This window comes from Micromonospora cabrerizensis (assembly GCF_022230955.1).
Taxonomy (GTDB): Bacteria; Actinomycetota; Actinomycetes; order Mycobacteriales; family Micromonosporaceae; genus Micromonospora; species Micromonospora cabrerizensis.
Genome location: NZ_JAKKFI010000055.1, coordinates 1 through 51,350 on the forward strand (window position 1 = coordinate 1; position 51,350 = coordinate 51,350).

Below are 51,350 nucleotides of genomic sequence, written 5' to 3' on the forward strand. Positions count from 1 at the left end.
ACGCCGACAAGCCCTCCCCGGCTGGATCCACTCCTACAATCACCACCGCGGACACACCGCACTCAACGGCCTACCACCCGCCAGCCGCGTCCCCAACCTCACGGGTCAGTACATCTAGGCGGCGACCGATCCGGGGGCCTGGCGTCGCTTGGTGAGCCACCGCATCACGTGCAGGGGGTGCGACGCCGGGTCCGGGATCGGGTGGAAGACGTGTTCGACAGCGCCGTCGGCGATGATCAGCGTCAACCGCTCGTAGAGCGTCATGTCGCTGGCCGTGCGGGTCGGCAGACGCAGCGCGTCGGCCAGCGTCAGCCTCGGGTCGGGAATCAGCGGGTAGGGCAGCCGCAGCCGGTGCGCGAGTTCCCGCTGGTACCCGGTCGACTGCGCCGAAAGCCCGTACACCCGGGCGGCGCCGGCCGCGCGGAGTTCCGCGTGGTGGTCGCGGAACCAGGCGGCCTGCTCGGTGCTGCCCCGGGCGCCATGGACCTCGAGCAGCCCGTTGGGCAGGTCGACGCCCGGCCGCCCGGTCAGGGGGTACACGAAGATGACGGTGCGTCCGTCGCCGAGCGCCCCGAGATCGACCGGGCGACCGTCGGTGCCGTAGAAGAACAGGGGTGGCAGGCGGGTGCCGACCAGCGTGGCGGGGTCGGTGCCGACCGCCGCGCTGCCGGGCACGACCTGGGTCGCGGCCGCGTCGAGGCGGGCGTCCAGGGCGTCCCGCTGGGCGGTCAGTTTGCCGATCCGCTCCTGGAGGCCGGTGATGGTGCTGCGGTACGTGGCCACCGCCGCCGCGCACACGTCGGCGTCGTCGGCGCCACCGGCGATCGACTCGACGAACGGGCGCGTCTCCTCCACGGTGAGGCCGAGCGCCATCAACTCGCGGATCTGTGCCACCAGCCGCACCGCGATCGCGTCGTACTCCCGGTAGCCGTTGCCGAGCCTCCGGGGCACGACCAGCCCGGCCGACTCGTAGTACCGCAAGGCCCGCACCGTCGTCCCGGTCCGTCGCGCCAGCTCACCCACCCGCATCCCGCGACCCTAAACCCGCACCCTGGGGTACGGGTCAACGTGTCCATCGTCGCGGTGCCAGGGCCGCCGTTTCCTGCCAGTCTGGCGGCGAAAAGGCATCGTGAGCAGGGAGTGTGTGATGACGGCAATCAGTCGGGTACGGGGTCGGCAGATTCTCGACAGCAGGGGCAACCCGACCGTGGAGGCCGACGTGGTCCTCGCGGACGGGTCGACCGGCCGGGCCGCCGTCCCGTCCGGCGCGTCGACGGGGGCGAACGAGGCTGTCGAGCTGCGCGACGGGGACCGTACGCGCTTCCACGGCAAGGGCGTCACGACGGCGGTCGGCGCGGTGAACGGTGAGATCGCCGACGCGGTGACCGGGCTCGACGCGGAGGACCAGGCCCTGATCGACGAGACGATGATCGCGCTCGACGGATCGTTGGACAAGGGTCGACTGGGCGCCAACGCGATCCTCGCGGTGTCCCTGGCGGCGGCGAAGGCGGCGGCGCTGGCGCACCGGCAGCCGCTCTACCGATACGTCGGTGGCGTCGGGGCCCGCCTGCTGCCGGTGCCGATGATGAACATCGTCAACGGCGGCGCACACGCCGACAACCCGCTCGACTTCCAGGAATTCATGATCGCTCCGGTCGGCGCGCGGACGTTCGCCGAGGCGGTCCGGATGGGCTCGGAGGTCTTCCACACCCTCCGGGCGTCCCTGGCGGCGGCCGGGCACAGCACCAACGTCGGGGACGAGGGCGGCTTCGCGCCGAACTTCACGGATGCCGACGAGGCTCTGCGTTTCGTGCTGCGCGCCATCGAGGACACCGGCTACGAGCCCGGCACCGACATCACGATGTGCCTCGATCCGGCCAGCTCGGAGTTCTTCCGCGACGGCGTCTACGACTACGCAGGGGAGGGGCGCGCACGCACGGTCGAGGAGCACGTCGACTACCTGCTCGACCTCGTCTCCCGGTACCCGATCAGCTCGGTCGAGGACCCGATGGCCGAGGACGACATCGCCGGCTGGAAGCGGCTGACCGCGTTGGCGGGGGAGCGGGTGCAGTTGGTCGGCGACGACGTCTTCTGCACCGACGTCGACCGGCTGCGCGACGGGATCGAGGGCGGTTACGCCAACGCGATCCTCGTCAAGGTCAACCAGATCGGCACGCTCACCGAGACCCTCGCGACGGTGGAGGCCGCCCACAAGGCGGGATACCGGGTGGTGATGTCACACCGCTCCGGGGAGACCGAGGACACCACCATCGCCGACCTGGCCGTGGGCGCCGGCTGCGGGCAGATCAAGACCGGTTCGCTGTCGCGCTCGGACCGCACCGCCAAGTACAACCAGCTCATCCGCATCGAGGAGGAGTTGGGCGAGCGCGCAATCTACGCCGGGAGCCGCTGACAGCACGACCTCGGCGCCCTTGTCACTCCGCGTCGATTGCATGACGACGTCCGGGTCTCTATAACTGGGGGTTCACTTCCGTCGATCTGACGGGCTTTCAACGGGGGTTCCATGAAGAGAAGGTCAGTTCTGGCTGCCTGCGTGCTCAGCGCGGCCCTGGTCGTCACCGCGTCGCCGGCGCCTGCCCAGGCAGCCGACCTCCTACGGGTCAACGGCGCCTACAGTTCGTCGGCGAGTGATCGGGGCCGGCTGTTCGTCTCCATCACCTCGACGCAGCCGGTCGCCGAGATTCGCGCCGAGCTCGTCACCGAGGACACCGGGGCTCCGGTCATCCAAACCTCGGACTTCGTACTCGACTCAGAAACGTCCGACGCCACCACGTGGGCGACCTCTACTCCCCTGATCCTCGACGAGCTCGGTGACTACGAGGTGCACGTCGAGGTCACCGACGTCGAGGGCAACCACGTACGACAGGAGCGGGCCGGGTGGCTCCAGTACCGCGTCGTCCCCTTCTTGGAGGGTGTCACCGTCGACCGCACCGCCATCGACTACGACCACCGTGAGGTGACCGTGCGCGGTGTGCTCAAGGGCCGGTGGCCCGGCACCGGCGAAGTCCGTCCGCTCGCCGACTTCCCCGTCGAGATCAACGCCGCCTACAACTTCCCCGCGGTGCAGACGACGGCCGACGGCTCGTTCACCGGGACCGTCACCCTGTACGCCTACGGCCTGGCTGAGAAGTCGGAGGTGGTGGTGCGGTACTCGCCCGACCGACTCCACTTCGAGTATTCCGACGAGGCTCGCTTCGAGCTGCCGATCAATCCCCGGCAGACGCGCGTCACCGCGGCGGTGGAACGCACCCGCGTCGTCGCGGGTGAGACCGTCCGGGTCAGCGGCCAGCTGTCCTGGCTCACTCCGTCCGGCTGGGCCCCGCTCCCCAACCAGGTTTTCGCGATCCTGTTCATCCTGTGCGACGACAACGGCTGCTACAACCAGTACGGACCCGCGAACACCGATGCCAAGGGGCGTTTCGCACTCGACCTCGCACCCTCCCAGACGGGGTACCTGCACGCCAGCTACTGGCCAAATGACCCCTTCATCGACGATAGTGCGACCCGGACAAAGGTCATCACCGTCGTGCCCGCTGAAACGCGGCGGTAGCGGAACGCACGGCGAGTGCCTCCGCGTGAAGCTGCCGGTGATCGGGGAGGAGGTCGAAACCGCCGCCTCCCGATCACCGGCGGTGCGGTCAGGCGGTGGGGCGCAGCTCGCCGAGGAGCTTCTCCACCCGGGCACGGATCTCGTCGCGAATCGGACGGACGGCCTCGACTCCCCTGCCGGCGGGGTCTTCCAGCTGCCAGTCCTCGTACCGCTTACCGGGAAAGACCGGGCAGGCGTCGCCGCAGCCCATCGTCACGATGATGTCGGAGGACTCCGCGGTCGCGTACTCCAGAATCTTGGGGGTCTGGTCGGTGATGTCGATGCCGACCTCCCGCATGGCGGCGACGGCGGCGGGGTTGACCGTCTCGGCCGGCGCGGAGCCGGCCGAGCGGACCTCGACGGTGTCGCCGGCGAGGTGGCGCAGCCAGCCGGCGGCCATCTGGGAACGGCCGGCGTTGTGGACGCAGACGAACAGGACGCTGGGCTTGTCACTCACGGTGGTGCCTCTCCATCAAGGGGCGGGGAAGAAACGGCGGCGCGCCAACAGGGACACGTAGACGAGCCCGACCAGGACGGGCACCTCGATCAGCGGGCCGACGACCCCGGCGAGAGCCTGACCGGAGGCGACGCCGAAGGTGCCGATCGCGACGGCGATGGCGAGTTCGAAGTTGTTGCCGGCCGCGGTGAAGGCCAGGGTGGTGGTGCGCTCGTAGCCGAGACCGATGGCGCGGCCGAGAGCGTAGGAGCCGGCCCACATGAGGGCGAAGTAGACCAGCAGGGGCAGCGCGATGCGGACGACGTCCAGGGGGCGGCTGGTGATCGCGTCGCCCTGTAGCGCGAACAGGATCACGATCGTGAACAGCAACCCGTAGAGCGCGGCCGGGCCGATCCTGGGCAGGAAGCGTGCCTCGTACCAGGTGCGGCCCCTGGCACGCTCGCCGAGCCGGCGGGTGAGGTAGCCGGCGAGCAGCGGGATGCCGAGGAAGATGAGCACGTTGCGGGCGATGTCCCAGGCCGAGATCGTCAACTCGGCGCCGGACAACCCCAGCCACCGGGGGAGCACCGAGAGGTAGAACCAGCCGAGCAGGCCGAAGGCGACGACCTGGAAGACGGAGTTGAGCGCGACCAGGACGGCGGCGGCCTCCCGGTCACCGCAGGCGAGGTCGTTCCAGATGATGACCATGGCGATGCAGCGGGCCAGGCCGACGATGATCAGGCCGGTGCGGTACGCGGGCTGGTCGGCCAGGAAGATCCAGGCCAGGGCGAACATCACGGCGGGGCCGACGAGCCAGTTGAGCACCAGCGAGGAGATCAGCAGTCGGCGGTCACCGGTGACGGTGTCGAGCCGGTCGTAGCGGACCTTCGCGAGCACCGGGTACATCATGATCAGCAAGCCGACCGCGATGGGTAGCGAGATTCCGCCGACCGTCACCGCTTCCAGGGCGCTGTCCAGACCGGGGACCAGGCGACCGAGGAGCAGGCCCGCGACCATCGCCAGCCCGATCCAGACCGGCAGGAACTGGTCGAGTCGGGAGAGGCGACCGGCCACGGCGCTCTCGGGCGGGTCGCTCTGGACGGTGCTGGTCACGAGCAGTCCCGCCCATCGGCCTCGGCGGGGGTGACGGTGAGCAGTGCGGCGAGCTGGCGCAGGATGGCCGGCCGGGCGCGGTAGTAGACCCAGGTGCCCCGGCGTTCGGCGTCGACGAGCCCGGCCTCCCGCAGCGTCCTGAGGTGGTGCGAGATGGTGGGCCCGGTCAGGTCGAACGCGGGGGTCAGATCGCAGACGCAGATCTCCCCGCTCTCGGCGGAGGCGATCATCGACAGCAGTTGCAGTCGTACCGGGTCGCCGAGGGCCTTGAACGCGGGCGCGAGCACCGCGGCGGCCTCGGCTGGCACGCGTCGCTCGGTCAGCGAGGGGCAGCAGACCGTCGGCGCCGCTTGATTAGACATTGCTCTAGGTTGACATCTATCTAATCAGCGTGCAACTGTCTGTTTCGACAAACGTCGAGACAGCGTCGTCGCCATCTCACTCGGGAAGGAAACCCTTGAATGGCTGACCTCACCGTGCGGCCTATGACCGAGGCCGACGCCGACCGGGTCCTGGCGATCTACCAGGCCGGCCTCGACGCCGGCAACGCCAGTTTCGAGATCACCGCCCCGACCTGGGCGGCCTTCGACGCCGCGCGGTCGACCGGGCACCGCTTCGTGGCCGTCGACCGCGACGGCACCGTCCTGGGCTGGATCGCGGTCTCGCCCACCTCGACCCGCGCGGTCTACGCCGGTGTGGTCGAACACTCCGTCTACGTGGACCCGGCCGCCCAGGGCCGTGGCATCGCCCGACTGCTGCTGGACGCTCTGATCACCTCCACCGAGGCCGCCGGCATCTGGACGATCCAGTCCGGAGTCTTCCCGGAGAACACCGCCAGCCTGGCGCTGCACTCGCGGGCCGGTTTCCGCGTCATCGGCGTACGCGAGCGGGTCGGACGCCACCACGACCGCTGGCGTGACGTCGTCCTGCTCGAACGTCGCAGCCCCACCATCACCTGACGATCCCGCGCCCTCAGGCGGGCCCTGTCATCGAGGAGTCAACGGATGAACGCTCTGGACGGCCTTCCCGTCGTCGTCATCGGCGCCGGCCCGACCGGTCTCGCCGCCGCCGCGCACCTGCACGAGCGCGGCCTGCCCTTCGTCGTCCTGGAAGCGGGCGACACCCCCGGGGCCGCCGTACGGCAGTGGGGGCATGTGCGCGTCTTCTCACCGTGGCGGTACGACATCGATCCGGCCGCCCGCCGGCTCCTCGACCAGGCCGGCTGGGTCGCCCCCGACCCGGAGGCCCTGCCCACCGGCGCGGAACTGGTCGGCGACTACCTCCAGCCCCTCACGGAGTTGCCGCAGCTCAGGCCGCACGTGCGCTACGGGGCGCGGGTCGAGGCGATCAGCCGCCTCGGCCTCGACCGGCTGCGCACCGTCGGACGCGACACCGCACCGTTCCTGCTCCGCCTCGCCGACGGCGACGAGTTGTTCGCCCGCGCCGTCATCGACGCCTCCGGCACCTGGGGTACGCCGAACGTCCTCGGCGCGTCCGGCCTGCCCGCGAGGGGAGAAACCGACTCGACCGCCCATCTGGAGCACGCGTTGCCCGACGTGCTCGGCGCCGACCGGGCCCGGTTCGTCGGCCGGCACACCCTCGTGGTCGGCGCCGGCCACTCGGCCGCGAACACCCTGCTGTCCCTGGCCGAGATGTCCGCCGTCGAGCCCGGAACCGAGGTGACCTGGGCCATCCGGACCGCCTCGCCGACACGTACCTACGGTGGCGGGGCGGCCGACGCCCTCCCGGCGCGAGGCGCGCTCGGTTCGCGCCTGCGCGCACACGTCGACGCCGGCCGGATCCGGCTGCTCACCGGGTTCTCCGTGCACGCGCTCACCGCGGAGGACGGCCGCGTGAGCGTGGTCGTGCGGGACGCCGACGGCACCACCGAGTCGATCACCGTCGACCGCGTGGTCGCCGCCACCGGCTTCCGCCCCGACCACACCATCGCCGCCGAACTGCGGCTGGACCTGGACCCGATCATGGGTGTCACCCGCGCCCTGGCCCCGCTGATCGACCCCAACGAGCACTCCTGCGGCACCGTTCCTCCGCATGGCGTGGACGAACTCGCCCACCCGGAGAGCGGCTACTACGCCGTCGGCATGAAGTCCTACGGCCGGGCTCCGACGTTCCTCATGGCCACCGGCTACGAGCAGGTCCGCTCGGTCGTGGCCGCCCTCGCCGGGGACTGGGCCGCCGCCCGCGAGGTCCAGCTCGACCTGCCCGCGACCGGCGTCTGCACCAGTAACCCCGCCGATTCGGCGAGCGGCGACACCTGCTGCGGGCCGGAGCCGACGGGGCGTGGTCTGAGCACCGGCATCGCCGGTGGGCCGCTGTCCGCGCCGCTCAGCCTCGTCGTCCTCGACGCCGCGCCCGCCGGAGGTTGTTGCGCGAGCTGATCACCGGGTACGACGGTGCCCGCAACCCTCGCGGTCGACGGGCACCGTCACCGTCTGCTGGCGCAGGCCACACAGGTACGCGCCGACGGCCGGGCGACCAGCCGCTCGGCGGGAATGGGACGGGCACACCGTTCGCACACGCCGTAACTGCCGTCGTCGACCCGCCGCAGCGCGTTGTCCAACTCGGCCAGGCGTCGGCGGGCCGCGTCCAGGACGGCGGTGAGCTGCGCGCGTTCGAAGGCGATCGTGGAGCCCTCGGGGTCGTGTTCGTCGTCGGCGTTCGACGACCGGGAGGCCTCGAAGAGGCTCCGAAGGTCAGCGTCCAGGGCAGCGACCTGCGCCTCGGTCTGCTCGCGCAACCGCAGGAGTTCCTCGCGGACCGCGCCGGAGTTGCTGTCCATGGCCACTCCACCGTACCCGGGCAACGAGCCTGGTCGCTCACATGAAGTTGCGGGTGTGCAGGGCGGACAGCGCCGCCGCCTCGTCGGGCCGGAAACCCAGGCGGACCAGTCGGCGCTGGCGGCCCTGATCCATGGCGTGTTGCAGTGCCTGCACCCGGTCGAAGCCGGCGGACACGTCGTCGGGATGCCAGCCGCCGGCCGCGAGCACCACCAGCGCGTCGAAGACGTCCGCGTTGAGGCCCGCCGTGTCGACGAGCGCGTCGTGGCGGCGGTGGATGGCCGCCCGGAGCCGGTCGCGCAGCAGCGGGTCCAGCCGCGCCTGATGCTCCAGGTGCGCCATGCCGAACACCACGTGCCGGCGCTCGTCCTGCATGGCGAGCCAGCAGATCCGGCGGGTCACCGGGTCCGGTGCGTTCTGGTGCAGGAACGAGAGCAGATCGACGAAGCTGCCCTCACCCAGCACCGAGAGCAGGAACGAGGCCAGCGCGAAGTCGGACTCCGCGACGAGCGTGAAGAGCGACTGTCGGCCGCCGGCCGACGACGTGCCCAACTCGGCGCCGCGCAGCAGCGCCCGTCGGCTGAACACCTCCATGTGCCGGGCCTCGTCGGCCATCTGCACGGCGAGGAGCTGCACCACCTCACGGAAGTGCGGGTGGATCCGCCCGACGAACCGGGCCGGCACGACGAGGGCGGCCTGCTCGTTCTCGACCAGGTACGTCATCACCTGCACCACCGCGGCCTCGACGTCCGACGGCAGCGCGAACGGGTCGTCCCACGGCACCGCGGTCTGCGGGTCCCACTGCCGCGCCGCCGCCTGCGCGTAGAGGTGGGGAGCGACATCGGCCCACACCAGGTCGCGGTCGTCCAGGTCGAACCGGGCCTCGGGGCCACCGGCCTCGAGCAGCGCGCCCCGGGCGCCGAGCCCCCAGCGCGCAGGCGGGCGGCTGCTGAGTGCCGTCGGGAGGGCGGGCCCGGCCCGCTCCGCGCCGAACCAGCGGTCGTCGTCCGCCGTGCCCCGCACCACCACCGCCACCACCCCGGTCCGGTCGCCCGGCTCCGGCGCCTCGACCCGATGGCCCCGGGCCCGACACCAGGCGGGCAGGTGTACGCGCAACGCCGGGTCGCGGCCGGAGACCGCCAACCGGCCGCCCGGCGGCAGACCGGCCAGGGCACGCTGCACCAGCAGGTGCGCGCCCCTACCGAAGCCCAGCTCAGCCAGGTCGAGTTCGGTGACAGGTGCCGCGCTCACGGCCGGTAGTCCGTGGCCGTCACCCGCCCGTCGGGGGAGTAGAAGCCGGTGGCGTCCACCGCCCCGGCCAGGGCGTCGTACCCCGTGGTGCGCCCGTCCTTCCAGGCTCTCAGGCCCTCCAGGTCGAGCAGCGGACGCACCTGCGCGTCGGCGTACGACATGCCGAGCAGCAGCGTGCCGAAGAGCTGGACCCCGGCGGACTCCGGCTCGCGGACCGTCATGTTGCAGTGGTCGTACGGTGCGGTCTGCGCGACGATCCGGGTGCCGTCGGGTGTCAGTGTGCCCTCCTGCACGAACGCCAGGTGGTTGGCGTCGATCATGCAGGCGGCGTCGACCTCCCCGGCCATCAGGGCGCGGGCCGCGTCGCGTTCACCGCCGATGTGGTCACCGTGCAGGCCGACGCCGACATCGAACCGGCGCACGTCGACCTCGACCCCGCAGACCGCGAGGTGGCCCAGCGGGATGAGCGTCGCCTGGGGGCTGTCCACCGCCCCGACCGCGACCAACTTTCCGGCCAGGTCCGTGAGCTGTCGCACCGGCGAGTCGGCCCGAACCACCACGACCGAGGTGAGGTCCTGGTCGGTGTCGCGCATGGTGAGCGCCCGGACGGTCGTGCCGTTGGCGAGGGCCAGTCGCTGCGCGCGCAGCCAGGCCAGGGGTGAGTTCCATGCCGCGTCGATCCGCCCGGCGACGAGATCCTCGACCTGCCGCTCGTAGTGCGAGTAGAGGACGAAGTCGAAGTCCAGGCCGCGCCCGCGCAGCCAGGCGCGGAAGCCCTCCCAGATGGTCACCACCTTGGGGTCGTACGCGACAGCACCCATCAGGACCGATGGCGTCGGCATCAGCGGTTGGCCTCGTCGAGCAGCGGCAGGCCGGTGGCGACCCGACCGACGAAGTCGTGCAGCGCGTCGGTGGTCGGCGCCATCACCCGGGCCGCCCGCGAGTCCCGGAAGCGGCGCTCAAGGCCCAGCTCCTTGCGGAACGCGCTGCCGCCACAGAGCTGCATCGCGCCGTCGGTCACGTCCGCGACGGTCTCACCGGCAAGCGCCTTGACCTGGAGCACCCGCAGCATCGCGTCGTCGCGGCCGGTCTCCAGAGCGGTGAGGGTGTCGCCCAGGAAGGCGTGCAGAGCGTCGGTGCGGATCATCAGTCGGGCGAGGTCGCGGCGGGTGACGGGCGCGTCGCGCAGGACGGCGCCGGTGTGCGTGAGCGTCGTCCCGGTGACATGCCGGCCCGCCTCGGCGACCGCGCTCTGGGCCAGACCGAGGCAGAACGCGGCGTTGAGCACCAGGAACCAGGGGAGGACCGCACCGAGGGCGGTGTCGAGCCCGGCGCCGTCGGTCGCCATCATCGCCGTCGACGGGACCCGGAGCCCGTCGGCGGTCATCGGCCGGGAGCCGTTGCCGCGCAGGCCGAGCCCGTCGAAGTCGCCGGTCACGCTCAGGCCGGCACTGCCGGCCGGGACGAGCCAGAGTGTCATCGGACCGGCGTCGCGGGTCAGCGCAAGGCTCGACCAGACGTAACTGTCCACCTCGCCGGCGGAGGTGACCCAGCTCTTGCGGGCGTCGAGGCGGACGCTGCCGTCGTCGGTGGCTGTCGCGGTGCCGGTCGGCGACCAGAAGTGGCTGCGGGAGCCGTACTCGGAGAACGCCAACGTGGTGAGATGCCTGCCGCTCGCGATGCCGGCCCGGACCTCGCGGGGGCCGTGCGCCTCGATGACGGCGCTCGCGGCGTAGTGCATGAGCACCACCATCGCCGTGGAGCCGCACTCGGCGGCCAGCCCCTCGATCACCTCGGCGACCACCCGCATTCCGTGGCCACCGCCACCGACCTCGGTCGAGGAGGCCAGGCCCAGCAGGCCGGCCGCGGCGAGAGCGTCGACGCCCTGGCGGGGGAAGGCGCCCTCCCGGTCGACCATCGTCGCCTGTGGGCGGATCACGTCGTCGATGACGGTGCCGAGGGTGTGCGCGACCTCGGTGGTGGGATGGGCGTTGTCGACAGTGGTCGTCATGCTGGTGCCCTTCGGCCGAAGCGGTGGGACCGCCGCCGACACTATCCGACCTGGAGGACACAGTGCGAGCGTCGGATCACCGTCTGGTACGTGTGCCGTCGCGGTGCGGCCGGCCGTGCCCGTCCTCCCGGTCGATCCGCAACTCCCGCTCCAGCTCGGCGATGACCGCCCGCAGGTCGTCCAGCCGCTGGGTCAGCGCGATGCGGTCCACCTCGTCCGGTACGCCGTCGCCGTCCTCGTCGTAGTCGGGGGCCAGTCGTTCGGTCATCTCCAGCCGGCGTGCCTCCTCCATCGAGTTGACGATGACCGCGATGAGGATGTTGAGCAGCAGGTTGACGGTGATGACCACGTAGCTGACGTAGTAGAGCAGCGTCCACGGCGAAATGGCCATGCCCTGCTCGATGAGGTCCGGCAGGGTCTCCAGTGACAGCAGCACGAACAGCGTCAGCAGCGACTTGCCGATGTCGCCGTACTGCTCCGGGTACCTGCTGCCGAAGATCAGCCAGCCGGCCATGCCGTACACGTAGAGCGTCACCACGGCCAGGGCGAGGAACCCGGTGACGCCCGGCAGGCTGCGCCACAGCGCGGAGACGATGGTCCGCAGGCCCGGCGAGAACCGCACCAGCCGGACCACGCGGGCAACCCGAACGACGCGCAGCAGTGCCGAGTCGCCGTGTAGGCCCGGTATGAAGATGGCCGCGATCACCACGAAGTCGAAGACGTTCCAGCCGTGCCGGAAGAAGTCCTGCGGACGCTTGCCGTAGGCCGCCAGCCGGACACCGATCTCGACGACGAAGACGGCGCGGAAGAGCAGCTCCAGCCAGTGCAGTGCCGTGCTGGCCCCGTTCAGGTCGTCGTACGTCTCCAGGCCGAGGACGATCCCGTTGGCGAGGATGACCACGACGATGACGATCTCGAAGGGGCGCGACCGGGCGAGCCGGGCGCAGCGGGCCGCCCAACCGGACCGGTGGTGCGGGGAGGGGGCCGGCTCACCTCGCTGTGCGGGCGCGGGTGCCCCACTCACCAGTCGGCCGGCTCGAACAGGTGCGCCGGGGCCGCGGTGCGGGCCCACCTCCGGCCGTCGTGGTGGCGGTGCGGGTGGGATGCGCGCATGCCCGTCAGCCTATCCAAGATCAATGATTCGGGGGTACGGCCGTCGTGTCCGCCGCGCGCGACGAAGACTGCGAACCGCGGCTGCTCTCTAGAGTGGGCCGGTGAGTGACGCACACCCCGTGAGCGCCGGTGACGGTGGCCCCGACCGCCCGCCCATCTGGGGCAGGCCGGAACGTGGCAGCCGTGGCCCCGCTCCCGCCCACAGCCGGGACGCCATCGTGGTGGCCGCCGTCGCCCTGGCGGACACCGAAGGGCTCGCCGCGGTGTCGATGCGCGCCGTCGCCAGCGCGCTGGGCACCGGCGCCGGCTCCCTCTACCGGTACCTGTCGTCGCGCGACGATCTGCTGGACCTGATGACCGACCGGGTCATCGGTGAGCTGCGGCCGTACCCGCAGGCGGAGGGCGACTGGTTGGACACCATGGTGCTGTTGGGTCGCCGGCAGTTGGCGCTGTTCGGCGCTCACCCGTGGCTGCTCGACGTGTTCCACCGGGCCTCCGGTGTCGGCCCCGAGAGTCTGGCCTGGTTCGACAACTGCATCCGGGTCCTGGAACCCGTGCCCTGCGCGGTCAGCGCCAAGTTCGAGGCCATCGCGATGATGACCGGCGTCGTGAGCCTCTTCGCCCGCCGCGAGGCCGGGGCCGGGGCCGGGGCCGTCACCTTCGCCGGGTTCGACCTCGCGGCGTACCCACACCTGGTCGCGGCCTTCGGTCAGCCCTCCGCGCCGACGCCCCGGACGGACCTCGTCGAGCGGACCCTGCGCAGCCTGCTGACCGGTCTGCTGCTCGCCGAGGCGGCCTGAGCGGATCGGCAGGTGGGGTCGGCCGATCCGTCGCCGGGCCGGTGCCGGCTGGTCTAGTTTTCGGTGGTGGGCGGAGCCGGCCGGCGAGTGGCGGGGTCGCACGTCAGCTGGGGAGAGGTGCGCGATGTCCGATTCTGATCTTGGCGGACTGCGGGAGCGGGCCGCGAACGGTGACCGCGACGCGGTCGATCAGCTTGTCGAACTCGCTGGCGAGCGTGGCGATCTGGGGGAGCTGCGTCAGCTCGCCGAGAACGGCAACGCCGACGCGGCGGCCCAGCTGGTCGAACTCGCCACCGAACTCGGCGACATGGTCGAGTTGCGGCGTCTCGCCGACCGGGGCGACCGGGACGCGGCTGACCAGCTCGTCGAGTTGGCCACCGAGCGGGCGGATGTCGGCGAGTTGCGGCGTCTCGCCGACGGGGGCAACCGGGACGCGGCCGACGCGTTGTCCGAGCTCACCGAGGAGCAGGACGAGAGCGAGTAGGCGGCGCGACCCCCGTCGGGCGGACGACCTGACCCCGTGGCCGCCCGCCCGCCGCCCGCCTGGGCGATGACCGGGTCAGGCGCGCGCGGCCCGGACGGCGTCGCGCAGCGGGGTGCTCGGCCGCCCGATCAGCCGGCTGAGGTCGTCGCTGTCGGTCGCCAGCTCGCCGATGGCGATCGAGTGGTCGAGCGCGGCGACGAACCCGGCGGTGCCCGCGTCGAGGCCGACGTTCTCCAGGGTCGAGGCCAGCTCGGCGGCGGACAGGTCCCGGTGGACGACGGTGGTGCCGGTGACCTCCGTGACCGTCTCGGCCAACTCGTCGAAGGTGAATGCGGTGCCGCCCAGTTCGTAGACGGCGTTGCCGTCCTCCTCGCGGGTCAGCGCCGCCACGGCGGCTGCCGCGTAGTCGGCCCGGGTCGCGGCGGAGACCTTGCTGCCGCCGGTGGCACCGAGGATCGTGCCCGACCCCAGGTACTGCGGCAGCTGGTCGGTGTAGTTCTCGGTGTACCAGCTGTTGCGCAGCACGGTGTAGGTCAGACCGGAGGCGGCGAGGACCTCCTCGGTGGCCTTGTGCTCGGGGGCGAGCGGGTTCGTGGTGGTGTCGGCCTTCAGGATGCTGGTGTAGATCAGCCGCTCGACCCCGGCGAGCGTGGCGGCCTCGATGACCGCGGTGTGCTGGGCGACGCGCTGACCGGGTGTGTCGCCGGAGATGAGCAGCAGGCGGCGTACGCCGGCCACCGCGCCGGGCAGCGTCGACGGGTCGTCGTAGGTGGCCGTGCGGATCTCGACTCCGCGCGCGGCCAGGTCGGCGGCCTTCTCCGGGCTGCGCACGATGGCGGCGATGTCGGCGGCGGGCACGCCGGTGTCGAGCAACTGCCCGATCACCAGGCGACCCAGTCGGCCGGTGGCACCGGTGACGGCGTAGGTGGGCATGGGAACCTCCGGAGAGTAGTGACGTTTCAGCAGGCACTTACGAATCTACAGCACTAACCAAGGGGCAGCGTGGGATAGGCTGGTGAGGTGAGCGACATGCCGGCCCAGGATCCGGCGGGGCCTACCCAGGAATTCGTCAGCGATGTCTTCGCCCGGGGGTGCACCTCCCGTGCGGCCTTCGAGGACGTCACCTCGAAGTGGGCCTCGCTGGCTCTGCTGGCGCTCGGTGAGGGGCGCTACCGGTTCAACGCCCTGCGTCGCCGCATCGACGGGGTCAGCGAGCGGATGCTCTCCCAGACCCTGCAGACCCTCGAACGGGACGGAATGCTCACCCGTGAGGTGCTGACCGCGATCCCACCGCGCGTCGAATACTCGCTGACGCCGCTCGGCGCCCGGGTCGCCGAGCAGCTTCGTGGCCTCGCCGATCTGCTGGAGGCGTCGGTGCCCGAGGTGCAGACCGCCCGCGACGCCCACGAGCACGGCCGGGGCTAGACCGGGCCTGGGCCGAACGGTTGCGCCTCAGGCGTGCAGCGTCTCGCGCGGCGGCACCCCGTAACTGGCGTGGTAGCGGGCCGTGAACCTGCTGTGGCTGGCGAACCCCCAGCGACTGGCGATCGCCGAGACGGTCTCCAGGCGGGGGTCGGCGCGGACCAGGTCGTGATGGGCGCGGTCGAGCCGAATCCGACGCAGGTAGGCGGTCGGGGTGGTGCCGAGATGACGGCGGAAGGCGAGTTGCACCGCCCGCAGGGAGACGCCGGCGGCACTGGCGATGTCGGCCGCGCTGATGTCCCGGTCGGCGTGCTCCTCCACGAACGCGATCGCCCGCCGCAACGTGGCGGTGCTGGCATCGTTCCGGTCCGCGGCGGTCGTCTCGGTGAACGCGGTGTTCGGGAACACCATGAGCGCCGCTGCGGCGAGCATCCGCGCGGCGTTGCCGATCACCAGCGGTTGCGCCCCGGTGGTCGGGCTGTTCAGCAGGACGTCGCTGACGAAGCTGGTGGTGTTGCGCCACTGCCGGGCGAGGGCCCCACTGACGGGAGCCAGATCGGTGAACCGGATCCGACCGGGTCGCCGTGTGGGCGCGGTGGTGGCCACCTGCGTCAGCACCGACAGGTCCAGCACGCACAGCTCCACCTCACCGGGATGCCACCGTACGTGGCACGGCTCCTCCGGCCTGGTGACGAGGAAGACGTCGCCGGGCGCAAAGCGGTCAGCCGACCCGTCACAGGCACGATCGCCACGGGCGGTCCGGGCGCTGCCGACGACCAACCCGCCGAGTGTGCTGGCGTCAATCTCGAGATGCCCGTTCTGGCGGGTGGTCGCGATGCCAAGGGGGCCGGCGTCCGTGTGGTGATGGCTGAGTCGGTATTCGCTTCTGCTGTGGATGCGCAGTTTCGTGTCGTACACCGTGGACAGGAGTTGCTGGATGGCCAGCGGGTCACGGCTGTCGAACTGGTGATTGTGCACTGGTGTTGACGTCATCCGCTGTCTCCGTCCGGTGCGGGTGCCGCCGGTTGGTGAAACGGTGCCGGCGGCGAGGTCGGGACGTGCCGGAATGCTCGGCGGTGACCCGGCACGTCGTTGGCCGGCGATGCGGTGCGGTGGAACGTCGCGAGCGGGACGGCAGCGACCGGTCGAGGGCGTCGGATCTGGCCTGACCGTTGAGTGACGTGAGGATGCAATACCTGTCGATGGGAATGTCACCATACGACAATCGCGCCTCGTCGTCCCGTCAATCGTTGCGATGTGTCGGTAGGTCGACTTCGCTTTCCGACTAACGCGCCAATTGGTTCTACGCCTACTGACCTAGCCACCCCCGTGGCCGACAGCGAAATCTTGTTCATGATTTCCCCGGGAGTTGGCGGACGACCCCGGCCACCGCCGGGCGACCGGCCTGCGGAGGGAGGAACGTTGGACAGTACCGATCCTGACCGCGTCGTTCGGCTGGCCGTGGCCGAGGCGCTGGCCCGGGTGGCGGACGAGGACAGCCTGGGCCTGGGCGAGGGCGACGCGGTCGAGCGACTCGGCCGGGCTCTGCGCGAGGTGCTACGCCGCGCACTCGACGACCGGGTGCCCCTGACCACGCCGGACTTCGTCGACCTCTGCCGTGACCTGGGTCTGAACCGGGACGCCTTCGACCTGCTGGGGCACTACCTGATGACCGCGTTGCTGGCCCACCACGTCGGGCCGGACGCCCTGATCCGCGTCGGGGTGCTCTTCGGGACCGTCGGGCGCTACCTGCCCGGTGCCCGCCCGATGGGGCACCGCAACGGTGGACCCGCGCAACGGCGACGCGACGTGCGCGCGGACAACAGCGTCGTCGGCCGCTACCGCCGCACGAAGCTGCCCGAGCACCTTCCCAACCCCCCGAGCTGGACCTGCACCGGGTGTGGTCGCGAGTGGCCCTGCGCCACGAAGCAGAGCCAACTGCTCGCCGAGTTCGGTGGCGCACGCGCCGCCCTCGCCGTCTATCTCGGCTCCTGCCTCGTCGCCGCAGCCCAGGACCTGCCCACGGTGCCGCTGCCCCGGGTCCGGCTCCGATTCCTGGGCTGGCTGCCGCGCGCCCGGATCTGACCAGCACGCCCCCGGCCCGCCCGTCGTCGGAGACCCCCACGCCACCGGAACAGCGCGGGCACTAGGCAGAGGGGACATCGATGCGATGGAATGTGATCCACGCATCGCGCCCCCGGGAGGACACCGATGACGTCTGCTCCGTCGTCCGCCAGCATCCGCGCCCGCGTCGCCAGCGTCCTGGTCGGCCTGCTGGTCGCGGCACTACCGGTGACCCCGGTGACCGCCTCTCCGGTGGCCACCACCCCCACTGCGGCGGAGCCGGCGGCCGGGCATCGCCCGGTGCCCGCGCACGTCCGGGGCGACCAGACGGTCCCCGCCTACTCCTACGCCGACGCGATCCGGGAGAGCGTCTGGGTTCAGACCTCCGCCGACAGCGACGGTGACGGTGCGCCCGACCGGGTGGCCGTCGACCTCGTCCGGCCCCGGGAGGCCGCAGCCGCAGGGGTCCGCGTACCGGTCATCATGGACGCGTCGCCCTACTACCTCTGCTGTGGACGGGGCAACGAGAGTGAACTCAAGACGTACGACGCCGCCGGTGTGATCGCCAAGGCCCCGCTGTTCTACGACAACTACTTCGTCCCCCGCGGGTACGCCTTCGCCGCCGTGGACCTCGCGGGCACCGCCCGCTCCACCGGCTGCGAGGACGTCGGTGGCCCGGCCGAGGTGGGCAGTGCCAGGGCGGTGGTGGACTGGCTCAACGGGCGGGCCCGCGCGTACACCGCCGACGGGCAGCCGGTCAGCGCCACCTGGAGCACCGGCCAGGTGGGCATGATCGGCAAGTCGTGGGACGGCTCGGTCGCCAACGGGGTCGCCGCCACCGGTGTGCAGGGGCTGGCCACGATCGTCCCGATCTCGGCGATCTCCAGCTGGTACGACTACATGCGCTACCAGGGGAACCTGCGGACCACCGACTATCCCGGCTACCTGCACTCGTACGTCAGCGGCCGCACCGACGAAGCCTGCGCGGACGCTCTGGCCCGGCTGCGCGCGGACAGCGCCGAGGAGACCGGTGACCACAACGCGTTCTGGGCGAGGCGCGACTACCGGCCCTCGGCCGACCGGGTCCGGGCCAGCGTCTTCGTGGCGCACGGCGTCAACGACCTGAACGTCACGACCAACCAGTTCGCCCGCTGGTGGCAGGAGCTGGCCGACCAGGGCGTGCCCCGCAAGCTCTGGCTCTACCAGGCCGGCCACGAGGACCCGTTCGACGTCCGGCGCGCCGAGTGGGTGACCGCCCTGCACCGCTGGTTCGACTTCTGGTTGCAGGGGCTGCGCAACGGGGTGATGAACGAGCCACGGGTCGACCTGGAGACCGCTCCGGGCACCTGGACGACAGAGCGGGACTGGCCCGCCCCCGGCACCCGCGACGTCCGGGTCGCCCTCGGCGCGGGCGACGGCGTGACGGGCACGCTCGGCGGGCGCGGCGCGCGACCGGGTCGGGAGCAGGCGTACGTCGACGCGTCACTGTCCGAGGCCGAGTTGGTCGCCGAGCCGAACACCGCCACCGCCGGGCGAATGGTCTTCCTCTCCGGTGCCCTGACCGCGCCCCTGCGGATCTCCGGCAGCCCATCGGTGCGGCTGCGGGTGCGGGTGGACCGGCCCACCGCCGAGCTGACCGCCCGACTGGTCGACTACGGCACCGCCGAGCGGATCCGCTACGACAGCTCGGAGGGCGTGCGGACGCTGGCAACGGAGTCCTGCTGGGGAGCCTCCACCGACGTCGACGACGCCTGCTACCGGGACACCGAGGAGATCACCGGGGTCTCCGACCACGCGGTGCTGACCCGGGGCTGGCTCGACGCCGCGCACCACCGCTCGCTACGGTTCACCACACCACTGCGGCCGGACCGCTGGTACACGGTGACCGTGCCGCTGAACGCGTACGACGCGGTGCTGCCCGCAGGTCACGTGCTCGGCCTGGTCCTCGGGCAGAGCGACCCGGAGTTCACCGAGACCGACGACCAGGACGCCACCGTACGCGTCGATCTCGGCCGCAGTGAGCTGGTCCTTCCGGTCGCGGGCCGCGCCGGGTTGCCCGCCGTGGACGTCGCGCCGCCGGTGGTCACCGCGCCCGCCGACCCGTCGGCCGCCCGGACGGGCGGTGACAGGCGGCAGGTGCCCTGACCGGGCGGCCGGGCGGGGCCGCGATCGGGCACCACGCGCGGTCGAGGTGTCACCCCCTGCTGCCCCGGCCAGGCCGGGGGAGGGTGTTCATCGTGGGCACGCGCCGCGTACGACGGGTGTTCACCGCACTCTCCGAAGCTCCTTGATCGAAAGAGCATTCGCTTGATCGAGGAGAGGCTCTCACGTGCGAGACAGGCAACCCGAAGAGACCGAGCACGCGCAGCTGTCACGGCGCAAGCTGGTCAAGTACGCGGGCGTCGGCGCGACGCTGGCCGCGGCCAGCCCCCTGGTCGGTGCGGGCGCGGCGTGGGCCGACGAGGAGCGCCGGCCCGGTGACGACGACACGAGCGACCGGGGCGGCTCCAGGAACCGGGTGTGGCGTGCGGGCGACCACCACATCCACTCCGAGTACAGCGGCGAGTTCGACACGACGAAGTCCCCGATCGTCTTCCACAAGGGCGCGGACGCGGTCTACCCGATCGTCACCAACGCCATCATGGCGAAGAACTTCGGCCTGACCTGGGCCATGTGCACCGACCACGGTGGGCCGACCCACTCGAAGGTGAACATCGAGCAGGCGTACCCGGACCTGCTGCGTTCGCGCAAGCTGGTCCCCGAGGTGCTCCAGTTCTGGGGCATGGAGTTCGACGCGCCCTCGCTGGACCACCACACGCTGATGATCCCGCGCCACGACGACGAGGCGAAGCAGCTCTTCGAGCTGGAGAGCCGCTTCGCGAAGTACGACGCGTTCCCCACGGACCCGGCCCGGGACACCGAGGCGAAGATGGTGGAGTTCCTCAAGGTGGCCCGGGGCATGTCGCACAAGCCGCTGGTGATCGCCCACCACGCGTCCCGTTCGGCGCCCGGTCTCGGTGTCTACGGTCAGGACACCCCGCGCGAGTTCCGCAACGGCAACAACGCCGCGCCGGACGTCTACATCGGCTTCGAGGGCGCGCCCGGTCACCAGGCCGGCCCGCTCAACGGTGGCAAGCGGGGCGGGTACGGCAACCACCCCACCTACGGCGGCTTCGACCAGATGACCGCCCGGGTCGGCGGTCTGTGGGACTCGCTGCTCGGTGAGGGCCGGCGCTGGTGGATCACCGCGACCTCGGACTCGCACGTGCACTGGACCCGCGGCGGCGCGGACTTCTGGCCGGGCGAGTACAGCAAGACGTACGTGCACGCACGGCAGGACTACGGCGACATCATGGACGGTCTGCGCAACGGCCGGATCTGGGTGACCACCGGCGACCTGATCCGCAGCCTCGACGTCACCGCCACGTCCCAGGGCAGGACGGCCGAGGTGGGCGAGACCATCACGGTCAGCCGTCGCAGCCGTACCGACGTCGAGATCGAGATCACCTTCCGTCCGTTGGGTGGCCCGAACGCGAACGGTGACCGTCCCGAGGTCCGCCGGGTCGACCTGATCGTCGGCCGGATCACCGGCCCGAGCGCCAGCCTGGACGCCGACACCAACCCCACCACCACGGTGGCGGCCCGGTTCGGCCCGAGGGACTGGCGTCGCAAGGGTGACAGCTACGTCATCCGGCACACGCTGCGCAACGTCGAGGCGGACACCTACGCGCGGGTGCGGGGCACCAGCACCGACGAGGCCGAGCCGCTCGCCGACGGGCTGGAGAGCCCGTGGGACGACCTGTGGTTCTACTCGAACCCGGTGTTCGTGCACGTGCGCTGACCCGGCGCGGCACCACCACCGCGGGTCCGTCCCGCGCCGCTGGACGGTCGGGCGGTGCGGGACGGGCCCGCGTGGCGTTCCGCCCCCTGCGGGACGTCAGTCGGTGCTGCGGCGGCGGGCTCGGGGAGTGCTGCTCCGCCCGCCGCGGCCGGGCGCGGCGTCGGTCCGGCTCGTCGTCGGCGCCGGGGTGGGTTGCACCTGCGCCACCACCTCGCAGAGGTCGCGCAGCGGGTCCACCGCCTGGGCCGAGCAGGCGACCTGTTGGAGCAGCGTCCGTAGCGTCGCCGCGTCGGTTGGCGCGAGCGACCCCAGCAGGTGCGACTCGACCTGCCGCAGCGCCGAGCGCCGCTGCTCCCAGGCGGCGCGGCCGGCGTCGGTGACGTCGATGAGCCGGTTGCGCCGGTCCGCGGGGTCCGCCCGGCGGGCGACGAAACCGGGCCGTTCCAGGTCGTCGATCAGGTACGTGAGGACGGTGCGGTCGAGGCCGAGCTCCTCGGCGATGGCCCCCTGGTTGCGCGACGGCCCGTTGATCGCCGCCGTGAGCAACTGGTAACCGCGTGGGCCGCCGGGAAAGTCGGTGAGTGTGTGCTCGGCCGCCCGGACGTAGCCACGGAAGACGATCCCGAGCATCCAACCCAGGTCGTCGTCGAGCGGATCGGGCCGGTCCGGCCGGTGAGGGGCACCCGTCATCCCCCGACAGTAGCGCAGTGACGCAGACCTTGTTGGCAGAAGATGTTCTGAGTGACATAAGGTTGAGGCCATGACGCATCGCCCGAGGCGTCGTGTGAATCGGGAGGCTCACAGATGAGCGACTACGGCCACGACCTGGTCTTCGGATCCTTCGTCACCCCCAGCAACGGCGATCCGGACCGCACGGTCGGCGTCGCCGTCCTGTCCGAGCAGGTCGGGCTGGACCTGGTCACCTTCCAGGACCACCCGTACCAGCCGGCGTTCCTCGACACCTGGACGTTGCTGAGCTTCGTCGCGGCCCGGACCAGCCGAGTGCACCTGGCGGCGAACGTGACGAACCTGCCGCTGCGCCCACCGGCGGTGCTCGCCCGCAGCGTGGCCAGCCTGGACCTGCTCAGCGGCGGCCGGGTCGGCCTCGGCCTCGGCGCGGGAGCGTTCTGGGACGCCATCGAGGCGATGGGCGGCCGGCGGTTGACCCCCGGCCAGGGCGTACGCGCGTTGGAGGAGGCCATCGAGGTCATCCGTCAGCTCTGGGACGCCGAGACGCGCGGTGGTGTCCGGGTCGACGGCGAGTTCTACCGGGTGGTGGGTGCCAAGCGCGGGCCGGCCCCGGCGCACGCGGTGCCCATCTGGTTGGGCGCGTACAAGCCCCGGATGCTCCAGCTCACCGGTCGCCGGGCCGACGGTTGGCTGCCCTCGCTGAGCTACCTCGAAGCCGGTGACCTGGCCAAGGGCAACGCGATCATCGACGACGCCGCGCAGCGGGCCGGCCGGTCACCGCAGGACGTGCGCCGCCTGCTCAACATCTCCGGCCAGTTCTCGCCCGTCGGGCGCGGCCCGCTGAACGGGCCCGCCGAGCAGTGGGTGCGGGAGCTGACCGAGCTGGCGCTGGGGGAGGGCGTCAGCGCCTTCATCCTCGGCAGCGACGACCCCGACGACCTTCGCCGGTTCGCCGGCGAGGTGGCCCCCGCCGTCCGCGAGTTGGTCGCGGCCGAGCGCGAGCGGGGTGTGGCGCCGCAGCGTACGCCGGATGCGGACCGGGCGGCTGAGCCGGAGCCGGAGGCGAAGCCGGAGCCGGAGGCGAAGCCGGAGCCGGTCGCCGCCGCGCCGGTGCGGGCGAGCCGCGCGAGCGTGACCGGCGGAGCGTTCGCCGTGGTGCCGACCCCCGACGACGGTGTGCGGCGCAGCGACCAGCAGGTCTGGGACGAGTCGGCCCGGCCGACCGGGCCGGTGCCCGACCCGGAGCGCACCTACACGCCGCACGAGCAGGCCACCGGTGCGCATCTGGTGCAGGTCCACGACGGCCTGCGTGCCGAGCTGGCCCAGATCCACGACCTGATCGAGCAGGTGGCGGCCGGCGAGATCGACGCGGGTGCGGCCCGGTCGCACATCAACACGATGACCATGCGGCAGAACCGGTGGACGCTCGGCGTCTACTGCGAGTCGTACTGCCGCATCGTCACCACCCACCACACGATCGAGGACCAGTCGCTCTTTCCCCGGTTGCGGGCGCGTGACCCCCGGCTCGGCCCGGTCGTCGACCGGCTGGAGCAGGAGCACCACGTGATTCACGACGTGTTGGAGGGCGTCGACCAGGCTCTGGTCGCGTACGTCGGGTCGCCGGACGGTCTCGCCGAGCTGCGGGAAGCGGTGAACCTGCTGACCGACTCCCTGCTGTCGCACCTCAGCTACGAGGAGCGGGAGCTGGTCGAGCCGCTGGCCCGGTTGGGCATCGCCTGATCGGCGCGGCCCTCCCCGGGCGGCAGGGGTTGCCCCGGAAAACCTGAGAGACTACTTTCGAAACATGTCTCTCAAGAATCCGTACGGGGACTTCGAGATCACCGAGCCGCAGGCACTGCGGGCGCTGGCCCACCCGGTGCGGCTGGCGATCCTCGAACACCTCCAGCGGCACGGCCCGGCCACGGCGACCGGGCTCTCCCCGCACGTCGGCGCCACCCCCTCGGTGGTCAGTTGGCACCTGCGACACCTCGCGACGTTCGGGCTGGTCACCGACTGGGACGGCGCCACCAGCAAGCGGGAACGCTGGTGGCAGGCCGCTGCCCGGGGCTTCCGATTCACCGCGACCGACAGCGCCGAAGGGCAGTCCGCCAGCCAACAGCTGCGCGGCGAGATGTTCGCCCGCAACGCCGACGCGCCGCAGCAGTGGCTGCTGAGCGAGGAGCCCCGGCTGGACCCCGAGTGGCGCGCGCTGGCCGGCATCGCCGACACCCGCTTCGTGGCCACCGCCGACGAGCTTCGACAGCTCGAGGAGTCGATCGAGGAGCTGATCGCCCCGTACGTGCGGCGCAAGGAGGCGTCGGCGCCGGACGGCGCGCGGATCGTCCGGATGCTGCGCTACCTCCTGCCCGAGCCCGGCGACGACGACGCGTCGGCCGAGCCCGGCGGCGACGACGCGTCGGCCGAACCCACCGACGGCGACGTCTCGGTCGAGCCCACCGGCGACGACGCGGCCACGTCGTGACCGCCAGCGGCACCGTGAGCGCCACCGGCACCGTGCCTCCGCCGGCCCTGCACCGCGACCGACGGTTCCGCACCTTCTGGGCCGGCGAGACGATCTCCTCGTTCGGCGACCGGGTCAGCGAACTGGCCCTGCCGCTGATCGCCGTCTCCCTGCTCACCGCGACACCCGTGCAGGTCAGCGTCCTCACCGCACTGATCTGGCTGCCCAACCTGCTGGGCCTCTTTCTCGGCGCCTGGGTGGACCAGCGCACCCACAAGCGGCGACTCCTGATCATCGCGGACCTGGTCCGCGCCGCGGTGCTGCTCAGCCTGCCGGTGGCCTACCTCTTCGACGCGATCACCCTCACCCACCTCTACCTGGTGGCACTGCTCACCGGCCTCGGAGCGGTGCTGTTCGCCATGGCGCGCCAGGCCTTCTTCGTCGCCCTGGTGCCGCGATCGGCGTACGTGGACGCGAACAGCAAGCTGAGCATGAGCCGATCGCTGTCCTCCATCGCCGGCCCCGCCGTCGGCGGTGGGCTGGTCCAGGCGCTCAGCGCCCCGGGCGCGATCCTCGTCGACGCGGTGTCGTTCCTCGGCTCCGCGCTGCTGCTGCGCCGCATCCCGGTCACCGAGACGCCTCCGCCGCCGCGGCAGACGTCCACTCTCGCCCTGGTCCGCGAAGGACTCGTGCTGGTGCTGCGGCACCCGGTGCTGCGAGCCGCCCTCGGCTGCACCAGCACGGTCAACTTCTTCACCTTCATCGCCGGCGCGCTGCTGGTGCTCTACGCCAGCCGGGACCTCGGCCTGTCGGCCGGCGCGATCGGTGTCGCCCTCGGGTTCGGGGCACTCGGCGGACTCGCGGGCGCGGCGCTCGCCCCACGGATCTCCCGCGCCATCGGGTTGGGGCGTACCGCCATGATCGGCGCGGTGCTCTTTCCCGCACCGCTGGCGCTGACCGCGCTGGTGACCGGCCCCACCTGGACGAAGGTGGCCCTGCTGGCGGCCATCGAGCTGGTCTCCAGCGTCGGGGTGATGCTGATGGACGTCAACCTGAACGCCCTGCTCATCGCCGTGACACCCGCCGACGCGCTGGCACGCCGGGCCGGGGCGTACAGCGCCGTCAACTACGGCATCCGACCGATCGGCGCGCTGGTCGGCGGCGCGCTGGGCACCACCATCGGGCTGCGACCCACCCTGGCCATCGCCGGCCTCGGTGGCGTGCTCGCCGTGCTCTGGCTGGTCGCCTCGCCGGTGCGTCACATCAGAACCCTGGACGACCAGGTGGCCTGACCCCACGTCGACGCTGGAAGGGTCGGCCCGGCGGCGCTCACCCTGGCGAGCGTGATGCCTCACCGTCATCACGATGCCCCTGAGGCATCACGCTCGTCGAACCGACCCCGCGTCGCCTTACTCACCGACACCCACGCGGCCGGCGTGGGTCAGCTGGCCTCCGCCACGAGGAGGCGGGCCAGGTCGGTGGGCCGGGAGAACATCGGCCAGTGGCCGGTGTCCATCGTGACCAGTCGCCAGTGGTCGCTGGTCAGCAGCTTGGTCACCGTCTCGTTGGGTTCAGGCCCGTCGAGCAGGCACTTGACGTACGTCGCCGGAAGCTCACCCAGCGGTCGGGTCAGCACGGCCGGCTCGGTCAACGTGGCTCCCGGGTGCGGCGTGGAGCTCTCGATCAGCCGGGCGACCTGCTCGTCGGTGAGCCCCTGACCGTCGAAGTCGGGCGCACCCAGCGGCGGCCAGTAGCCGCCGTTGTCGGCGATCAACGCCTCGAAGACCGCCTGGCCCTGCCACCAGGCGGACGCGAACGACCCGCCGTCGACCGGCACCTCCGAGTCGACGAAGACCACCCTGGTCAACCGGTCGCCGATGCGCTCGGCGGCCTGGCCCACCGGGATGCCGCTGTAGCTGTGCCCGACCAGCACCACGTCGCGCAGGTCGCGACGCTCGATCTCGTCGACGATGTCCTGCACGTGGGTCTGCTGCCCGGCGGGCACGCCCCGCTTGTCGGCGAGGCCGGAGAGGGTCAACGGGTGGGTGCCGTGGCCGGCCGCCCGAAGTGGCGCCACCACCTCGTCCCACGCCGACGATCCCAGCCATGCCCCCGCCACCAGTACGAATTCAGCCATGGGCGGGACCCTAGCGGCACCCTCCGACAGCCCCGACCCGTCAGGGCCAGGTGCGGGCCTCGGCGGCGAACAGCTCCGGCGGGCTCTCCACCGGCAACACGCAGAGCAGGTGACCACCGGGTGCCCGCAGGATCCGACACTCAAGCCACCGCGACTCCTCGGTGGCCCCCAGACCGATCAACCGCGCGGTCTCGGCCGGCACGTCGTCGGTCTCGATGTCGAGGTGGAAACGCGGCGCGTCGTCGACCGCCTGAACCGCGGTGACCAGCCCCGGCAGCGCCTCGTGCAGACCGACGAACTGCGGCTCCGTCGGATGGGACCGGGTGCTGACGCCGAGCGCAGCCGACCAGAACTCCGCCGCCCGGGTGGCCTCCGCCGCGGGAGCGTCGATCAGCAGGGCGTACACGCGGCTTCGATGCATACGAGGCAGCATATCGACGCCCACCGCTCAGGTGTGGTCCAGTGGGGACGGCCCGGCCCCGACCGGCATCCGGTAGACGTGCACCGGGTAGTCGACCGCCGAGCGCCCGCCGTTGAACCCGGCGGTCAGGTGCAGCTGGGCTGCGGGCATCCACAGCCGGGCGTCGGCGTCGAGCCACATCGCGTCCACCCAGACCAGCCGGGCGTCGGTGACGAGCGTACGCACGCTGCGGTCCGGTGCGATGGCGAGGACACGCCGGTGCGCCACGTCGCTGAGGTAGATGGTGCCGTTGACGTCGATCGCCGTACCACCGGTGCTGGGTGTGTCGCACCACCGCTCGACCCGCCGGGCCAGCTCGTCGGCCGACACCGACGGGTCGTCCACCCAGCGGGTGTCGACCCGGGACATGCCACCGGAGGCCGGTTGGAAGTAGAGCCAGCGGCCGTCGGGCGACACCTCCAGTTGGTCGACGTGCAGGCGTACCTCGGCACCGTCCGGGTCGCGCAGCGCCCGCTCGTCGGCGACCATCGGCTCGCCCACGGTGCTCGGGTGACCGCTGAGCACCCGCCGGGACCGACCCGATTCGAGGTCGAGCACGATGAGGCCGGGTGATCCCGCGTCGCTGAGGTACGCGATGGCGCCGTTGAAACGGACGTCGTCCATGTAGCTGGTGGGGTGCACCGCCTCGTCGAGGTGGTAGACCCGCACCACCCGGTCGCCGTGCGGGTCGACCACGACCAGTCGGGCACCTCCCGGCACCTGCCGCGCGCCGAGCTGCGGCGCTCCCGAGTCGACGATCCACAGCCGGCCGTCCGGACCGGCACGTAACCCGTTGACGTGCACGAAAGCGCCGTCCGGAGACTGGTCTGCCCGGTTCCACCCGGCATCCGGGTACGGGTTGCGCCGACCGTCGGGCAGCGCCTCGACAACCTGGACGCCGGGCCCGTCCGCCGACGGGTAGCTCAGGAAGACCCGCCCCCGCAGGGACGTCACACCCGTGCACACCCGGTCCTCGTCGAAGACCCGGGTCAGCCGGGGATCCTCCTCGGTGGGCAGCGTGGACATCCACCCGCTCCTCACCCGCCCGACGGCGTTCTCGGTTCCACCCGGGCCGACGGATCCGGCCACCCGCCGCGGTATCCCCGGAGCGTGTCGGGCGAAACGCCGGCCGGCAGGCGTCGGTCGCGCTCAGTCGGTCGGCGGGGCCGGCGGGCCGACCAGGGCGGCGAGCCGCTTCGGGGCGAACATGCAGTAGCTCTCGGTCAGCAGCTCGGCCACCTCCGCCCAGTCGGTGTCCCCGTCCAGGACCATGCCCATCACGGTCGGCCCCCACTGGGGTTTGTAGAAGGGGTGCCCGCCGCCGAGGAGCCCGGCGATCTCGTCCAGCGGCGACCGGAACGTCAGCAGGCAGGCCGGCTGGTCCAGGTCGGCGGCCCGGGCGTGGGCCACCTGACGGTCGGGGTCGACGGTGAGGACGTGGGCGAAGGTCCGCTTGCGGATCCGCCAGCGGGTGCCCACCCACGCGGGCTCCTCGTATGTCTCCGGCAGCCCGAGGCAGATCGGCCGCAGCCGGTCGAGGACCTCGGGCGGGACGTCTCCGGGTTCGGTCACGGGCAGCGACCCTAGCCGCCCGGTGTGACAATTTCCGCTCGCGCCAGGCCACCCGCGCCGGTGGTGCGGGCCCGGTCGATCCGCCAGGATGGGGCCGGGGCGACCGTGGGCAGTCGTCCCGGCCCCACCCACCCCCGTGCCCGCTTGAGGAGTGCCGTGCCGTCCACCCTGCTCTCCCGCCGCGACCTCGACTTCCTGCTGCACGACTGGCTGCGGGTGTCCCAGCTCGTCGAGCGTCCCCGCTACGCCGAGCACTCCCGGGAGACCTTCGACGACGCCCTGGACCTCGCCGAGCGGGTGGCCACCGAGCAGTTCGCCCCACACAACCGCGCCGCCGACCTCGCCGAGCCCACTTTCGACGGGCAGCGGGTGCGGCTGATCCCGCAGGTCCGCGCCGCGCTGGACAGCTTCGCCGAGACCGGCCTGCTCAGTGCCGGGCTGGACGCCTCGGTCGGTGGCCTGCAACTGCCGCACGCCGTCGCGGCGGCCTGCTTCACCTGGTTCCAGGCGGCCAACGTGGCCACCTCGGCGTACCCGTTCCTCACCCTGGGCAACGCCAACCTGCTCCTGGCCCACGGCAGCGCCGAGCAGGTGGACACCTACGTCCGACCCATGCTGGACGGCCGGTTCTTCGGCACCATGTGCCTGTCCGAGCCACACGCCGGCAGTTCACTGGCCGACATCACCACGCGCGCCGAGCCGCAGGAGGACGGCACGTACCGGCTCTTCGGCACCAAGATGTGGATCTCCGGCGGCGACCACGAGCTGGCCGAGAACATCGTGCACCTGGTCCTCGCGCGGATTCCCGGCGGGCCGCCCGGGGTGAAGGGCATCTCGCTGTTCATCGTGCCCAAGGTGCTCATCGGCGCGGACGGGTCGCTCGGCGACCGCAACGACGTGGTGCTGGCCGGGCTCAACCACAAGATGGGGTTCCGCGGCACCACCAACACCCTGCTCAGCTTCGGCGACGGCGGGCACACCCCGGGCGGCTGCCCCGGTGCCGTCGGTCACCTGGTCGGCGCGCCGCACCACGGGCTGGCGCAGATGTTCCACATGATGAACGAGGCCCGGATCGGAGTCGGGGCGGGCGCCACCGCGCTCGGCTACACCGGCTACCTCAAGAGCCTGGAGTACGCCCGGGAGCGGCCGCAGGGCCGGCCGGTCGGCGCGAAGGACCCGGCGGCGGCGCAGGTGCCGATCATCGACCACCCCGACGTACGACGGATGCTGCTGGCGCAGAAGAGCTACGTGGAGGGGGCGCTGGCGCTGGTGCTCTACTGCGCGCGGCTGCTCGACGAGCAGGGGACGGCCCCGGCCGAGGCGGACCGCGAGCGGGCGCACCTGCTGCTGGACGTGCTCACCCCGATCACCAAGAGCTGGCCGTCGCAGTGGTGCCTCGCCGCGAACGACCTGGCGATCCAGGTGCTCGGGGGTGCCGGCTACACCCGCGATCACGACGTGGAGCAGCACTACCGGGACAACCGGCTCAACCCGATCCACGAGGGCACCCACGGCATCCAGGCGCTGGATCTGCTGGGACGCAAGATGACCATGCGGGGCGGCGAGGGCCTCACCCTGCTGACCGCGACGATCGGGGACACCGTCGAGCGGGCCCGGCAGGCCGGTGGCGAGGCGGCCGGTCTGGCGGACCGGCTGGCCGGCGCGGTGGACCGGGTGACGGCTGTCACCCGCCGACTGTGGGCCGACGGTGACCCGGTGCTCGCGCTGGCCAACGCCAGCGCGTACCTGGAGGCCGTCGGGCACGTCGTGATCGCGTGGATGTGGCTGGAGCAGGTGCTGGCACTGCCGCCGGAGGGGACCGGCGACGCGTTCCACGCCGGCAAGCGGCAGGCCGCACGCTACTTCTTCATGGTCGAGCTGCCCCGTACCGGGCCGCAGTTCGACCTGCTGGAGAGCCGGGACCGGACGAGCCTCGACATGCGCCCGGACTGGTTCTGACCGGGCCGGCCGTCATCGTCGACGGTTCTGGTGCTGCATCGCCTGCCGCCCCTTGACCACACCCAGGATGATCACGATCACCAGCGCGATCAGGCCGATGATGATCAGCCAGCGGACCGCCTCGAGAATCAACCCGAGCAGGATCAGCACGCCGGCGACCACGCCGACGACCCAGAGCAGTGCGCGCATCTCGACCTCCCGTAACCGGCCGCGCCTGGTGCGGCGGGCCCGGGTACACGTTCCCCGTCCAGCCGACACCATGCCGATCGGGACGAGCTCAGCCGGCAGCCCGCGCCACGTAGACGGTGTTGGCGGACTCGCCACCGGTCAGCGGGTTGGCGAACGGCACGACGTGCGCCCGCACGTCCACGAACACCTCGGTGAGCGCCGCGGTGAACTCGGCGTCCGGCGGGTCGTCCGACCAGAGGGCGAAGACCCCCTTCGGGCGCAGCAGGGAGGCCAGCCGGCGCAGCCCGGCCGGCGGGTAGAACGCGGCATGGCTGGGGTGCAGGACGTTGCGCGGGGAGTGGTCGACGTCGAGCAGCACCGCGTCGAACCGCCGCCCGGGCACCTCGACGTCGAAGCCGACGTCACCGGCCACCGCCGCGAAGAAGTCGGCCTGCACGAACCGGGTCCGCGGGTCCTCGGCGAGCCCCGCCGCGAAGGGCAGCAGCCCCTGCCGGTGCCAGTCGATCACGTCCTCGATGGCCTCCACCACCAGCAGTGAACGCACCCGGGGGTCGCCCAGTGCCGCGCAGGCGGTGTATCCCAGCCCGAGACCGCCAACCACCACGTCGACCGAGTCGCCGGGCACCTCGGCCAGACCGAGCCGGGCCAGCTCGATCTCCGCGACCGGGAAGAGGCTGGACATCAGGTACTCGTCGTCGAGCTTGACCTCGTACACCTCGACCTGAAGTGCCGGGTCCCGGCGTCGGCGCAGGCTGATCGCGCCGATCGGGGTCTCCCGCCAGGCCAGTTCCTCGAAACGCGCGCCCACGGGTGGCCCTCTCGCCGTCGGATTCGTCCCCGGATGGTACCGGTTGCCCCGTGCCGGCCACGCAGGGTCCACGAGACATCGACGGAACGCATATCCTGTGCCCGGCCGATCCGTCGGAAGGGACCTCATGCCGTCGCGGCAGGACCAGCTGCACTCCTACCAGTTCAGCGTCCAGCGGGCGGTCGCCGCCCTGGTCATGCGGGAGACCGACCCCGCGCAGTCACCGTTTCGGCGGTTGGCCGGCGCGGGTCTGGCCAGCGTCCTGGTCGCGGCGATCGGGCTCGGTGGCTTTGCGCTCTACGGGCTGTTCGCCGGTGGCGGCAAGGGCTGGCGCGACCCGGGCGCGGTGATCGTGGAGAAGGAGTCCGGCGCCCGGTTCGTCTATCGCGAGCAGAAGCTGCACCCGGTGCTCAACTACGCCTCCGCGCTGCTCATCGTCGGTGCGGACCGGTCGAAGACGGTGCTGGTCTCCCGACGCACGATCGACGGTGTGCCGCGCGGGCTGCCGCTGGGCATCGCGGACGCGCCGGACTCGCTGCCCGCCCCCGGCCGGCTGGCCAGCGGGGGGTGGACGGTCTGCTCGACCGTCCCGGCCGGCGAGGCCCCCCGCTCGGCCCTGCTGATCGGCAGCGAGCCCGGCGGCGGTCGGCCGCTGGGCGACGAGGCGCTGCTGCTGCGCCACCCCGACGACGGGCTGCACCTCGTCTGGCACCAACGGCGCTATTTCGTACGCGACCCGAGCAGGGTGCTCGCCGCGCTCGCCACTACCCGGGCGCAGGCGGTGCCGGTGGCGCCCGCCCTGCTCAACTCGCTGCCGGCCGGCACCGACCTCGTCCCGCTCGACCTGCCCGGGTTGGGCCGTCCCGCCACCGGCGTGCCGGGCACCACCATCGGCACGATCTACCTGGTGAGCAACTCCGGCGGCGGCCGGCAGTACGCGGTGGCGCTCGACGCCGGGTTGGCCGGCATCACCGAGTTGCAGGCGGGGTTGTTGCTGGCCCGCACCGGGCAGGGCGGGCCGGTGCCGATGACCCTGGGTCAGTTCGCCGCGTTGCCCACGGTGCCCGACCTCGCTCCGACCGGCCCGAACGCCCCGCCACCGAGCCCGCCCCGGCTCGCGGCCGGCGGCGACGGGGCCCTGTGCACCCGCGTCGCCGACGACGGTGGGGTTGGTGAGGTGCGGTGGGGCGTACCGCTGCGGGACCTGACGGCCGCTCCACGGACCGCGCCGACCGGCGGCGCGGTGCTGGCCGACCATGTGCTGGTGGAGCCGGGTCGTGGCGCGGTGGTCGAGGCCGCCGCGGCGCCCGGTGCGACCGGCGGCGCGGTTTCCGTGATCACCGACCTGGGCCGGCGGTACGTGCTGGCCGACCGGGAGGTGCTCGCGATGCTCGGCTACCGCAGTGTCCGCCCGTTGCGGTTGCCGGCCGGCCTGGTCAGCCTGGTGCCCGCAGGCGCGACCCTCGACCCGGCCGCCGCCCGGGCCGTCGCCGCCCCGGACTGATCACCCGAAGCCTGCCGGGCCGCCTGCCGGCCGCCGGCCCGGCGGTGATCAAGAGGTTTGCGTCAGGCTCGCGCCAAGTTCTGACGCAAACCTCTTGATCACCGAAAAGCAACGTGCGGCCCGACCGGTGTCAGTCGGCCGGGCGGCGCAGGATGGTGACCGCGAACGGGGCGTCGTCGCGCCACGGGCGCAGGTCCCAGGTGGCGAAGCGCTGCTCCACGCGCAGCCCGGCGGCCACCGCGTCGGCGTCGAACGCGGTCAGCGGGTAGCCGCGCTCAGTGCCGAAGCCCACGGTCAGCACACCGTCGGGGCGCAGGTGCGCGGCGACGCGGCGCAGCACCTCCGGTTCGGTGCCGACGGCGACGAAGGCGAGCACGTTGCCGGCCAGCACCGCCGCGTCGAAAGGCTCCGCCTCACCCAGCGCCGGCAGATCCAGCTCGGCGAGGTCGGCGACCAGCCACGTCGGGCCCGGGTAGTCGGCGCGGGCGGCATCCACCAGCGCGGGGTCGGCGTCCACCCCGACCACCGTGTGCCCCCGCTCGGCCAGCGCGGCACCGACGCGGCCGGTGCCGCTGCCGGCGTCGAGGATCCGGGAGCCGGGCGCGACCAGAGTGTCCACCAGGCGGGCCTCTCCGGCCAGGTCCGCGCCCTCTGCCGCGAGCTTGCGGAACCGGTCGATGTACCACTGTGAGTGCTCGGGACCGGTGTCGGTCGCCCAGCGGGTCGGGTTGGCCATGAGGCCACCGTATCCGGGCCGGTGGGGGAGCGGCCGGGGACCCGGAGGAGACGGTCATCCCTTCTCCGCGCCGCTGGTCAGGCCCTCGGTGAGGAGGCGCTCGCTGGCGAAGAAGAGGATCACGATCGGCAGGGTGAGCACGACCGACCCGGCCATCAGCACCGTCTTGGGGACCTCCACCCCGTCGGCGAGCAGGGACAACCCCAGCGACACCGTCCACCGGTTGGGCTTGTCGACCAGGAACAGCAGGGCGAAGAGGAACTCGTTCCAGGCGATCATGAAGTCGTAGAGCGCGACCGCCATCACCGACGGCATGGCCAGCGGCAGGCTGACCCGGCGGATGATCCCGAGCCGACCGGCGCCGTCGATGGCGGCGGACTCCTCCAGACTGACCGGGATGGTCTCGAAGTAGTTCCTCAGCATGTAGACCGAGACCGGCAGTGTCTGCGAGATGTAGACCAGCACCAGGCCGAACAGCGAGCCGCGCAGGTTGGCGAGGCTGAACGCCACGAACAGGGGGATCGCGATGACGATCGTCGGGAACAGGTAGACCGCCAGGAACAGGAAGTCGACCTGCCGCCGGCCGAAGAACCGCAGCCGGGCCACCGCGTACGCCCCGGGGATCGCGACGAGCAGGGTGAGCACGGTCGCCGCGACCGCGACCAGGCCGCTGTTGCGGATGAAGGTGAGGAAGCCCTGGCCGCCGTCGTCGGTGGCCTTGAGCACCTCGGCGTACGTGGCGACGGTCAGCTCACCGAAGCCGACCACCAGCGCGCCGGGGTCGAGCAGCAGCCGCTCGATCGGGCGCACCGAGAGCACCAGCATGTAGTAGAAGGGGAAGACGGTGACCACCAGGAACGCGGCGATCACCAGGCGGCGCAGCCAGCGCAGGCTCACCGTCTCGACCACGTCCCGGTCCATCAGCTCACCCTCCGTCCGAAGAAGCGCAGGTAGATCAGCACGAACACGATGAGCACCACGGCCAGCACGACCGCCTGCGCGGCCGCGGCGCCGATGTCGGTACGGGCGGTGAGGAACTCGTACACCCGCACGCTGACCACCTCGGTGCCCGCCGCACCGCCGGTGAGCAGGTAGACGTCGTCGAACTTGTTGAACGTCATGATGAAGCGCAGCACGCCCAGCAGGGCGATCACCGGCAGCAGTTGGGGCAGCAGGATGTGCCGGAAACGTTGGGTGGGGGTGGCCCCGTCGACCCGGGCGGCCTCCTCCAGCTCACCGGGCACCGCCTGGAGCCGGGCCAGCAGGAACAGGAAGGCGAACGGAAAGTAGCGCCACGCCTCGAACACGATCACCGTGGTCAGGGCGGTCGAGTCCTGCGACAGGAACGGCACCGGGGCGTCCCAGCCGAGCAGACGCTGGCCCCACGCGTTGACGATGCCGAGCTGCGGGTCGAGCATCACCTGCCAGACGAAGGTCACCGCGACCACCGGCGCCACGTACGGCAGCAGCATGGACGCCCGGACCAGGGTGCGACCCCTGAACGGCCGGCGGACCACCAGGGCGGCCACCAGCCCGAGCAGGATCGACCCGACGGTACCGCCGACGCTGTAGACCAGCGTCACCCACAGCGTCTCGGCGAAGCCGGGCGTGTGCAGCACCCGGTCGATGTTGTCCATGGTGAAGTCGCCGAACAGGCCGGTCTTGCGCAGCGTGGCGAGCCGGACCCGCTGGAAGGCGAGCACCACGGTCCACACGATCGGGATGCCGATGACCGCGATCGTGACGAGCAGGGTCGGTGCGACCAGCGCGAGCCCGGCCCGGGACTCGCGGCGGCGCAGGGTCAGTGGTCGGCGCCGGGGTGGCTCCGGCCGCTCCCGGGTGGGGGAGCGGCCGGGGCCGGGCGCGGTGGTGGTCAATTGACGCCCGCCTTGATCGCGTCGACGTCCTTCCTGGCGCGGTTGGCGGTGGCCGCCGCGTCGGCCTTGCCGGAGACGAGGTCGGCCAGCACCTTGGGCACCGGCAGCTCCCCGAGCATGGCGCCGACCAGCTTGCCCTGCCCCTGGCTGAGGCCCCACCGACCGAACGTGTCCGGGCTGCGGCGCAACGTGGCCAACACCTCGTCGCCGTACACGTCGGTCAGGGGCTTCTTCGCGTCCACGCCGGCCTGGCTGGTGTTCCACCGGGTCAGGTACGCCTCCGGCTCGGCCGGGGTGCCCTTGCGGACCGGGAAGCGGCCCTCGGGGGACATGCCGAACCAGCTCGGGTAGCCGTCGCTGAGCATGTACTCCACGAAGGACTTCGCCGGATCGGCCACCGCGCCGTCCAGCACGGCCCAGGAGCTGATCTCGCCGTACTGGGCGGGCTCGGTGCCGTTCGGGCCCTTGATGGCGGTGACGAAGCCGCTGTTCTTCGCGAGGAACGTCGGGTCGGCCTGGCACTGCGGGCAGGTCGGCTTGGCGTCGTTACGCAGACCGGCCAGCTCGTCGAGGATGAACGGCGACCAGATCACCATGGCCGCCTTGCCGGCGAAGTAGGTGGCCCGGGTGGTGTCGACGTCCTGCGCGCCCTTCACCGAGCTGGTGCGGATCAGGTCGCCGTAGAAGCGGAACGCCTCGACGCACTGGGGCGAGTCCAGGGTGACCTTTCCGGAGTCGTCGCTGAGCTGGCAGCCGTTGGCCAGTGCCAGGTGTTCGAAGGTCTGCTGGGTGAACACGTCGCTGGGGGCGGTCGCCGCGGTGATCCCGGCGACGCCGCCGGTGTTCAGTCTCGCCGCGGCGGCGGTGATCCGCTCGTACGTGTCGGGGGCGGGCAGGCCGGCCGCGGCGAACAGGTCCTTGCGGTAGACGAGCAGTTGGCCCCAGCCGTCGCTGGGCACGGAGAGCTGCTGGCCGTCGTCGGAGGTGAGCTCCAGCGCCCGCGGTGAGAACGTCTGCCTGCCCAGTTTGTCGACGACCTCCGCGTTCGCCGAGGCGTGCAGCAGCTCGTTGCCGGCGAGCGTGCGGATGCCGGCGAGGGAGACCGAACCCACCACGTCGGGCAGGTCACCGGCGGCGGCGTTGGCGGCGATGAGGGAGGGGAACTGGTCCTCGTTGACGGTCACCAGGTCGACCTGGATCCCCGTCTTCGCGGTGAAGTCGGCGACGATCGCCTTGGTGGCGGTGACCCGGTCGGCGACGTCCTCCAGGCTCCAGACGGTGATCTTCTTGCTGTTGCTGTCGGGTTCGTCGTCGCCGCAGGCCAGCAGGGTGGACGCTGTCAGTGCCATGATCAGGGTGGTGGCGAGTATCCGCCTCGGAGGTGCTGACATCGGTGGCACTCCTCTCGAAGGGTACATGCCGGATCCAACACCTTCGATTGATCAATAGCAAGACATATCGCGATTTTTTGCTATCCTGGAGCCCAGTGCTACCGGGATGTGACACATGGGCAACTGGGTGGTCTCTCTCGCCGGGCCTCGACGGATCAGCCTCGAGCCCTGCCCCCCGGATCCGCTCGGCCCCGGCCAGGTCCGGGTCCGCACCTGCTACTCGGGCATCTCCGCCGGCACCGAGCTGACCCTCTACCGGGGCAGCAATCCCCGCCTCAGCAAGGACTGGGACGACGCCGCCCGGATGTTCGTCCCCCGGCAGACCCCGGTGCCCTACCCGCTGGTCGGTTTCGGCTACGAGGAGGTCGGCGAGGTCGTCGAGGTCGCACCGGAGGTCACCGACCGCCATCCGGGGCAGCTCGTCTGGGGCATCTGGGGGCACCGGGCCGAGGCCGTCCTCGCCGCCGAGGCGGTCCGCCCACTCCCCGCCGGGCTGGACCCGCTCGCCGCGGTCTTCGCCCGGCCCGGCGCCATCGCGCTGACCGCCGTGCTCGCGGGCGACCTGCACCTCGGCGACTGGGTCGCCGTCTTCGGGCAGGGCGTCATCGGGCTGCTGGCCACCCGGCTCGCCGTGCTCTCCGGCGCCCGGGTGGTGGCGGTCGACCCGGTGCCCGACCGGTTGGCGCACGCCGCCCGGTACGGCGCCCACTCCACGGTGGACGTTCGCGCCGAGTCCGCGGCCGCCGTGCTGCGTCGGGTCACCGGCGGCCGGGGTGCGGACGTCTGCCTGGAGTTGTCCGGGGCGTACCCGGCGTTGCACGAGGCGATCCGATCCACCGCGCACGCCGGGCGGGTCGTGGCCGCCGGCTTCTACCAGGGCCAGGCCGACGCGCTCGGCCTCGGCGAGGAGTTCCACCACAACCGCATCCAGTTGGTGGCCGCCCAGGTCTCCGGGCCCACCCCCGCGCCGAGCATGGCCGGGCGGTGGACCGGGGACCGGGTCGCGCAGACCTTCATGGACCTGGTGGCCGAACGCAGCGTCGACCCGTTGCCGCTGGTCAGCCACATCGTCGACGCCAGCGCGGTCGCCGACGCCCTCGCGCTGCTCGACCGCGGCGCCGGTGACGTCCTCCAAGTGGTGCTGAGGTTCTAGATGACCACCATCGCGCTGGCCTGCCAGGAACAACTCCTGCCGGGCGCCAACCTGATCCAGAAGTACGCCCTCGCGGCCGCCCTCGGCTACCAGGGCATCGAGCTACGCGGACGCGGTGACCTCGCGTTCGCCCGTCGTCTGCCCGAGCTGCGCCGCGCCCGCGCCGCCGGGGTGGTGATGCCCACCGTCTGCGTCGAGATGGACCACTTCATCGGCGACTTCGACCCCGCCCGGTCCGCCGACGCGGTGCGCAACCTGCGCTCCCAACTGTCGGTCATCGGCGAGCTGGGCGGCCTCGGGGTGATGACACCGGCCGCCTGGGGCATGTTCTCCCGGCGGCTGCCGCCGTTCGAGCCGCCGCGCCCGCCGGCCGGGGACCGGCAGGTTCTCGTCGACGCCCTGGGTGAGCTGGGCGAGCACGCCCGGGCCGAGGGGGTCACCCTCTTCCTGGAACCCCTCAATCGGTACGAGGACCACATGGTCAACCGTCTCGACGAGGCGGTGGCGCTCTGCGCCGCGGTCGGGTTGCCGTCGGTCCGGGTCGTCGCGGACACCTTCCATATGAACATCGAGGAGGACGACCTGCACCGCGCGCTGCGCGCCGCCGCGCCGTACCTCGGTCACGTGCAGGTCAGCGACTCCAACCGCCACCAGCCGGGCGCGGGGCACCTGGACTGGCCGGCGCTGGTGCGGACCCTGCTGGAACTGGACTACCGGGGCTGGCTCGCCCTGGAGTGCCGGCTGCGCGGCGACCCGGTCCGGGCCCTGCAACAGGCGGCCACGGTGCTGCGGCACGCCCTGCCCCGGCGGGCCGCCGCGTGAGCGCCGGTGCCGGGCCGACGCGCGTCGGTGTGCCCGCCCCCCTCGACGCCGCCCGCACGGGTGGCCCGGCCGACGTGGTCGGGCTGCGCCGGCTCGCGGTCGACACGCTCGACGCCAACTGGGAACACGACCACACGGTGCCCTCGCGCACGCTCTACCCGCACCAGTGGAGCTGGGACTCCGCGTTCATCGCGATCGGGCTGGCCCACGTCCGCCCCGAGCGGGCCTGGCGGGAGCTGGCGAGCTTGTTCCGGGCCCAGTGGGCCGACGGACGGGTGCCGCACATCGTGTTCAACCCGGCGCTGCGGGTCGGCGCGTACTTCCCGGGGCCGGAGATGTGGCGCTCGGCGAACGCCCAGGGCACCCCTGACGTGGACACCTCCGGCCTGGTCCAGCCGCCGGTGCACGCACTCGCCGCGTTGCTCGCGTACCGGCGGGCACCCGACCCCACCGGGCTGGCCGCACTGCGCCAGCTCTATCCCGCACTGGTCGCCCAGCAGCGCTACCTGGCCGACCGGCGGGACGTGGCCGGCGACGGTCTGGTCTGCATCGTGCACCCGTGGGAGTCCGGGCTGGACAACAGCCCCGCCTGGGACGAGCCGATGGCCGCGGTCGGCGCCGAGGCGGCGGTGATGCGCGCGTACCGTCGGCATGACACCGCGCACGCCGACGCCGCGCACCGCCCCACGGACCTGGACTACGCGCGTTACCTGGCGATCGTCGCCGCCTACCGCGACCGCGGCTACGACGACCGGGGTCTCGCCGACGGCCACCCGTTCCTGGTGGAGTGTCCGCTGTTCAACGCGGCGTTCGGGGCGGCCGAGCACGCGCTGGCCGAGATCGCCGCGCTCACCGGCGACGATCCCGGGCCGCACCGGGTTCGCGCGGCCCAGATCACCGAAGCGCTGGTACGCCGGCTGTACGACCCGGCCACCGGCACGTTCCAGCCCCGCGACCTGCGCACCGACCGGCTGGTCAGCGCCCGTACCGTGCTCGGGCTGACACCGCTGATCCTGCCCGACCTGCCGACCCGGCAGGCCGACGCGCTGGTCGTCGAGGCCCGCTCGGCGCGCTTCGGGGTGGCTCGACACATGCAACGGCCGCTGCCCACCTACGACCGCACCGCGCCCGACGTCGAGCCGCTGCGCTACTGGCGCGGGCCGAGCTGGCTGAACACCGGCTGGCTGGTCCGGCGCGGGCTGCTGGCGCACGGGCACCCGGACCTGGCCGCCGGGCTGCGCCGCTCGATGATCGGTCTGGTCGCCGGGGCCGGCTGCCACGAGTACTTCCATCCCGACACCGGCGTCGGGCTGGGCTCACCGGCGTTCAGCTGGACCGCCGCGCTGCTGCTCGACCTGCTGGCCGAGTGAGTGTCCGGCGGGCCCGGGCTGGTAGCGTGCCCGGTCTTCGACCGGAAGGGGCGGGCGTGCCCGAGATCGACAAGGTGGCCTGGGTCCTCATCGAGGACGGGCGGGTGCTGAGCACCCGGTCCGAGGGCAAGGACGTCTGGTATCTGCCCGGCGGCAAGCGGGAGCCGGGCGAGACCGACCTGGAGACCCTGCGCCGGGAGGTCGACGAGGAGTTGAGCGTCGACGTGGACGTCCGCGACGCGGTGCACCTGGGCACGTTCACCGCCCAGGCGCACGGCCACACGGGCGGCACCACAGTGCGGATGACCTGCTACCGGGCCGGATACCAGGGGCGGTTGCGCCCGGCCAGCGAGATCGCGGAGATGGGTTGGCTGGGGTACGCCGACCGGCACCGCACCTCGCCGGTCGACCAGATCATCTTCGATCACCTGCTGGCCGAGGGCCTGCTGCGCTGACGGCGCAGTTTGCCGACGCCGGCCGGGGGTAACCGCCCGGGCGTGACCGACGGCGACGGGTTTCCGTACTTCATCGACGCGGTGTCCCGGCGGTCCGGCCTGCCGGCCGAGCAGGCCGCCGCGCTCGCTCAGGCTGTCCTGCAGACGATGGCCGAACGGGTGACCGGCGGCGCGCCCGACGACCTGGTGGGGCACCTTCCGGACGACGTCGACGGCTACCTGGCCGGCCCCGGGCCGGACGTGGACGGGCTGGACGCCGGGCTGGGGCTCGATGCCGCCGCCGTTCCACCGCCCACGGACGCCGGTCCGGCGGAGTTCCTCAGCCGGGTGGGACAGCGCGCCGGGGTGGACCCGGCGACCGCGCGGGCCGGAACGGGTGCGGTCTTCGCGACCCTTCGTGAGGCGATGACCGTCCGGGAGTTCCGGGAGATGGTGGCGCGCCTGCCGCGCGACGACGGCCCGGCCCCACCCGGGCGGTAGCTTGCGGTCGATGGGCTGCTTACCGGTCGGCGGCGTCGGCCTCGGGCAGCTCATCGGGCTCGGTGACCCAGGCGGAGAAGACCGGCACCCCGTGCCACGGCCCGGTGACACCGTCCGCCCGGGTGTCGGTGGCGACGGCCACCACGGCGTACGGGTGACCGAACCGCAGCTCGGCGGTGCGGGCGACGCCCTCGGGCGGCAGGCTGACCAACCCGAACATGGCGGTCACCGCCGCCGCCTCGAAGCCGTACCGGCCGAACCGGGCCATCGCCGCCTGCCGCGCGTCGGAGGTCTCGATCGGTTGGCCCAGTGCCCTCGCCAGCATCGTCGACGCCGCCCCGAAGCCGAGCGCCGGTGCGGTCAGGTCATGGTCGCTGCGGGCGGACCAGCAGGGAAGGACGGCGTGGTGGCGCTCCTCCCGACCGTCGCGCGCTCGGGTCCGCACCCGCTCCTCGCTCAGCGTCCACAGGGGAGTCTCGCCGAGCGGCAGGTCGAACAGGGAACGGGCCCCGGCCGGTTGCGCGCCGTCGGCCGCGCCGACACTGAGGTCGTACGCGACGGCCAGCACCTCGCTCGGCGGCACCTGTGGGTCGGCGGCCACCGAGAGGACCACCAACCCGGCGCCGTCGGTCGTCTGGGCAGGGGCGGCGTGCACGATCACGTCACCGAGCAGCTCGGTGGACACGATGGCGCAGCGGTGGCCCTGGCTCGGGCTGCGCAGCGCCCGGCGCAGCCCGCGCGCCCACGGGCTGCCGGCACCGAGCGCGCGGGCGTCGGCGACGTCGAACGGTGTCGCCCAGGACACCCGGGTGGCCAGCGCGCTGGCCAGCGCGAAGACCACGTTCGGGTTGACCTTCAGCGGGAACGTGTCGATCAGGCCGTCGGTGTGCTCGCGCGCCCAGGCGTCCAGGCCGGCCTGATCGGGCAGCTCGCCGATCTCGGTCGTCCGGGGCAGCGCCGCCCGCCACCCGGCTGAGCCGCCGTTGCCCCGCCCCGACCGCTGCCAGAGCGCGGTGGCGGACCGGACCAGCGGATGCGGCGCGTCCAGCAGCGCGCGGGCGACCTCGGCGGCGCTGGCCAGATCGGTGCCCAGGGCGTGAGCCAACTCCTCGGCGGCCGGGTTGGCGGCACCGGGGCCCTCGCCGACCGGGTCCGCGGCGGCGGGACTGGAGCCGGCCGGCGCGGTGGCGCAGACCGCGAGCAGCAGCCAGGCCCCGAGCGGGGAGGCGACGTGGTGCCGGTCGCCGATCGTGGCGTGCAGCCGTGCGGCGTACGCGGAGAGCGGCCCGTGCAGATCGGTCGTCATGCCCCCACTCTGCCCGCCGACCCGGCTCACGACCACAGCTCGAACGGCTCGTCGATCTCCTCGCCGGCGAGGAAGGCGGTGATCAGTCGCGGGAGCTGCCCTGGGTAGAACCGCTGCGGGCTGGCGACCACCTCCGGCAGTGGCCACCAGCGAAAGCCGAAGTAGTCCTCCAGCTCGTAGTCGAGCCGGTGCGCCTCGTCCACGTCGGGTCCGGCCCCGGCGAGCCGCACGGTGACGACGACCTCGTCCTGGACGTGCCGCACCTGCCGGTGCAGGAAGCTCGCCCGTCGACGCCAGGTCGGTGCCCCCACCTGGTCGGCGGTGACGAGGATGCCGGTCTCCTCGTGCAGCTCCCGCACCGCCGTGTCGAGATAGGTCTCCCCGGGGTCCATGCCGCCGCCGGGCAACTCCCACCAGGTGCCCAGCCGGGGATGGTCGGGGTCGCGGGTGTGGAACAGCAGCACCCGGTCCAGGCTGTCGGTGACCACGACCCGCACCGCGCGTCGCTCCAGGATCGGCAGGTCGCGGGGCAGCTCGTCCATCGGGCCAGTCTGTCGCACCGCCCGCCGGCGCGGCGGGTAGGCTGCCCGCCGTGGCTGGTCTGTTGAGGAATGTCGCGGCTCGCATCTCCCGGGTGGGCGCGGTGATTCCGTCGCCTCGTCGCACCGGGCCGGCCCCCGCGCAGGTGGCCCGACGCCGCCAGGTGAGCGCGTTGCAGCGTCGGGAGCTGACCTACGCTCCGGAGCGCGACGGCCAGGCCGACCCGGGCGAGATCGTCTGGACCTGGGTGCCGTACGAGGACGATCCCGGCCAGGGCAAGGACCGGCCGGTGCTGGTCGTCGGGCGGCACAGCCGGACGCTGTTCGGGCTGATGCTGTCCAGTCAGAGTGAGCGGGACGGGCAGCGGCACTGGTTCGCGCTCGGCCCGGGCGAGTGGGACCGGGACAACCGGCCGAGCTGGGTCCGGTTGGACCGGGTGCTCACCATGCGCGAGGACAGCATCCGCCGCGAGGGCGCCGTGTTGGACCGGCCCCGGTTCGACCGGGTCGGGCAGGCGCTGCGCATGGGCTACGGCTGGCGCTGACCCGTGTCGTGGCGAGGCGTGGTCAGGCCGACTCGCGGCTCGGGCCGACCGCGGCACCCTTCGCGTCCGGCGGCGGGTACGGCCGGTCGGCGAGCAGCCGCGCCAGGTGCGCGGTGTTGAGCGCGAGGGCCTTCGTGGTGCGGCCGGTGGTGTCGGGCTTGGGGCCGGCGTCGCGGTAGTCCACCGTCTGGAGCGCCTCGCCGACCCAGTAGGTCGCGGCGGCGGCGGCGAGGGTGAACCCGACCTCGTTGAGCGCCTGCTGCACCTGGCCGATGGTGTGGTGTGCGCCGTCCTCGTTGCCGACGACGGCCACCCCGGCCACCTTGCCGTAGGTGAGGAGCCGGCCCTCGTCGTCGGTTTCGGAGAGTTCGGCGTCGAGACGTTCGAGGACCATCTTGCACACGCTGGATGGCTGACCGAGCCAGATCGGCGTGGCGATGATGAGCACCTGCGCCGCCAGCAGCTTGGCGCGGATCGCCGGCCAGCCGTCACCGTTGCCCTCGTCGGTGGAGACGCCGAAGCGCACGTCGTGGTCCACCACCCGGACCAGTTCGCCCTCCACGCCCTGAGCGGCCAATTCGTCGAGCACCTCCCGACCGAGCTGCTCGGAGCTGGACGCGCCCGGTGACGGCTTGAGGGTGCAGTTGAGAACGAGGGCGCGGATGGTCGCCACGTCGAGTTCCTTTCGGCAGTCAGATGGGCTTCCTTGCCGATACCCGGAGGGTGCCCGTATATTCAACCTGTCGGTTGATTACCCAGTTGGTTGAAAGCAGCAGATGACTACAGACCCCGTCAGCGCAGTGTTCGCCGCACTCGCTGATCCCACCCGTCGGGCCATCCTGGCCCGGCTCGCGACCGGCGACGCGACGGTCAACGAGCTGGCGGCGCCGTTCCCGGTCAGCCTCCAGGCGGTCTCGAAGCACCTCGCGGTGCTGGAGCGCGCCGGGCTGATCACGCGGACCCGGGAGGCGCAGTGGCGTCGGTGCCGGCTCGACCCGGCGCCGCTGCGGACGCTCGCCGAGTGGGTCGACCAGTACCGCCGCCTCTGGGACGAGCGTTACGACACCTTGGACGACTACCTACGCGCGCAGAAGGAGACCCGTCATGAACAAGCTCCCTGACCTCACGATCGACCTGCCGTCCGACCGGGAGGTCACCCTCACCCGGTCCTTCGACGCCCCACGCGAGCTGGTCTACGCCGCGCACACCCAGGCCGAGCACCTCAAGCACTGGTGGGGGCGGGGCAACCCGCTGGACGTCGAGATCGATTTCCGGGTGGGCGGCCACTACCGCTGTGTGGAGCATGCCCAGGACGGCAACGCCTACGCCTTCCGCGGTGAATACCGGGAGATCGTCGTGCCGGAGCGGATCGTGCAGACCTTCGAGTTCGAGGGCATGCCCGGCCACGTGGCGGTGGAGACGCTGGTCTTCACCGAGCAGGACGGGCGCACGACCATCACGAGCACCACCCGCTTCGACACGACCGCGGAGCGCGACGGCATGATCGACTCCGGGATGACCCAGGGGGCGGCCGAGTCGTACGCCGCGCTGGACCGGCACCTCGCCGCACTGCGCTGACCCCGCCCACGCCACGGTCAAGCGGTGGGCGGATGGCCCGCCCGGTGGCATGGTGTCCTCGTGACCGAGGACATCGCCCGGCAGGTGGCCCAGCAGGTTCATGCGTGCTTCGGTCAGCGCCTGTCCACACTGGAGCTGGTCACCCACGGTGCGGACCAGCACGCCCGGCTGTGGCTGGCCCGCACCGCCGACGGCTCCCGGTACGCGGTCAAACTCAGCGGCGGCGGCACTGCCGCCGGCCTGGTCGTGACGGCGTACCTGGCCGGCCGGGGGGTACCGGGCATCGCCGCGCCGGTGCCGGCCCGGGACGGGCGGCTGTCCGTCGAACACGACAACCACCGTCTCTCGGTCGTGCCCTGGGTCTCCGACCAGCGGGCGCTCGACGGCCCGATGACCGACGCGCACTGGCGCGCGTACGGCGAGGTGCTGGCCGCCGTGCACGCGGTGCCGGTGACCGACGAGGTGCGACGACTGTTGCCGGCGGGCGGGGCGGCGTACCCCTCGATCGTGGCCGGGACCCGCGCGGTGGCCGAGCGGCTGCGCGACCCGGACCCGGACGGCCTCGCCGGGCCGCTGGCCACGGAGATGGCGGGCGTGTGGTCCACGGTGGCCGACCGGGTGGGCTCACTGACCCGCGAGGTCGAACGCCTCGCCGTCGACCAGCGCGCCCGGCCCGGCTCGGGCGTCGTCTGCCACGGCGATCCGCACCTGGGCAATCTGCTGCTCGGCGCCGACGGGCAGGTCTGGCTGATCGACTGGGACGACGCGGTGCTCGCGCCGCCCGAGTGTGACCTGATGTTCGTCCTGGGCGGGGTGCTCGCCTTCGCGCCGATCAGCGCCCGCCAGCAGGAGGCGGTGCTCGCCGGCTACGGCCCGCTCGACATCGACCCGGCCCGCCTGGCGTGGTTCCTCGCGGTCCGCGCGCTCGACGACCTCAGCGACTGGACCCGCCAGGCGTTGGACCCGGACGCCGAGGCGGCCGACCGGGATCGGGCGGCAGGCATCGTGCGGGGGCTGGTGTCGCCGGTGGGTCTGGTCACCCTCGCCGACGCGGCACTGCGCGATCTCGACCGGCGGCGCTGAGCGGAAAATCGTGGTTCCGCGCACCCGCGAGCTGAACGGTCAGAGCTCGGTCAACCGAGCGCTGTCGACCAGTTGCCGGGGTGACCGCGCGCCGCCGAGGCTCTTCGCCTGGTACATGGCGGCGTCGGCGCGGCTGAGCGCGTCGGTGAGCTGCGCCGGGCCGCTCACCGGGGCGAGCCCGACGGACGCGGTGACCCGGACGCTGCACCCGTTCAGCCGGATCGGCGCGGCGACGGTCTCGGCGAGTCGGCGGGTGGAGTGCTCGATCCAGCGCCGGTCGACGGTGGGGCTGGCCAGCAGCCCGGCGAACTCGTCGCCGCCCAGGCGCGCGACGAGGTTGTCCCCGGCGAAACCGGCGAGTCGGTCGGCCACACTGATCAGCACCTGGTCGCCGGCGGCGTGCCCGTAGCGGTCGTTGATCTGCTTGAAGTCGTCCAGGTCGAGCACCACCGCGATCAACGGCTGGCCGGCCGCGTCGGTGAGCAGGGTGGCCGCCAGACGGTAGAAGGCGCGCCGGTTGGGCAGCCCGGTGAGTGGGTCGTGACTCGCGGCGTGCCGCTCGGCGGCGAGCTCGGCCTGGAGGTGATCGATCTCGGCCTCGGCGCGCACCGCCCGGCGGCGTAGTTGCCAGGAGGAGAGCAGGGCGCCGGCCGCGCAGATCCCGGAGGCGACACTCATCGGATCCGGCACGAACCCTCCCATCCCCGCGACCGCCTCCAACGCTCGGTCGACGCGTCACGCCGCGTCGGGCCCACTTTTGCCTGATGGTTGCCCCTGTGGGGGTAACTCAACGTGAACGGATGGGCACCGATCATGTGCGTTATCATGCTCGCCGTCCGGTGCAGATGCAATAGCAGATGCACGTGCAGAACCGTCCGATGTCGATACCGCACCCCCTCGCCGTCACCGCTCCTCCCACGGCCACCGGCGGGCTCGTGAGCAGAAAGACGCCTTCATGCATCAGCCACCCAATGGCGTACCGATCCACCAGTTGCCCCCGCTGAGCTGGCAGAAGAGCCGCCGCAGCAACCCCAGCGGCAATTGCGTCGAACTCGCCGAGCTGCCCGAGGGAGCGGGCATCGCGGTCCGCAACTCACGGCACCCGGAGGGTCCGGCGCTGATCTACACAGTGGACGAGATCGCCGCCTTCGTGCTCGGAGCGCGCGACGGGGATTTCGACCACCTCATCAACTGACCGTCCCGAGTGGGATCGTCCCGGCGACGGGACTGAATCACCGGTGCGGAGGAGTACATCTCACTATCGGTCCATGGCATGCTTACACGTCGGCCGGGCCAGGTACCCGGTCACGGGGGTTGGTGTCCGGAGGTCCGCACGTGACGATGGTTCCCGCCGAGGGTGGCCCGACAACCGGGCCGACCGTGCTGCGTATGCTGCTCGGCGCCCAGTTGCGCCGCCTTCGGGAGTCCAGCGGGGTGACCCGGGAGGGCGCCGGCTGGGAGATCCGCTCCTCCGAATCGAAGATCAGTCGGATGGAGCTGGGTCGGGTCGGCTTCAAGGAGCGCGACGTCTCCGACCTGCTCACCCTCTACGGCGTCACCGCGGAGCACGAGCGTGACGCGCTGCTCAAGCTCGCCCGCGACGCCAACAGCCCCGGCTGGTGGCACCGCTACGGCGACGTGCTGCCGACCTGGTTCCAGTCGTACCTGGGCCTGGAGGCCGCGGCCGCGCTGATCCGCACCTACGAGGTGCAGTTCGTCCCCGGCCTGTTGCAGACCGGGGACTACGCCCGCGCTGTCGTGCTGCTCGGGCACGGCGCGGCTGGTCCGGCCGAGATCGACCGCCGCGTCGCTCTGCGGATGCAGCGTCAGCAGTTGCTCCGCCGGGAGAACCCACCGCAGCTCTGGGCCGTGGTGGACGAGGCGGCCCTGCGGCGCCCGATCGGTGGCCCCGCCGTCATGCGTGGCCAGCTCACCGCGCTCATCGAGGCGACCAAGTCGCCCAACATCCGGCTCCAGGTCATCCCGTTCGCCGCCGGTGGCCACGCCGCCGCCGGGGGCGCCTTCACCATCCTGCGCTTCGGCGACCAGGAGCTGCCCGACATCGTCTACATCGAACAGCTCACCAGTGCCATCTACCTCGACAAGCGTGACGACCTGGACTACTACGCGGTGGCCATGGAACGACTCTGCGTCGAGGCCGAGCCGCCGGAGCGTACGCCGGACATTCTCGGCCGGTTGCTGGACGACCTCTACCCGGCGTGACCGCCGCCCGGGCGGCTCGGGGCGGTGGGGCCGGGGCGGCGTGGCTCGGGGCGGTGGGGCTGGTGGCTCGGGGCGGTGCGGGGCCCTCGGGTGGCACTAGCATGGTCGACGACCGGCGACAGTGGACGGACGCCACCGCGGAGGCAGGCATGACCACCGAGACCTCGGGCACGACGGCTGGCTCGCCGAGCGACCGGATCGACACCACGGTGGCCCACCCCGCCCGCCGCTACAACTACTGGCTCGGCGGCAAGGACAACTTCCAGGCCGACCGGGATTCCGGCGACACGATGGCGGCAGCCTTCCCGACGATCCGCACGGCCGCCCTGGAGAACCGCCGTTTCCTCCAGCGGGCCGTGGGCTTCCTGACCCGCGAGGCCGGCATCCGGCAGTTCCTCGACATCGGCACCGGCATCCCGACCGCCGACAACACCCACGAGGTCGCCCAGGCCATCGCGCCGGAGTCCCGGGTGGTCTACGTCGACAACGACCCGATCGTGCTGGCCCACGCCCGCGCGCTCTTGACCAGCTCGCCGCAGGGCGCCACCGCCTACATCGACGCCGACCTGCGCGACCCGGAGCGGATCCTCGCCCACCCGGAGCTGCGGCGCACCATCGACCTGTCCCAGCCGGTCGCCCTCATGCTGGTGGCGGTCCTGCACTTCGTGCCCGACGGCGACGACCCGTACGCGTTGGTGCGACACCTCCTCGACGCGCTGCCGGCGGGCAGCTGGCTGGCTGCCTCGCACGCCACGCACGAGTACCTTCCGCCGGCGGTCGCCGAGCAGGCCCGGGCGGCGGCCAAGGGTGGCGGCCCACACGGGCTGATCAACCTGCGCACCCGGGACGAATTCACCCGCTTCTTCACCGACCTCGACGTGGTGGAGCCGGGCATCACCTCGGTCGCCGAGTGGCGGGCGGAGAACGAGCCGCAGCCGCGCCCGTCGGTGGTCGAGGTGAGCATGTACGGCGGCGTCGCCCACCTGGGCTGACCTGACCGGTCGGCGTTCCCGCCCGCGTGGGCTGACCTCACCGGTCGGCGTTCCCGCCTGGGCTGTCCTGACCGGTCGGCGTTCCCGCCCGCGTGGGCTGACCTGACCGGTCGGCGTTCCCGCCCGGTGCGCCGGGCGCGCCGTCCTTGTCGTATTGACCGACGCCGACTGGTCGGGCTAGTCTCTGTATCGATACAGACTGGATCGATGCAGAGAGGCGCCGGTGAAACCAACACTGCAAGCCGTGGCCGACGCCGTCGGCGTCTCCCGCAGCACCGTGTCCAACGCCTACAGCCGCCCCGACCAGCTCTCCGCAACCCTGCGTGAGCGGATCCTGGAGGCCGCCCGGCAACTCGGGTACCCCGGCCCCAACCCCACCGCGCGCTCCCTGCGCCGGGGCTTCGTCGGGTCGATCGGAGTGCTGTTCACCTCGCAACTGTCGTACGCCTTCACCGACCCGTTCGCGGTGCGCTTCCTCGCCGGGGTCGGTGGGGCGGCCGAGCGGCACGGCACGAGCATGCTGCTGGTGCCGCTGCCGCCGGCCGTGACCGACGCCCGACGGGCAGTGGAAAATGCCGCGGTCGACGGGTTCTGCGTCTACTGCGTCGCCGACGAGGAATGGGCGTTGGACGTCATCCGCCAACGCGGGCTGCCGTTCGTCAGCACGGCCCCCCGCGACAACGCCAGCGCCGACGAACGGTTCGTCGGCATCGACGAGCGGGCCGCCGCGCACAGTGCCGCCGCGCACGTCGCCGGGCTCGGCCACCGTCGGGTGGCGCTGCTGGCCGACTCCGTGCTGCCCGACGCGCCGGCCGGCCCCCTCACCCTGGCCGCGGTCGACCAGGTGCCACACCCGACCACCCGAGGTCGGCTCACCGGGTTCGCCGACGCCTTCGCCGAGGTCGGCGTCGGCTGGGCCGAGCTGACCCTGGTCAACGTCCCCGGCAACAGCCGCCCGGCAGCAGCCGCGGCCATCGCCGGGCTGTTCGACCAACCCGCACCGCCGACCGCCGTGCTGGCCGGCTCCGACGTCCTCGCGCTCGGTGTGCTGGACGCCCTGGCCGCGCGGCCCGCGCATGATCGTCCAACCGTCTCGGTGACCGGCTTCGACGACGTCCCCGAGGCCGCCGCGGCCGGCCTCACCACCGTCCGGCAGCCGGCCGAGGAGAAGGGCCGGATCGCCGCCGAGCTGCTGCTCGACCCGCCCGCGGACGCCGCGGCCGGTCATGTGTTGCTGCCCACCGCACTCGTCGTCCGGGCCTCCACCGGACCTGTCCCGAGGAGTTGACCATGGAACTTCCCACCGGATACGTCACCGCGCTCGACGCCATGAACCGCCACGTCAACTCGGCCCGACCGGACGCCCCGGTCCAGGTCGAACACCCCCGCCGGGCCCTGCTCACCCCGACCCGGCAGGCCACCGCCCTCGCCCTGCGCCGGCTCGCCGACCGCATCCAGCCGCGGCCGCTGCCCGCCACCCCCCGCTGTTCCTGACCCGCAGGAAACCCATTCTGGTACGCACGGGACGAACAGTGTGGGCCCGGACACGGAGGGTGGTCGAGTCGGGCGCGGCCAGGCAGACTGGTGAAGCCATGTCACCCTTCATGCCCACCCTCCGTCTCCACGACCGCTACGTACTGCACGAGCGGATCGGTCTCGGCGGCATGTCCGAGGTGTGGCGGGCCGACGACGACGTGCTCGGCCGGCCGGTCGCCATCAAGGTCCTCGCCGGGCAGCTCGCCGCCGACCCGCAACTGCGGGCCACCATCCAGCGCGAGGCCCGTGCGGCCGCCCGGTTGACCCACCCACACGTGACCCAGGTGTACGACTACGCCGAGGCGACCCTGACCGGCGGTGTCGTCGTCCCGTACCTGGTGATGGAGCTCGTCGACGGCCACAACCTGGCCGACCGACTGCGGACCGGGCCGCTGCCCTGGCCGGAGGCGGTCCGGGTGGCCGGGCAGATCGCCGCCGCGCTGGCCGCCGCGCACCGCATCGGCGTCGTGCACCGCGACGTCAAGCCCGGCAACGTCATGCTGACCGACACCGGCGCCAAGGTGCTCGACTTCGGCATCGC

General features: G+C 72.3%; 56 protein-coding genes and 1 pseudogene. 31 read left to right on the forward strand and 26 right to left on the reverse strand.

The genetic code is table 11. The features are described from left to right. Positions 1 to 118: pseudogene (locus LADH09A_RS11400) on the forward strand (IS481 family transposase); the annotation flags it as partial. On the opposite strand, the gene LADH09A_RS11405 reads toward LADH09A_RS11400, so the two are convergent. Next, positions 115 to 1,029 (reverse strand): MerR family transcriptional regulator, encoded by a 915-nt coding sequence (locus LADH09A_RS11405; protein WP_238644857.1) that lies wholly within the window; start codon positions 1,027 to 1,029, stop codon positions 115 to 117. The pseudogene LADH09A_RS11400 and the gene LADH09A_RS11405 sit on opposite strands and share 4 nt — an antisense overlap. A gap of 118 nt (positions 1,030 to 1,147) precedes the next feature. Here LADH09A_RS11405 and eno point away from each other — a divergent pair, with 118 nt between their 5' ends. Both eno and LADH09A_RS11415 read left to right on the forward strand, forming a co-directional pair. After that, the gene (eno, locus tag LADH09A_RS11410; protein ID WP_238644858.1) at positions 1,148 to 2,413 is read left to right on the forward strand and encodes a phosphopyruvate hydratase; all 1,266 of its coding nucleotides are present in this window, start codon (positions 1,148 to 1,150) and stop codon (positions 2,411 to 2,413) included. 111 nt (positions 2,414 to 2,524) lie between these two features. Beyond that, complete coding sequence (locus tag LADH09A_RS11415; RefSeq protein ID WP_238644859.1) at positions 2,525 to 3,571, forward strand: hypothetical protein; 1,047 nt, start codon at positions 2,525 to 2,527, stop codon at positions 3,569 to 3,571. An 88-nt stretch (positions 3,572 to 3,659) separates the two neighbouring features. Here LADH09A_RS11415 and LADH09A_RS11420 read toward each other — a convergent pair whose 3' ends face one another. From LADH09A_RS11420 to LADH09A_RS11430, 3 genes are read right to left on the reverse strand one after another with little or no spacing between them, the layout of a single operon-like run. Then, entirely contained in the window at positions 3,660 to 4,067 is a 408-nt protein-coding gene (locus tag LADH09A_RS11420; protein ID WP_238644860.1) for an arsenate reductase ArsC, read from the reverse strand. 15 nt (positions 4,068 to 4,082) lie between these two features. Further along, a complete protein-coding gene (arsB, locus tag LADH09A_RS11425) occupies positions 4,083 to 5,159 on the reverse strand; it encodes an ACR3 family arsenite efflux transporter (RefSeq protein ID WP_308194537.1) in 1,077 nt (358 codons plus the stop codon). Further along, entirely contained in the window at positions 5,156 to 5,521 is a 366-nt protein-coding gene (locus tag LADH09A_RS11430) for an ArsR/SmtB family transcription factor (protein ID WP_238644861.1), read from the reverse strand. Before LADH09A_RS11430 ends, arsB begins: the two co-directional genes overlap by 4 nt. 99 nt (positions 5,522 to 5,620) lie before the next feature. On the opposite strand from LADH09A_RS11430, the gene LADH09A_RS11435 reads away from it, so the two are divergent. Together LADH09A_RS11435 and LADH09A_RS11440 are read left to right on the forward strand one after the other, a co-directional pair. Then, positions 5,621 to 6,118: a GNAT family N-acetyltransferase gene (locus LADH09A_RS11435; protein ID WP_238644862.1), complete on the forward strand. Its 498-nt coding sequence runs from the start codon at positions 5,621 to 5,623 to the stop codon at positions 6,116 to 6,118. Positions 6,119 to 6,163: 45 nt separating this feature from the next. Next, positions 6,164 to 7,558 (forward strand): FAD-dependent oxidoreductase, encoded by a 1,395-nt coding sequence (locus LADH09A_RS11440; RefSeq protein WP_238644863.1) that lies wholly within the window; start codon positions 6,164 to 6,166, stop codon positions 7,556 to 7,558. 47 nt (positions 7,559 to 7,605) lie between these two features. Here the strand turns inward: LADH09A_RS11440 and LADH09A_RS11445 are convergent, their stop codons facing one another. The 5 genes from LADH09A_RS11445 to LADH09A_RS11465 form a co-directional block, all read right to left on the reverse strand. Beyond that, positions 7,606 to 7,959: a TraR/DksA family transcriptional regulator gene (locus LADH09A_RS11445; RefSeq protein ID WP_238644864.1), complete on the reverse strand. Its 354-nt coding sequence runs from the start codon at positions 7,957 to 7,959 to the stop codon at positions 7,606 to 7,608. Positions 7,960 to 7,996: 37 nt separating this feature from the next. Then, positions 7,997 to 9,208 carry a sulfurtransferase TusA family protein gene (locus tag LADH09A_RS11450; RefSeq protein ID WP_238644865.1) on the reverse strand — a complete coding sequence of 404 codons (1,212 nt, stop codon included), beginning with the start codon at positions 9,206 to 9,208 and terminating at the stop codon, positions 7,997 to 7,999. Then, positions 9,205 to 10,050 (reverse strand): phosphate/phosphite/phosphonate ABC transporter substrate-binding protein, encoded by an 846-nt coding sequence (locus tag LADH09A_RS11455; RefSeq protein WP_238644866.1) that lies wholly within the window; start codon positions 10,048 to 10,050, stop codon positions 9,205 to 9,207. Before LADH09A_RS11455 ends, LADH09A_RS11450 begins: the two co-directional genes overlap by 4 nt. Continuing rightward, a complete protein-coding gene (locus tag LADH09A_RS11460; RefSeq protein WP_238644867.1) occupies positions 10,050 to 11,219 on the reverse strand; it encodes an acyl-CoA dehydrogenase family protein in 1,170 nt (389 codons plus the stop codon). Before LADH09A_RS11460 ends, LADH09A_RS11455 begins: the two co-directional genes overlap by 1 nt. Before the next feature lie 76 nt (positions 11,220 to 11,295). Further along, a complete protein-coding gene (locus LADH09A_RS11465) occupies positions 11,296 to 12,243 on the reverse strand; it encodes an ion transporter (RefSeq protein ID WP_238644868.1) in 948 nt (315 codons plus the stop codon). Positions 12,244 to 12,433: 190 nt separating this feature from the next. On the opposite strand from LADH09A_RS11465, the gene LADH09A_RS31895 reads away from it, so the two are divergent. Both LADH09A_RS31895 and LADH09A_RS11475 read left to right on the forward strand, forming a co-directional pair. Further along, on the forward strand, positions 12,434 to 13,132 hold the full coding sequence (locus LADH09A_RS31895) for a TetR/AcrR family transcriptional regulator (protein WP_238644869.1): 699 nt from the start codon (positions 12,434 to 12,436) through the stop codon (positions 13,130 to 13,132). A gap of 124 nt (positions 13,133 to 13,256) precedes the next feature. Beyond that, positions 13,257 to 13,616: a hypothetical protein gene (locus LADH09A_RS11475; RefSeq protein ID WP_238644870.1), complete on the forward strand. Its 360-nt coding sequence runs from the start codon at positions 13,257 to 13,259 to the stop codon at positions 13,614 to 13,616. A 75-nt stretch (positions 13,617 to 13,691) separates the two neighbouring features. Here LADH09A_RS11475 and LADH09A_RS11480 read toward each other — a convergent pair whose 3' ends face one another. Next, entirely contained in the window at positions 13,692 to 14,549 is an 858-nt protein-coding gene (locus LADH09A_RS11480) for an NAD(P)H-binding protein (RefSeq protein ID WP_238644871.1), read from the reverse strand. A 96-nt stretch (positions 14,550 to 14,645) separates the two neighbouring features. Between LADH09A_RS11480 and LADH09A_RS11485 the strand changes: the two genes are divergently transcribed. Then, the gene (locus tag LADH09A_RS11485) at positions 14,646 to 15,041 is read left to right on the forward strand and encodes a winged helix-turn-helix transcriptional regulator (RefSeq protein ID WP_238644912.1); all 396 of its coding nucleotides are present in this window, start codon (positions 14,646 to 14,648) and stop codon (positions 15,039 to 15,041) included. Between the two features lie 27 nt (positions 15,042 to 15,068). Here LADH09A_RS11485 and LADH09A_RS11490 read toward each other — a convergent pair whose 3' ends face one another. After that, the gene (locus LADH09A_RS11490) at positions 15,069 to 16,031 is read right to left on the reverse strand and encodes an AraC family transcriptional regulator (RefSeq protein ID WP_238644872.1); all 963 of its coding nucleotides are present in this window, start codon (positions 16,029 to 16,031) and stop codon (positions 15,069 to 15,071) included. 429 nt (positions 16,032 to 16,460) lie between these two features. On the opposite strand from LADH09A_RS11490, the gene LADH09A_RS11495 reads away from it, so the two are divergent. From LADH09A_RS11495 to LADH09A_RS11505, 3 genes are all read left to right on the forward strand, one after another. Then, entirely contained in the window at positions 16,461 to 17,123 is a 663-nt protein-coding gene (locus LADH09A_RS11495; protein ID WP_238644873.1) for a hypothetical protein, read from the forward strand. A gap of 126 nt (positions 17,124 to 17,249) precedes the next feature. After that, positions 17,250 to 19,247: a Xaa-Pro dipeptidyl-peptidase gene (locus LADH09A_RS11500; RefSeq protein WP_238644874.1), complete on the forward strand. Its 1,998-nt coding sequence runs from the start codon at positions 17,250 to 17,252 to the stop codon at positions 19,245 to 19,247. A 184-nt stretch (positions 19,248 to 19,431) separates the two neighbouring features. Beyond that, a complete protein-coding gene (locus LADH09A_RS11505; protein WP_238644875.1) occupies positions 19,432 to 20,943 on the forward strand; it encodes a CehA/McbA family metallohydrolase domain-containing protein in 1,512 nt (503 codons plus the stop codon). Positions 20,944 to 21,039: 96 nt separating this feature from the next. Here LADH09A_RS11505 and LADH09A_RS11510 read toward each other — a convergent pair whose 3' ends face one another. Then, positions 21,040 to 21,633, reverse strand: a complete 594-nt coding sequence (locus LADH09A_RS11510; RefSeq protein WP_238644876.1) for a MarR family winged helix-turn-helix transcriptional regulator — start codon at positions 21,631 to 21,633, stop codon at positions 21,040 to 21,042. 114 nt (positions 21,634 to 21,747) lie between these two features. On the opposite strand from LADH09A_RS11510, the gene LADH09A_RS11515 reads away from it, so the two are divergent. The 3 genes from LADH09A_RS11515 (at position 21,748) to LADH09A_RS11525 (ending at position 25,386) form a co-directional block, all read left to right on the forward strand. After that, a complete protein-coding gene (locus LADH09A_RS11515) occupies positions 21,748 to 23,373 on the forward strand; it encodes an LLM class flavin-dependent oxidoreductase (RefSeq protein WP_238644877.1) in 1,626 nt (541 codons plus the stop codon). 64 nt (positions 23,374 to 23,437) lie between these two features. After that, a complete protein-coding gene (locus LADH09A_RS11520; protein ID WP_238644878.1) occupies positions 23,438 to 24,115 on the forward strand; it encodes an ArsR/SmtB family transcription factor in 678 nt (225 codons plus the stop codon). Continuing rightward, the gene (locus LADH09A_RS11525; protein WP_238644879.1) at positions 24,112 to 25,386 is read left to right on the forward strand and encodes an MFS transporter; all 1,275 of its coding nucleotides are present in this window, start codon (positions 24,112 to 24,114) and stop codon (positions 25,384 to 25,386) included. The genes LADH09A_RS11520 and LADH09A_RS11525 overlap by 4 nt, the downstream gene beginning before the upstream one ends. A gap of 149 nt (positions 25,387 to 25,535) precedes the next feature. On the opposite strand, the gene LADH09A_RS11530 is transcribed toward LADH09A_RS11525, so the two are convergent. The 4 genes from LADH09A_RS11530 to LADH09A_RS11545 form a co-directional block, all read right to left on the reverse strand. Next, the gene (locus LADH09A_RS11530; RefSeq protein ID WP_238644880.1) at positions 25,536 to 26,231 is read right to left on the reverse strand and encodes an alpha/beta fold hydrolase; all 696 of its coding nucleotides are present in this window, start codon (positions 26,229 to 26,231) and stop codon (positions 25,536 to 25,538) included. A gap of 40 nt (positions 26,232 to 26,271) precedes the next feature. After that, the gene (locus LADH09A_RS11535; RefSeq protein WP_238644881.1) at positions 26,272 to 26,652 is read right to left on the reverse strand and encodes a VOC family protein; all 381 of its coding nucleotides are present in this window, start codon (positions 26,650 to 26,652) and stop codon (positions 26,272 to 26,274) included. A gap of 27 nt (positions 26,653 to 26,679) precedes the next feature. Continuing rightward, the gene (locus LADH09A_RS11540; RefSeq protein ID WP_238644882.1) at positions 26,680 to 27,717 is read right to left on the reverse strand and encodes an L-dopachrome tautomerase-related protein; all 1,038 of its coding nucleotides are present in this window, start codon (positions 27,715 to 27,717) and stop codon (positions 26,680 to 26,682) included. A gap of 123 nt (positions 27,718 to 27,840) precedes the next feature. Then, a complete protein-coding gene (locus LADH09A_RS11545) occupies positions 27,841 to 28,263 on the reverse strand; it encodes an MmcQ/YjbR family DNA-binding protein (RefSeq protein WP_238644883.1) in 423 nt (140 codons plus the stop codon). Positions 28,264 to 28,419: 156 nt separating this feature from the next. Between LADH09A_RS11545 and LADH09A_RS11550 the strand changes: the two genes are divergently transcribed. Next, positions 28,420 to 30,222 carry an acyl-CoA dehydrogenase gene (locus tag LADH09A_RS11550; protein WP_238644884.1) on the forward strand — a complete coding sequence of 601 codons (1,803 nt, stop codon included), beginning with the start codon at positions 28,420 to 28,422 and terminating at the stop codon, positions 30,220 to 30,222. Between the two features lie 12 nt (positions 30,223 to 30,234). On the opposite strand, the gene LADH09A_RS11555 is transcribed toward LADH09A_RS11550, so the two are convergent. Together LADH09A_RS11555 and LADH09A_RS11560 are read right to left on the reverse strand one after the other, a co-directional pair. Beyond that, positions 30,235 to 30,411: a hypothetical protein gene (locus tag LADH09A_RS11555; RefSeq protein WP_238644885.1), complete on the reverse strand. Its 177-nt coding sequence runs from the start codon at positions 30,409 to 30,411 to the stop codon at positions 30,235 to 30,237. Positions 30,412 to 30,499: 88 nt separating this feature from the next. Continuing rightward, positions 30,500 to 31,219, reverse strand: a complete 720-nt coding sequence (locus LADH09A_RS11560; protein WP_238644886.1) for a polyamine aminopropyltransferase — start codon at positions 31,217 to 31,219, stop codon at positions 30,500 to 30,502. 127 nt (positions 31,220 to 31,346) lie between these two features. Here LADH09A_RS11560 and eccB point away from each other — a divergent pair, with 127 nt between their 5' ends. After that, positions 31,347 to 32,723: a type VII secretion protein EccB gene (gene eccB / locus LADH09A_RS11565; RefSeq protein WP_238644887.1), complete on the forward strand. Its 1,377-nt coding sequence runs from the start codon at positions 31,347 to 31,349 to the stop codon at positions 32,721 to 32,723. 130 nt (positions 32,724 to 32,853) lie between these two features. On the opposite strand, the gene LADH09A_RS11570 is transcribed toward eccB, so the two are convergent. Genes LADH09A_RS11570 through LADH09A_RS11585 form a run of 4 tightly spaced genes read right to left on the reverse strand, consistent with a single transcriptional unit; the run spans position 32,854 to position 36,727 of the window. Continuing rightward, positions 32,854 to 33,459, reverse strand: a complete 606-nt coding sequence (locus tag LADH09A_RS11570; protein WP_238644888.1) for a class I SAM-dependent methyltransferase — start codon at positions 33,457 to 33,459, stop codon at positions 32,854 to 32,856. A gap of 54 nt (positions 33,460 to 33,513) precedes the next feature. Continuing rightward, entirely contained in the window at positions 33,514 to 34,380 is an 867-nt protein-coding gene (locus tag LADH09A_RS11575) for a carbohydrate ABC transporter permease (protein WP_238644889.1), read from the reverse strand. Continuing rightward, entirely contained in the window at positions 34,380 to 35,336 is a 957-nt protein-coding gene (locus LADH09A_RS11580) for a carbohydrate ABC transporter permease (protein WP_238644890.1), read from the reverse strand. Before LADH09A_RS11580 ends, LADH09A_RS11575 begins: the two co-directional genes overlap by 1 nt. Continuing rightward, the gene (locus LADH09A_RS11585; RefSeq protein WP_238644891.1) at positions 35,333 to 36,727 is read right to left on the reverse strand and encodes an ABC transporter substrate-binding protein; all 1,395 of its coding nucleotides are present in this window, start codon (positions 36,725 to 36,727) and stop codon (positions 35,333 to 35,335) included. The genes LADH09A_RS11580 and LADH09A_RS11585 overlap by 4 nt, the downstream gene beginning before the upstream one ends. 115 nt (positions 36,728 to 36,842) lie before the next feature. Between LADH09A_RS11585 and LADH09A_RS11590 the strand changes: the two genes are divergently transcribed. From LADH09A_RS11590 to LADH09A_RS11610, 5 genes are read left to right on the forward strand one after another with little or no spacing between them, the layout of a single operon-like run. Beyond that, a complete protein-coding gene (locus tag LADH09A_RS11590; protein WP_238644892.1) occupies positions 36,843 to 37,880 on the forward strand; it encodes a zinc-dependent alcohol dehydrogenase in 1,038 nt (345 codons plus the stop codon). Further along, positions 37,881 to 38,702 (forward strand): sugar phosphate isomerase/epimerase family protein, encoded by an 822-nt coding sequence (locus tag LADH09A_RS11595; protein WP_238644893.1) that lies wholly within the window; start codon positions 37,881 to 37,883, stop codon positions 38,700 to 38,702. A gap of 29 nt (positions 38,703 to 38,731) precedes the next feature. Then, the gene (locus LADH09A_RS11600; RefSeq protein ID WP_238644894.1) at positions 38,732 to 40,072 is read left to right on the forward strand and encodes an MGH1-like glycoside hydrolase domain-containing protein; all 1,341 of its coding nucleotides are present in this window, start codon (positions 38,732 to 38,734) and stop codon (positions 40,070 to 40,072) included. A 56-nt stretch (positions 40,073 to 40,128) separates the two neighbouring features. After that, positions 40,129 to 40,527 (forward strand): NUDIX hydrolase, encoded by a 399-nt coding sequence (locus LADH09A_RS11605; RefSeq protein ID WP_238644895.1) that lies wholly within the window; start codon positions 40,129 to 40,131, stop codon positions 40,525 to 40,527. Between the two features lie 42 nt (positions 40,528 to 40,569). Next, positions 40,570 to 41,007, forward strand: coding sequence for a DUF2267 domain-containing protein (locus LADH09A_RS11610; RefSeq protein ID WP_238644896.1), 438 nt, complete (start codon positions 40,570 to 40,572; stop codon positions 41,005 to 41,007). A 19-nt stretch (positions 41,008 to 41,026) separates the two neighbouring features. Here LADH09A_RS11610 and LADH09A_RS11615 read toward each other — a convergent pair whose 3' ends face one another. Both LADH09A_RS11615 and LADH09A_RS11620 read right to left on the reverse strand, forming a co-directional pair. After that, positions 41,027 to 42,313, reverse strand: coding sequence for a serpin family protein (locus LADH09A_RS11615; RefSeq protein WP_238644897.1), 1,287 nt, complete (start codon positions 42,311 to 42,313; stop codon positions 41,027 to 41,029). Between the two features lie 26 nt (positions 42,314 to 42,339). Then, positions 42,340 to 42,855 (reverse strand): NUDIX hydrolase, encoded by a 516-nt coding sequence (locus LADH09A_RS11620; RefSeq protein WP_238644898.1) that lies wholly within the window; start codon positions 42,853 to 42,855, stop codon positions 42,340 to 42,342. A gap of 50 nt (positions 42,856 to 42,905) precedes the next feature. On the opposite strand from LADH09A_RS11620, the gene LADH09A_RS11625 reads away from it, so the two are divergent. Continuing rightward, entirely contained in the window at positions 42,906 to 43,397 is a 492-nt protein-coding gene (locus LADH09A_RS11625) for a type II toxin-antitoxin system PemK/MazF family toxin (RefSeq protein ID WP_238644899.1), read from the forward strand. 22 nt (positions 43,398 to 43,419) lie between these two features. On the opposite strand, the gene LADH09A_RS11630 is transcribed toward LADH09A_RS11625, so the two are convergent. Further along, on the reverse strand, positions 43,420 to 44,070 hold the full coding sequence (locus LADH09A_RS11630; RefSeq protein ID WP_238644900.1) for a flavodoxin family protein: 651 nt from the start codon (positions 44,068 to 44,070) through the stop codon (positions 43,420 to 43,422). A 103-nt stretch (positions 44,071 to 44,173) separates the two neighbouring features. On the opposite strand from LADH09A_RS11630, the gene LADH09A_RS11635 reads away from it, so the two are divergent. From LADH09A_RS11635 to LADH09A_RS11645, 3 genes are read left to right on the forward strand one after another with little or no spacing between them, the layout of a single operon-like run. Further along, the gene (locus LADH09A_RS11635; protein ID WP_238644901.1) at positions 44,174 to 44,518 is read left to right on the forward strand and encodes an ArsR/SmtB family transcription factor; all 345 of its coding nucleotides are present in this window, start codon (positions 44,174 to 44,176) and stop codon (positions 44,516 to 44,518) included. Beyond that, positions 44,502 to 44,975, forward strand: coding sequence for an SRPBCC family protein (locus LADH09A_RS11640; protein ID WP_238644902.1), 474 nt, complete (start codon positions 44,502 to 44,504; stop codon positions 44,973 to 44,975). Before LADH09A_RS11635 ends, LADH09A_RS11640 begins: the two co-directional genes overlap by 17 nt. A 60-nt stretch (positions 44,976 to 45,035) precedes the next feature. Further along, entirely contained in the window at positions 45,036 to 46,058 is a 1,023-nt protein-coding gene (locus LADH09A_RS11645; protein WP_238644903.1) for a phosphotransferase enzyme family protein, read from the forward strand. A 39-nt stretch (positions 46,059 to 46,097) separates the two neighbouring features. Here LADH09A_RS11645 and LADH09A_RS11650 read toward each other — a convergent pair whose 3' ends face one another. Then, on the reverse strand, positions 46,098 to 46,748 hold the full coding sequence (locus LADH09A_RS11650) for a GGDEF domain-containing protein (RefSeq protein WP_238644904.1): 651 nt from the start codon (positions 46,746 to 46,748) through the stop codon (positions 46,098 to 46,100). 265 nt (positions 46,749 to 47,013) lie between these two features. On the opposite strand from LADH09A_RS11650, the gene LADH09A_RS11655 reads away from it, so the two are divergent. The 6 genes from LADH09A_RS11655 to LADH09A_RS11680 form a co-directional block, all read left to right on the forward strand. Beyond that, the gene (locus LADH09A_RS11655) at positions 47,014 to 47,253 is read left to right on the forward strand and encodes a DUF397 domain-containing protein (RefSeq protein ID WP_238644905.1); all 240 of its coding nucleotides are present in this window, start codon (positions 47,014 to 47,016) and stop codon (positions 47,251 to 47,253) included. A gap of 146 nt (positions 47,254 to 47,399) precedes the next feature. Next, positions 47,400 to 48,281 carry a Sco1979 family transcriptional regulator gene (locus LADH09A_RS11660; RefSeq protein WP_274529391.1) on the forward strand — a complete coding sequence of 294 codons (882 nt, stop codon included), beginning with the start codon at positions 47,400 to 47,402 and terminating at the stop codon, positions 48,279 to 48,281. Positions 48,282 to 48,430: 149 nt separating this feature from the next. Continuing rightward, the gene (locus LADH09A_RS11665; protein ID WP_238644907.1) at positions 48,431 to 49,273 is read left to right on the forward strand and encodes an SAM-dependent methyltransferase; all 843 of its coding nucleotides are present in this window, start codon (positions 48,431 to 48,433) and stop codon (positions 49,271 to 49,273) included. Between the two features lie 244 nt (positions 49,274 to 49,517). Further along, positions 49,518 to 50,561 carry a LacI family DNA-binding transcriptional regulator gene (locus LADH09A_RS11670; protein ID WP_238644908.1) on the forward strand — a complete coding sequence of 348 codons (1,044 nt, stop codon included), beginning with the start codon at positions 49,518 to 49,520 and terminating at the stop codon, positions 50,559 to 50,561. A 2-nt stretch (positions 50,562 to 50,563) separates the two neighbouring features. Continuing rightward, complete coding sequence (locus tag LADH09A_RS11675) at positions 50,564 to 50,767, forward strand: pyroglutamyl-peptidase I (RefSeq protein ID WP_238644909.1); 204 nt, start codon at positions 50,564 to 50,566, stop codon at positions 50,765 to 50,767. 98 nt (positions 50,768 to 50,865) lie between these two features. Further along, positions 50,866 to 51,350 (forward strand): serine/threonine-protein kinase (locus tag LADH09A_RS11680; RefSeq protein ID WP_238644910.1); only part of this gene is annotated, 485 nt, incomplete at its 3' end.

Excerpts from the sequence above, each read along its gene's own strand:
- LADH09A_RS11405 (WP_238644857.1), bottom strand. The coding sequence starts at position 1,029 with ATGCGGGTGGGTGAGCTGGCGCGACGGACCGGGACGACGGTGCGGGCC.
- eno (WP_238644858.1), top strand. The coding sequence starts at position 1,148 with ATGACGGCAATCAGTCGGGTACGGGGTCGGCAGATTCTCGACAGCAGG.
- LADH09A_RS11415 (WP_238644859.1), top strand. The coding sequence starts at position 2,525 with ATGAAGAGAAGGTCAGTTCTGGCTGCCTGCGTGCTCAGCGCGGCCCTG.
- LADH09A_RS11430 (WP_238644861.1), bottom strand. The coding sequence starts at position 5,521 with ATGTCTAATCAAGCGGCGCCGACGGTCTGCTGCCCCTCGCTGACCGAG.
- LADH09A_RS11435 (WP_238644862.1), top strand. The coding sequence starts at position 5,621 with ATGGCTGACCTCACCGTGCGGCCTATGACCGAGGCCGACGCCGACCGG.
- LADH09A_RS11440 (WP_238644863.1), top strand. The coding sequence starts at position 6,164 with ATGAACGCTCTGGACGGCCTTCCCGTCGTCGTCATCGGCGCCGGCCCG.
- LADH09A_RS11445 (WP_238644864.1), bottom strand. The coding sequence starts at position 7,959 with ATGGACAGCAACTCCGGCGCGGTCCGCGAGGAACTCCTGCGGTTGCGC.
- LADH09A_RS11455 (WP_238644866.1), bottom strand. The coding sequence starts at position 10,050 with ATGCCGACGCCATCGGTCCTGATGGGTGCTGTCGCGTACGACCCCAAG.
- LADH09A_RS11460 (WP_238644867.1), bottom strand. The coding sequence starts at position 11,219 with ATGACGACCACTGTCGACAACGCCCATCCCACCACCGAGGTCGCGCAC.
- LADH09A_RS11475 (WP_238644870.1), top strand. The coding sequence starts at position 13,257 with ATGTCCGATTCTGATCTTGGCGGACTGCGGGAGCGGGCCGCGAACGGT.
- LADH09A_RS11480 (WP_238644871.1), bottom strand. The coding sequence starts at position 14,549 with ATGCCCACCTACGCCGTCACCGGTGCCACCGGCCGACTGGGTCGCCTG.
- LADH09A_RS11485 (WP_238644912.1), top strand. The coding sequence starts at position 14,646 with ATGCCGGCCCAGGATCCGGCGGGGCCTACCCAGGAATTCGTCAGCGAT.
- LADH09A_RS11490 (WP_238644872.1), bottom strand. The coding sequence starts at position 16,031 with ATGACGTCAACACCAGTGCACAATCACCAGTTCGACAGCCGTGACCCG.
- LADH09A_RS11500 (WP_238644874.1), top strand. The coding sequence starts at position 17,250 with ATGACGTCTGCTCCGTCGTCCGCCAGCATCCGCGCCCGCGTCGCCAGC.
- LADH09A_RS11510 (WP_238644876.1), bottom strand. The coding sequence starts at position 21,633 with ATGACGGGTGCCCCTCACCGGCCGGACCGGCCCGATCCGCTCGACGAC.
- LADH09A_RS11515 (WP_238644877.1), top strand. The coding sequence starts at position 21,748 with ATGAGCGACTACGGCCACGACCTGGTCTTCGGATCCTTCGTCACCCCC.
- LADH09A_RS11520 (WP_238644878.1), top strand. The coding sequence starts at position 23,438 with ATGTCTCTCAAGAATCCGTACGGGGACTTCGAGATCACCGAGCCGCAG.
- LADH09A_RS11530 (WP_238644880.1), bottom strand. The coding sequence starts at position 26,231 with ATGGCTGAATTCGTACTGGTGGCGGGGGCATGGCTGGGATCGTCGGCG.
- LADH09A_RS11535 (WP_238644881.1), bottom strand. The coding sequence starts at position 26,652 with ATGCATCGAAGCCGCGTGTACGCCCTGCTGATCGACGCTCCCGCGGCG.
- LADH09A_RS11540 (WP_238644882.1), bottom strand. The coding sequence starts at position 27,717 with ATGTCCACGCTGCCCACCGAGGAGGATCCCCGGCTGACCCGGGTCTTC.
- LADH09A_RS11555 (WP_238644885.1), bottom strand. The coding sequence starts at position 30,411 with ATGCGCGCACTGCTCTGGGTCGTCGGCGTGGTCGCCGGCGTGCTGATC.
- eccB (WP_238644887.1), top strand. The coding sequence starts at position 31,347 with ATGCCGTCGCGGCAGGACCAGCTGCACTCCTACCAGTTCAGCGTCCAG.
- LADH09A_RS11570 (WP_238644888.1), bottom strand. The coding sequence starts at position 33,459 with ATGGCCAACCCGACCCGCTGGGCGACCGACACCGGTCCCGAGCACTCA.
- LADH09A_RS11575 (WP_238644889.1), bottom strand. The coding sequence starts at position 34,380 with ATGGACCGGGACGTGGTCGAGACGGTGAGCCTGCGCTGGCTGCGCCGC.
- LADH09A_RS11585 (WP_238644891.1), bottom strand. The coding sequence starts at position 36,727 with ATGTCAGCACCTCCGAGGCGGATACTCGCCACCACCCTGATCATGGCA.
- LADH09A_RS11590 (WP_238644892.1), top strand. The coding sequence starts at position 36,843 with ATGGGCAACTGGGTGGTCTCTCTCGCCGGGCCTCGACGGATCAGCCTC.
- LADH09A_RS11595 (WP_238644893.1), top strand. The coding sequence starts at position 37,881 with ATGACCACCATCGCGCTGGCCTGCCAGGAACAACTCCTGCCGGGCGCC.
- LADH09A_RS11615 (WP_238644897.1), bottom strand. The coding sequence starts at position 42,313 with ATGACGACCGATCTGCACGGGCCGCTCTCCGCGTACGCCGCACGGCTG.
- LADH09A_RS11620 (WP_238644898.1), bottom strand. The coding sequence starts at position 42,855 with ATGGACGAGCTGCCCCGCGACCTGCCGATCCTGGAGCGACGCGCGGTG.
- LADH09A_RS11635 (WP_238644901.1), top strand. The coding sequence starts at position 44,174 with ATGACTACAGACCCCGTCAGCGCAGTGTTCGCCGCACTCGCTGATCCC.
- LADH09A_RS11640 (WP_238644902.1), top strand. The coding sequence starts at position 44,502 with ATGAACAAGCTCCCTGACCTCACGATCGACCTGCCGTCCGACCGGGAG.
- LADH09A_RS11655 (WP_238644905.1), top strand. The coding sequence starts at position 47,014 with ATGCATCAGCCACCCAATGGCGTACCGATCCACCAGTTGCCCCCGCTG.
- LADH09A_RS11660 (WP_274529391.1), top strand. The coding sequence starts at position 47,400 with ATGGTTCCCGCCGAGGGTGGCCCGACAACCGGGCCGACCGTGCTGCGT.
- LADH09A_RS11665 (WP_238644907.1), top strand. The coding sequence starts at position 48,431 with ATGACCACCGAGACCTCGGGCACGACGGCTGGCTCGCCGAGCGACCGG.
- LADH09A_RS11675 (WP_238644909.1), top strand. The coding sequence starts at position 50,564 with ATGGAACTTCCCACCGGATACGTCACCGCGCTCGACGCCATGAACCGC.